Raw genomic sequence first — 41859 nt, 5'->3', positions numbered from 1 at the left:
GGTCCACGGGGCACCTCCTCGTGCTAAGGTGTGCCCCCCTATTAAACACGGACCCTTACACATAAATCCTTACACGACCCGGGCCCGGCCCGCCCCCCGCACCAAGCGGCGGAGGTGGTCCTGCAAGACCCGCCAGCCGAAAAGGTCCAGCTAGACGCCACGCTGTCTTGCCGGCACCCGCACCTGGTGAACCCCTTCAGGATCTTCTTCGGACAGGGCCGGGACCAGGTGGGCCTCAAAGTGGCCCACCCACTCCCTGGAGGTGCCTATAGCCGGAAAACCCTGGGAGGGAAAAGGGCCTTTAGAAACATCCGGCCGGGCACGGGCTCCCCTTTCAGCCAGGCAACCCCGCCCTTTTTCAGGGGGAAGCGCTCTCCCAACCGCCCCCGGGCCGACGTCCCCAGGAAATCCCCCATAAGGAGCCAAACCAGAAGCTCCGAAAGGTAAGGCTCATGCCCCACCAGGGCCACCCGGCCTTCCCGCGGAATCTCCTCCAGAAGGGTTGGCGAAGGCGGGAGGGCCAGGTGCGGGGTTACCCGGCTATCCCCTTCCAGAAGCGCCGAAAGGATCTCCGCCGTCTCCAGGGCCCGGCGCTTGGGGCTGGTGAGGATAAGGTTCAGGGAAACCCTGAGGGCCTGAAGGCCCTTCACCGCCTTGCGGAAGCGGCGCACCCCTTTGGGGGAAAGGGGCCTGGCGTCGTCCGCCTCCTCCCCTGCCCCTTCCGGCGGCAAGGCCAAGGCGTGTCGGATCAGAAATAGCTCCATACCTCAAGCTACCTGAGGGAGCGCTGGGCATCGTGGCGGCCACCCCAAAGGATGCGCTCTCCCTCCGCCAGGAGGAGGAAGCTATTGCAGTCGTCCCTCACCTGCCGCTTCAAGACCTTCAGCACCTTGCGCTTCGCCTCCTTGTCTAAAACGGGGAAAAGGAGCTCAAACCGGTTTTGAAAGTTCCGGGGCATGGCATCGGCGCTCGTCAGGTAGACCTTCCAAGCACCCCCCGCCCGGAAGGCCGCCACCCGGCCATGTTCTAGAAAGCGGCCCACGAGGCTTTTGGCGTGGAAGGCGGGGTGAAGCAAGGTAAGGGTGCTCCGCACCAGGAGGTCCACCCGGGCCCCCGCCTCCGCCGCCTTCACCAGGGCGGAAAGCACCTCGGGGTCGGTGAGATGGTTGAACTTGAGGATCACCCGCCCCTTGGGGTGGGCCTCCGCCAGGATGGACTCCACCAGGAAGGCTCGGATGGCCTCACCGGTTAAAAGGAGGGAAAGGGCGGGGAAACTTCCCTCCCGCACCGCCTGGAAAAAGGCGTGCACATCCCGTACCACCTCCTCCCGGGCGGTGAAAAGGGAAAAGTCCGTGTAAAGCCGACCGTTTTGCGGGTTGTAATTGCCAGTGCCCAGATGGGCAAACCCCCCTTCCCGGGTGCGGAGGAGGAGGGCCTTGGCGTGCACTTTGCGCTCGGAAAGGGGAAGCACCTCCACCCCGGCCCGGAGGAAGCGCAGGTACCAGCGGAGGTTCAAAAGCTCGTCAAAGCGGGCCCTGCCTTCCAGGAACACGTGGACCCGCTTGCCCCGCCGGGCGGCCTGCAGGAGGGCCTCCGCCAGGGGGTTTTCCCCCCCAATACGGTACAGGGTGGCGTAAACCTCCTCCACCTCCGGGAGAAGGGCCGCCTCGGCGAAGCGCTCCACGGCCTCGTAGGCCTCAAAGGGGTGGTAGAGGAGAAGGTCCTCCTTGCGCAAGCGCCCCAAGGGGTTTTTGAAAATGCCCTTGGGACGGGCAGGCTTAAGGGGAGGAAACCGCCACGCAGGAGGGCCCGCCTCCACCAAGGTCTCCACCAGGGTGAGGTCGAGGGGCGGGGGTAGCCGGAACACCTCCTCGGGGAGGAGGTTCAGGCCCTGGCGTAGCCTTTCCAGCCAGGGCTCCAGAAACCCCTCCTCGGCCACCAACAAGGTGGGCACCCCCTCCTGCCGCTCCTCGAGGGCCTGCGCCAACTCGTCCCAGTCCGCCCGGGCCCGCTCGCTTTCCAGAAGGCGGAGCACCCGGAACTCGTCAAGGGGAGCCTCCTCGGGGAGGAAGAGGTCGCTCCGGGCCCGCACCAAGGCGCCAAGCCGCACGAAGGTCCCCTCCCTCCCCGGAACCGGAAGGAGGCGGGGGAGGTCCTGGGGCAAGCGCACCAGGTGGTGGGGCGAGGCAAAGTAAAGCGCCCCGTGGGAAAGGTCCCCCACCGCCTCCCAGGGGATGAGGTCGGTCCTGGGGGCCACCACCTCCGCCAGGTAGACTCGGAAGTACATCCAGTCCAGCTCGTCCAGGGCCTCGGCGGAAAGAACCTGCAAGACAGGAGAAGCCTCCTTGAGAAGGGCGCGGTAGCGCTCCGCCGCCAAGAGGGCCTGCGCCCTCGCCTCCTCCAGAAGGGCCAGGTGCGCCGCATCTCCCCGCCCCTTGAGAAAGGGCTTGGCAATGCGGGCCGCGAAGAACTCGTCCAGGTTGCGGTTCCAGATGGCGAGGAAGCGAAGCCTCTCCAAAAGCGGGAAGTCGGGCCGTTCGCTCTGCCTGAGGACCCGGCGGTTAAACTGAAGCCAGCTCGTTTCGGGGAGGAGACGCATTTGCTTCAGATTACGCCAGCATCCCGTCAGGAAGAGGTCAAAGAACGCTCTTTGGCCGTCTTGGACCTGGGCTCGGGCACCTTCCGCCTGGTGGTCTACCGCTACCGCCTGGGGGCCTACTACCTCCTGGCGGACGAGCTCAGGGAGGCGGTGGCCCTGGGGGAGGGGCTAGCCAAGGGCCGCATTGGGGAAAACGCCCTGGCCCGCGGGCGAAAGGCGCTCCATGCCTTCGCCGATTTCCTCCGTGCCTCCCCCGTGGACGAAGTGGTGGTCCTGGCCACAAGCGCCATCCGGGATGCGGAAAACGGGGACCTGGTGTTGGCCGAGGCCCGGCGGCTTGGCCTAGAAGCCCAGGTGTTGCCAGGGGAGGAGGAGGCCCGTTTGGGCGTTCTCGCCGTGGCCAACGGCCTCTTCCTGGAAGACGCCCTGGTGGTGGACCAGGGGGGTGGGAGCGCCCAGATCTCCCGCATGGAAGGGCGCAGGTTCCGGCATGGGGTGGCCCTGCCCTTGGGGGCCTTGCGGCTCACGGAGGCCTTCCTCCCCTCTGACCCCCCGGCCAAGAAGGAGGTGCGGGCCCTGGAAAAGGAGGTAGCCCGCCACCTTAAGGCGCTTTCCCTGGAAGGCGGCCTTCCCGTGGTGGGCCTTGGGGGGAACGTCCGGGCTATTGCTCGGCTGAACACCAAGGAGCGGGGCTACCCTTGGGAGCACCTGCAAGGCTACTTCCTGCCCCGGGAAGGGGTGGAGGCGCTTTATGAGAAGCTTCTAGGTCTTCCCCTCGAGGCCCGGTCCGAGCTTCCCGGCCTCCAGCCCGACCGGGCTCGCACCCTACCCGCCTCCTTGGCCTTCCTCAGGACCCTCCTCGCCCACTTCCGAGCCCCCGGGCTTTGGGTGAGCGGCATGGGCATCCGGGAAGGGGCCTTCTTCACCCGCTTCTTGCCTCCGCCCCACCTCCTCCCGGACCCCCGGGCATTCGCCGTGGAAAGTCTTTTCCTCCGCTACCCCTTTCCGGAAGACCACCGGGACCGGGTGAAGCGCCTGGCCCTGGCCCTCTTTGAGGGGCTTTGGCCCCTCCACCGCTACGGGGAAGCGGAAAGGCGGCTCCTCCAGGAGGCGGCCCATGTCCACGATATCGGCATGCGCCTGGGCTACCGCGACCACCACAAGCACGGGGCCTACCTGGTCTTCGCCGAGCCCCTTTTGGGCTTTTCCCACCGGGAGCAGGCCCTTTTGGGCCTCTTGGTGCGCTACCACCGCCGGGGCGACCCCTCCTTGGGAAGCCTCAAGCCCCTGATGGAACGGGGGGACGCCAAGCGGCTCCTAAAGCTTTCCGCCCTCTTGCGCCTCGCCGAGATGCTGGAGCGCACCCGCTCGGGCCGGGTGCGGGGGGTGCGGGTAGAGCTCGGGGCAAATGTGCGGCTCGTTTTGCAGGCGGTGGAGGACCCTTGGGTGGAGCGGATAGAGGCGGAGAAACAAGCGGGCCTCTTCCAGCAAGCTTTCGGTTTGGCCATGGAAGTGGTTTGGGAAGGGTGAGCAAACCCGCCCAAGGCCCCTGCTCGTTTTCGCCTCGGTGGCCTACAGGGGGGAGGAAAGCCCTTCCCCTCGCAAGAGCCGCTCCGCCCCTTCGGGCCTCGCGGGGAGGTAGAGGTGGACGAAGCTCGCCAGCACCCGCCCATCCGTGTACCCCTCCACCTCCTCCCCCCCCGCCCGGCGCCAGGCGGGGCTTGGGGAGGGGGGAAGCCGGGCGTAGTGGAACTCGTGCCCCTTAAAGACCTCCCCCGCCCGGGCCACGGGGCTATCCCGCAGGGCCACCACCTCCCGGTAGCCCAGAAGGGGCCTTTCCGCCATCCGGGCCTCCCCGGGAACCCGGCCCACCATGGGGTAGAACCGCTCCCCCACCCAAAGCCCCTGGGAGAGGTACATGTACCCCCCGCACTCCGCCACCACGGGCCCGGGGAAGCGGCGGATGGCCTCCCTGAGGGCCCGGTTTTCCGAAAGCCGCTCGGCGAAGAGCTCGGGGTAGCCGCCCCCGAGGAGGAGGGCCTCCGCCTGGGGCAGGGCCTCGTCCTCCAGGGGGCTAAAGGGGAGGAGCTCGGCCCCCAGGGCCTGAAGGAGCTCCAGGGCCTCGGGGTAGTAGAAGCGGAAGGCCCGATCCCAGGCGTAGGCCACCCGGGCTCGAGGCGGCCGCCTTTCGGGCAGGAAAGGCGGGGCCTCGGGAAGGGGCAGGGCGGAGGCCGCCAGGCGGAGGACCGCCTCCAGGTCCACCCGGAAGGCCCGCCTCAAGGCCTCCAAGGGGGGCGGCGCCTCCCCCGCCAGGACGAGGCCCAGGTGCCGCTCGGGCAGGGCGAGGGCGGGGTCCTGGGGGAGCCAACCTAGAAGGGGAAGACCCAAGGGCCTTAGGGCCTCCTCGAGGATCTCCGCATGCCGCGCGGAGCCCACCCGGTTGGCGAAGACCCCCACGAGGCGAAGCCCCGGGTCGTGGTCGCGGAAGCCCCGCACCAGGGCGGCGATGGACCCCGCCATGCCCTTGGCGTCCACCACCAAGGCCACGGGGGCCCCGAGGAGCTTGGCCACCTGCGCGGTGGAGCCCACCCGCCCGTGGGGGTCCTTGCCGTCGAAGAGGCCCATGACCCCTTCCACCAGGGCGAAGTCCGCCCCCCTCGCCCCGTGGCGGAAGAGGGCGAGGAGGCCCGCCTCGTCCAGGAAGAAGCCGTCCAGGTTGTAGGGCCTGCGGCCGGTGGCGGCCTCGAGGTGGGTGGGGTCAATGTAGTCGGGCCCCACCTTGAAGGGCTGCACCCGTAGGCCCCGCTCCCCCAGGGCCAGGGCCAAGGCGAGGGCCAGGGTGGTCTTTCCCGCCCCGGAGTGGGGTGCCGCTAGGACCAGGCGCATCAGTGCTCAATCCCCCTTTGGGCCGGCACGCCCGCGTCAAAGGCGTGCTTGAGCTTGCGCATCTCCGTCACCGTGTCCGCCAGGGCCAAAAGGGCCTCCGGAGCCCCCCTCCCCGTGACCACCACGTGCACGTGGGCGGGGCGGGCCCGTAGGGTCTCCAGGAACGCCTCCAAGGGGACCCAGCCATAGCGCAAGGGGTAGGTGGCCTCGTCCAGGACCACAAGATCGTATTCCCCGGACAGGATGGCCTCCTTGGCCCTCCCCCAGCCCTCCTGGGCCAGGCGGGCGGAGGCGGCGAGGTCATGGCTTTTCCAGGTGAAGCCGTCCCCCAGCCCCTCTATGGGGATGCCGAGAAGGGCGAAGGCCCGGTGCTCCCCAAAGCGGGCGCTGGCGTGCTTGAGGAACTGGAAGATCCGCACCCTTAGGCCCCGTCCATGGGCCCGGAGGGCGAGGCCGAAGGCGGCGGTGCTCTTGCCCTTGCCGTCCCCGGTGTAGACGATAAGGAGCCCCTGCCGCTCCCCTTGGGGCCTCGTGTAGGGCTTCAGCCGCCGAGGTTCTTCCATAGGGCATAGCCTAGCAGGGCGAAAAGCTCCGCCAAGGAGATCATGGCCCCCAGGATGTCCCCGTTGAGCCCCCCGAGCCGGGCCAGGGCCAGCCGGGCCACGAGGAAGGCGGCGAGGAGGGCCAACAGCGCGGGCAAGGGAAAGAGGAGGGGAAAGGGAAGGGCGAGGAGCAAGGCGAGCCCCCAAGGCCCCCCCCGAACGGCGGCCGCCATCCCCGGGCCCAGGAGGGGGTAAAGGTGGAGGAAGGGCAGGAAGGCGAAGCGGGCGAAGCCCGGAAAGAGGATGAGGAAGCGGGGGTCTTGGGCCAGGGCCAGGGCCTGCCAGAGGAGAAGGAGGTAAAGCCCCCCCACGCCGAAGGCGAAGGACCCCAGGTGGGGGTCCTTGAGGATGCGGAGCCTCTCCTCCCGCGGGCGGTGGCCCAAAAGGGCATCGGCGGCGTCCAGGAGGCCGTCCAGGTGCAAGAAGCCCGTGAGGCCGAGAAGAAAAGCCGCCTGGAGGGCCGCAAGGAGCCCCACGGGCAAGGGGAGGAGGGCGAGAAGGGCGAGAAAGCCCCCCAAGGCGTAGCCCACCAGGGGGAAAAAGGCCACGCCCCGGCGGAAGTCCTCCGCCCGGAGCGCCACGGGCACGGGCAGGACGGAAAGGAGGGAAAAGGCGGCCAAAAGGGCCCTAAACACCTACCCGCCCCGGGAAACCCCCGCCTCGGCGAAGGTGGCCATGTGCAGGATGCGCCCCGCCGCCCTCAGAAGCGGCATGGCGAGGACCGCCCCCGTCCCCTCCCCCAGGGCCAGGTCCAGGTCCAAGAGGGGCCTCAGGCCCAGGGCCTCCAGGAGGTGGCGGTGGCCGGGCTCCCGGGAGAGGTGGCCGGCGAAGAAGCGGTCCCGGATCCCGGGCTCTATGCGGTAGGCCAAAAAGGCCCCCGCGGTCACGGGAAAGCCGTCCAGGACCAAGGGCACCCCCTGGGCGTACCCCTCCAGGTAGACCCCGGCGATGGCGAGGAGCTCGAGGCCCCCCACCTCCGCCGCCACCCCCAGGGGGTCCATCCCGGGCCGCAGGCGGGCGAGGGCCCGCGCCACCGCCTCCCGCTTGCGCTTGAGGCCCTCCTCCCCCACCCCCGTCCCCCGGCCCACCACCTCCTCCGGGGGAAGGCCCAAGAGCCCAGCGGTGAGGGCGGCGGCCGCGGTGGTGTTGCCGATGCCCATGTCCCCCGCGGCCAGGAGGGTGGCCCCCTCCGCCAGGGCCCGCCTGGCCGCCTCCCGCCCCGCCAAGAGGGCCCTTTCCGCCTCCTCCCGGGTGAGGGCGGGCTCATGGGCCAGGTTGCGGGTCCCCTCCCGCACCTTGCCCTTGAGGAGCCTAGGGTGGTCGGGAAGGTCCCCGATGACCCCCACGTCCAGCACGTAGACCTCGCAGTCCGCCGCCAGGGCGAACTGGTTGATGGCGGCCCCCCCTCGGAGGAAGTTGAGGACCATCTGCCGGGTGACCTCCTGGGGGTAGGCGGAAACCCCCTCCGCCACCACCCCGTGGTCGGCGGCGCACACCACCACCGCCCCCCGGCCGAGCTCCGGCTTCACCCGGCCCTGGATGGCCGCCAGGCGCACCGCCACCTCCTCCAGGTACCCCAAGGAGCGGGGCGGCTTGGTGAGCTCCCCCATGCGCCGTTGGGCCTCTTCTAGGATGGCCCGATCCATGGCCCCCAATATACTCGTCCCGTGGAGCTCTGGCTCGTGCGCCACGGGGAAACCCTTTGGAACCGGGAGGGAAGGCTTGTCGGGTGGACGGACCTTCCCCTCACCCCCTTGGGGCGGAGGCAGGCGAGGGCCCTAAGGGGCCTCCTCCCGCCCCTTCCCGCCTATAGCTCCGACCTCAGGCGGGCCCTGGAAACGGCGGCCCTGGCGGGCTTCGCCCCCACCCCCACTCCCGCCCTCCGGGAGATCCACTTCGGGGCCCTGGAGGGGGCTTTCTGGGAGGAGCTGGAGGCGGTCCACAAGGAGGCCCTCCTCCGTTTTCACCGCTTTGCGCCCCCAGGGGGGGAGCGCCTCGAGGCCTTCCAGGAAAGGGTCTTCCGCTTCCTAGAGGGGCTAAGGGAGCCCTCCCTCCTCTTCACCCACGGGGGGGTGGTGCGGGCGGTGCTCCGGGCCCTGGGAGAAGACGGCCTCGTGCCCCTAGGAAGCGCCTTGGCGGTGGACTGGCCCGTGAGGGTCTTGAAGCGCTTTAACGCTGAGCCGTGAGCCTCCTTCTGGCCCTCCTCCTGGACGCCCTCCTGGGCGAGCCCCCCGTTTCCCTCCACCCCGTGGTCTGGATGGGGCGGTACCTGGGGTGGGCCTGGCGGCGGGTGCGGGGGTTCTGGTCGGGGGCCTTCTACTGGGCCCTAGGGGCCCTCCTCTTCGCCCTTCCCGCCCTCCTCCTTGACCTCCTCCTCCGTCCCCTGGCCCTGGGGTGGGTCCTCCTGGGCCTCCTCCTGAAGCCCCTCTTTAGCCTCCGCATGCTCCTGGAGGAGGTGCTTCGGGTGGAAAGGGCCCTGGCGGACGGCCTCCCCCAGGCCCGCAGGCGGCTTTCCCGCATCGTCAGCCGCAAGACGGAGGACCTCTCGGCGGAGGAGGTGCGGGAAGCGTCCCTGGAAAGCCTGGCGGAAAACCTCTCCGATAGCCTGGTGGCCCCCCTTCTCTACTACGCCCTCCTGGGCCTAGGCGGGGCGGCCCTTTACCGCTACGCCAACACCGCCGACGCCATGTGGGGCTACCCGGAGCACGGGGCCAAGGGGGCCTTCGCCGCCCGGGCGGACGACCTCCTCAACCTCCTCCCCGCCCGGCTCACCGCCCTCCTCCTCTGCCCCCCTGGGCTTTGGCCGCGGGTTTGGCGGGAGGCCCGCAAGACCCCTTCCCCCAACGCCGGCTTCCCCATGGCCGCCTTGGCCCTTCGGCTCGGGGTGCGCCTCCGGAAGCGGGGCGTCTACGCCCTGAACCCCGAGGCCCCATCCCCCGGTCCCGCCCACGTGGGAAAGGCCCTTTGGCTGGTGGGGGGCCTGGGCTACGGGGTGGGGCTCCTCCTGGCCCTGGCCGAGGCGGTGGGGTAGACTTTTGCCGTGGAGCGGAGCCGGGATTTCCTGCTCCAGGCCAAACGGGACCTGGAGCAGGCTTCGCTATCGCTCCGGGAAGGGTTCTACGAGTGGGCGGCCTTCGCGGCGCAACAGGCCGCGGAGAAGGCGGTGAAGGCCGTCTTCCAACGCTTGGGCGCCGTGGCTTGGGGCCACTCGGTGGCCGGCCTCCTGGAGGCGCTCTCCCAGACCTTCCCCGTGCCCGAAGCCCTACTGGACGCCGCCAGCGAGCTGGACAAGGCCTATATCCCAAGCCGATACCCGGACGCCCTGCCGGAAGGCGGAAGGAGCCCCCTTTGAGCGCTACCGAAGGGGGGAGTCCGAGCGCCTCCTGGCGCATGCGGAAAGCATTTATGGATTCTGTGAGGGTCTTCTATCCCAAATGGACGCGGGAGGAACTCCTCCGCCGCCTGAAGGAGGGGGTTGAGGCGCTGCGGGAGGAGATACCCCTCCTCGAGGCCTGGCTCTTCGGCTCCTGGGCCCGGGGAAGGGCCCTAGTGGGAAGCGACGTGGACGTCCTCGTGATCTACCGGGGGGCCCGCCGTGAGGATCTCCATCTTCTCGCCCGCCGCGCTTTCCCCGGGCTTCCCGTGGAGCTTCACGCCTATGCGGAGGAGGAAGCGGCACGCCTCGCCTCCGTCCTGGAGCGCATGCGCCAAGGGGCCCTCCGCCTCTACCCTTAGCCTAGGCCCCATTCTTACCTGAGGCGCTTTCCTACCATGGAGGGCATGTTGGACGACGTGCTGAGGCCCATCCACGGTGGGCCAGATGGAGGCCCAGAGCCCCTTTACGACTTCTCCACCAACGCCAACGCCCTGGGGCCCAACCCCGTGATCCAGGCCCACCTCCGGCGGGCCGACCCCAGCCGCTACCCCGATCCCCTCTACCGGAGGCTCCGGGAGGCCCTGGCGGAGGCCCACGGGGTGGCCCCCGAGAACGTGGCCGTGGGCACGGGGACGAGCGAGCTCATCCACCGCCTGGCCCGCTGGAGCTACCTCAGGGGCCCCATGCTCCTCCTTCCCCCCACCTTCAGCGAGTACGCCCGGGCGGCCAGGGCCCTGGAGCTTCCCCTCTGGGAGGCAAAGAGCCCCGAGGAGTTCCTGGCCCTCCTCCCCAGAAGCTCCCTGGCCTTCCTCTGTGTGCCCAACAACCCCACGGGGGAGGTCTACCCCTTCCTGGAGGAGGCGGCACAGCGGGCCGAGGGGGCCTTGGTCCTGGACCTGGCCTATTACCCCCTCGCGGAAAACCCCCCTCCCCTACCCCAGAGGGCCTTCCGGCTCTACAGCCCCAACAAGGCCCACGGCCTCACGGGGGTGCGGGCGGGCTACCTGGTGGCCCCCCTGGACCTCACCCATTTCCAAAACCTCGCCCCCTCTTGGCCCGTTTCCGTCTACGGGGAGGCCCTTCTTCTCGGCCACCTGGACCCCGAGGCCCAGGCCTGGCTGGAGGAGAGCAAAAAGGAACTCTTCCGCCTCCGGCGCCTCCTGGCGGAGGGCCTGAAGGGGCTTGGGCTAGAGGTGCGGGAAAGCCCCGCCAACTTCCTCCTGGTCCGGGTGGGGAGGGCCACGGAGGTGGCCCTGGCCCTGAGGGAAAGGGGCATCCGGGTCCGGGACTGCACCAGCTTCGGGCTTCCCGCGTGGCTCCGCCTTTCCGCTCAGAAGGAGGAGGCCATCGCGGCGCTCCTCCAAGCGTTAGGGAAGGTCCTCGCCACGGTCCGGGTAGACTGAGGGGGTGCGGGTGGAGCTTCGGACCTACCTAGAGGGGGCGGTGGAGGTGCGGCTTGCGGGCTAAGGCCCTAGCGGTCTGGGGCACGGGGAGCGGGGTGGGGAAAAGCCTCTTCGTGGCGGGGCTTCTCCGCCACTTCCGCCGGATGGGCCTCAAGGCCGCCCCCTTCAAGGCCCAGAACATGGCCAACCACGCCCGGGTGGCCCGGGGCGGGGAGCTGGCCACCGCCCAGTGGCTCCAGGCCCTGGCGGCCGGGGTGGAGGCGGAGGTGCGGATGAACCCCATCCTGGTGAAGCCCTTCGGGGAGCGGGGGGCCCAGGTGGTGGTCCTGGGCCGGGTGGACCCCTTCCTCTCCTCCCTGCCCTGGCAGGAGCGGAAGCCCCACCTGGAGGCGCCCGTGCGGGAGGCCTTGGAGGGCCTTTTGGCGGAGTACGAGCTTTTGGTGCTGGAGGGGGCGGGAAGCCCGGTGGAGCGGAACCTCTGGCCCGACCTCCCCAACCTCAAGGTGGCGGAGTGGGCCGGGGCCAAGGCCCTCCTGGTGGCGGACGTGGACCAGGGAGGGGCCTTGGCGGCCCTCTACGGCACCTGGGCCCTTCTGGGGGAGCACCGGGAGCGTCTCCTCGGCTTCGCCTTCAACAAGTTCCGGGGGGACCTCTCCCTCCTCACCCCCGCCTACCGCCTCCTGGAGGGCTGGACAGGGGTGCCGGTCCTGGGAACCCTCCCCATGCTCCCCCTGGAGCTCCCCGAGGAGGACGGCTTCCGCTACCGCCCTAGGGCCGGGGAGGGCCCCAAGGTGGCCATCCTCCGCTACCCCCACGCCGCCAACCTGGATGAGTTCTGGCCCCTCGCCGAGCTCGCCCGCCCCATACACGCCCAAAGCCCCGAGGAGGCGGAAGGGGCCGAGCTCCTGATCCTCCCCGGAAGCCGCCTCCCCGCCCGGGACCTCCCCTGGCTCAGGCGCTTCCTGCCCCTCCTAAGGCGCCACCTGGAGGCGGGCAAGCCCCTCCTCGCCGTCTGCGGCGGGGCGGAGATGCTCGCCGAGGCCATCCTGGACGAGGAGGGGGTGGAGGAGAAGGGAGTCTTCCCCGGGCTTGGCCTCCTCCCCCACCGGGTGCGGATGCGCCGGGAGAAGCGGGTGGAGGCCAAGGAGGTGCCCCTTTTGGGGCTCACGGGGTACTGGGCCCGGCTCAACGGCCTAAAGGTGCGGGGCTACGAGATCCACCACGGGGAGGGCCTGCCCCTCTTCCACCAGGAGGGAAGCCTCCTCGCCACCTGGCTCCACGGCCTCCTGGAAAACCCCGGGGTGCAACGGGCCCTCTTCGGCCGGGAGGCCAAGGGCCTGGAGGAAGCCCTGGACGCCCTGGCGGACGCCCTCGAGGCACACCTGGACTTAAACCGCCTCCACCGGGCCTTAGGGCTATCAGGAAAGGCCTTCCCCGCAGGAAGCGCCAAGCCCCCTGACCCTCCCCCGCCCCCCGGCCTCGTCCTCCTCTTGGGCGGGGCGAAAAGCGGCAAAAGCCGCTTCGCCCAACGGCTCGCTGGGCCCTATGCCACCTTGATCGCCACCGCCGAGCCCCGGGACGAGGAAATGGCGGAAAGGATCCGCCGCCACCGAGAGGAGCGTCCCCCCACCTGGGAGACCCTGGAGGAGCCCCTCGCCCTGGCGGAGGCGCTCACACAGGCCCGCCACCCCACGGTGGTGGTGGACTGCCTCACCCTTTGGGTCTCAAACCTGCTGGAACACGGCCTGGACCCCCTGGAGGAAGCGGAGCGCTTCCTAAGGGCGGTGGAGGAAAGCGGCAAGCGGGTCATCGCCGTGTCCAACGAGGTGGGCCTAGGCATCGTCCCCGCCAACCCCCTGGCCCGCCGCTACCGCGACCTTCTGGGGGAGGTGAACGCCCGCTTCGCCGAGGCGGCGGAGGAGGTGTACCTCTTGGTGGCGGGGCAGAGCCTCCGCCTCAAAGGGGAAAACCTGTACCCCGAACCACACCTAGGGGGCTCCCTCCCGCTGGAAGGTAGCTTAGACAAAGGTTAGACAAAAGGTTTCGCGCTAGCTTTAAGAAGCCCCAATGAGGGCAAGGAGGTGCGTATGCGTAAGCTTTTGCCCTTGCTGTTGATGGTATTGGCCGGGCTCAGCTGGGCCCAAGGGGCCATGGTGCGGGTGGCCCACCTCTCCCCCGACGCCCCAGCGGTGGACGTCCTGGTGAACGGGGAGCGGGCCATTCGGAACCTGGCCTTTAAGGAGGTGACCCCCTATATCCCCCTTCCCGCCGCCAAGGTGCGGGTCCAGGTGGTGCCGGCGGGGCAGGACGCCCCCGTGGTCATTGACGCCGAGCTGGACCTGCGGGAAGGGGTCTACTACACCGTGGCCGCCACGGGCTTTTTGGCCCAGATCCGGCCCCAGGTGTACACGGACGCCCTGGCGGGCCTCTTCCCCCGGGCGGGCTACGCCCGGGTGCGGGTGGTGCACGCTTCCCCCGACGCCCCAGCGGTGGACGTGGCGGTGAAGGCAGGCCCGGTGCTCTTCCAAAACCTCCCCTTCCCTCGGGCGAGCCAGTACCTGGTGGTGGCTGCGGGGCGGTATGACCTGGAAGTGCGGGTGGCCGGCACCACCACCGTGGCCCTGGAGCTTCCCGGGGTGGTCCTGGAAAGCGGCAAGACCTACACCGTCTTCGCCGTGGGGAGCGTGAGGGCGGGCACCCTCACCGTGGTGCCCGTGGTGGACGCCGCCGCCTTGGGCGGGAACCGCTAGGCCTGCCCACCCCTCCAGGCCCCCCTGGGGGGCCTTTTTATGGCGCTTCCCCCTTGGCTTCTTCCCCTCCTCGCCTGCCCGCGGTGCGGGGCGGGTCTGGAGGGGTTTTCGTGCCCCCGGTGTGGGGTGCGCTACCCCTTCCGGGGGCCCTTTTTGGACCTGCGGGCGGGCAAGGAGCGGCTCCACCTCGCCCTCGTCAACCGTTTCCCCTTCACCGCCTGGGGCTACGACGCCTGGCGGGTGCGCTCCACCGCCCTCCTTTCCAGAGGGACCCTCACCTTCTCCGAGGAGCGGGCCCTCCTCCGCTCCTGGCTCCTCCCCAGGGGAGGGCCTTTCCTGGACGTGGGCACGGGCACCGGGGTCCACCGGGAGGCCCTGGGGGAAAGGGCGGTGGGCTTGGACCCCTCCCCCGCCTTCCTGAAGGTGGCGGCCCGGCGCAGGCCCGGGCCCTACCTCCTGGGCCACGGGGAAGCCCTCCCCTTCCGGGAAGGCAGCTTCGGCGGGGTGGCCATCGGCCCTACCTGGAATGAGTTCCAGGACCCCAGGAGGGCGGCCCTCGAGGCCCGCCGGGTCCTTCGGGAAGGGGGAAGGCTTTTCGGGATGCTCCTCCTCGGGCCAGGGGCCTCCTTGGGCCTCTATCGGCCGGGCGAGGAAGCCCTCCTCAACCTGCTGGAAGAAGTGGGCTTTCGCAGCGAACTGCACCGCTATGGGAAGCTCGGGCTGGTCTTTGCCGAAGCGGTTGTACCTCGGTAAAAAAGCTATGCTACCCTAAGGGCAATGACCACGGAGGAGCGCCTCTACAAGCTGGAAGGCATCGTGGAGGGGGTGATGGCCACCCTCCCCGACCGGGTGTCCTCCCTGGAGCACCGCATGGACCTCCTCAGGCAGGAGGTCAAGGCGGAAATCACAGGCCTGCGGCAGGAGATGAAGTCGCAAACCGAGGGCCTGCGGCAGGAGATGCGGGAGGAGATCGCCCGACTGGATGCCAAAATAGACACCCTGCGCCAAGAGGTGAAAGCAGAGATCAACACCGCCCTGAACCGCCTCATGCTTTACTTCACCGCCCTGACCGCCGCCCTCGCGCTCCTCACCCTCTTCGCCCGCCAGAGGTTACACCTCTACCCCCTCATAGACCGCCTCCAAGGGAATCCTCAGGTCCAGGCAGGGTACCTCCACTTCTCCCTCCTCCACCACCCGGTAAAGCCAATCCGCCCCCTCCCGGACATACGCCTCCACCCGCCGGGCGCGGCTTTCCACCATCAGATAGCCCTGTAAGGTACGGATCTCCCGGTAGCGCCAGAGCTTTTCCCTGCGATCTATGACCTCGGTGGCCTCGGAGAGAACCTCCACCACCAGGCAGGGATTCTCCTCGTAGTGGCTGTGAGGGGGCTCCCCCTGGCAGACCACCATAAGGTCGGGGTAGTAGAAGGTGCGCTCTCCCACCCGTAGCTTGACCGTTTCGGTGTAGATCCGGCAACCCCGCTCCCGGGCCCGGGGACGCAGGAGGGCGTACAGGTTTCCCACCAGCAGGTTGTGCGTCCGGATCGCCCCCGCCATGGCGTAGGGGATGCCCTCGAGGAGCTCATGGCGCACGGGTTGGCCCTCCTCCCAGGCCAGATACGCCTCGGCGGATAAAAGCACAAGTTTTTGGGTGGCCTCCCCCATAGGGTCATTCTAGGCGGGGGCCCTTCCCCCAAACGCTTTGGGGAAACCGTGGCCTTCCCCCTAGCACCCCAAGCCCCCTAGGCCCACCCTAAGGGCATGCGGCTTCTTGTCTTTACGCTCCTTCTGGGCCTCGCCTTGGGCCAGACCTACCGGGCCGTTCCCGGGGCCGACACCGGGCGGCCGGGGCTGGACCGGAGCTACGCCCTGGCCTACCCGGCGGAAAACCCGCGGGCGGTGCTCCTCCTCGTCCCCGGCCTCCTTGGGGGGAGCACCAACTTCGCTCTCCTAGCGGAACACCTTCGTCGGGAGGCACCTTGGCTCGAGGTCTGGGCCTGGGAGCGGCGGGCCAACGGCCTGGAGGACCGCCGGGGCTTCCGGGCGGAGGACCCCCTCGCCTACTACCAAACCCTCCCCGAGCCCGACCTAGCCCCCCTAAGGGACTTCGGGCTGGACGTCCACCTCCTGGACCTGGACCAGGCGGTGGCGGAGGCCAGGAAGCGGGCCCCCGTGGTCCTGGCGGGCCACTCCCTCGGGGCGAGCCTCGCCGCCCTCTACGCTTGGGCCCACGGGGAGAAGCTCCGGGGCCTCGTCCTCCTGGACGGGACCTTGGGCCTCATAAGCCTCCCCCGGGAGGCCTTCCTCCAGGGGCAGGACACCCCCTTGGGCCGACTCCCGGGCCTCGAGGACCTCCTCGCGGGCCGGGCGAGCCCCGTCTTCCAGCTTCCGGGGCTTGGGCCCAAGGAGCTCGCCCTGGCGGAGGCGGAGGCCTACCTGGCGGCAAAGCGGCCCGAGGAACTTGTGCCCTTGGGGCCCCACCGGGCCACCCGGGAAGCCAAGGCCCTCCTCCGGGTGGACGACCACTACAGCCTCTTCCCCCCCTTCAGCGTGAGCGTGGGGCGGGCCTTCGCCCGGGAGGGCCTGAGCCTTTGGGGCCTCCTCCAGGGGCGGCTCGTCCTCACCGTGCGGGGGCCGAGGCTGGGGCCCATCGCCTGGCGGGACACCGGGGAGGCGACGGACCCAAGGGCCTTCCTCCGCGCCTTCGCCCGGGCCGAGACGGGGTTTTCCGAGTGGTACTTCCCCTACCGCCTCCTCCTGGAGGTGGGGGGCTATCCCCACGTGCGCCCCGACCTCGGGCCCCGGCCCCTCCCCTACCCCGTCCTTGCCCTGGGGGCGGGCCGGGGGCTCGTGCGCGAGCCGAAGGACTTCCGCCTGGGCGAGCTCTTTCCCGGGACGCCGGGGTGGGTGGAAATCCTCCCCGGCCTCACCCACCTGGACCTCCTCACGGAGCGGGAAGGGCGCACCGCCCGGGCCATCAGGGGCTATCTGGAACGCCTCCTAGACCCAGGTACGCCAGGGCCAGCCAGGCCCCCCTGAGGCCGGAAAGCGCAACGGCGGGGATCCCCTGCCCCGGGAAGACGCCCTCCCCCACCCGGAAGACGTTCGGGAGAAGGCGCACCCGGGGGAAGCGGAAGGGGTGGGTCTGGGGGATGCCCCCCACCCAGGCCCGGCCGGCGAAGCGGAGGTAGGTCCTGGGGGTGGCGGCGAAGAGGAGGGAGGCCTCCCGGAGGCCGGGGAGGAGGGCCTCGCCCAAAGCGAGGGCCTTTTCCAGGAAGCGGGCCTTGGCCTCCCGGTAGTCCTCCCGGGGAAGGGCGAGCCAAGGGGCTATGGGCACGTGGAAGGAAAGGGTGAAGAGGGTCCTTTCCCCCTCGGGGCGCAGGGAGAGGAAAGCGAAGGGCCGCTCCCTTGCGTTTTGCCGGTAGTAGGGGGGCGGCTCGGCCCACGGGAGGACGCCGTAGACCACAAAGGCCCCCCAGCCGTCCCGGGGCGCCCGCCCGGGTAGGCCCAGGAGGGGCTCAGGGGGGACGTTGAGGAGAAAGACGTCCCCCGCCACCACCTCCCTTTCCCCCCGCTTCCGCCCGCCGTGAACCACCTCCACCCCATGGGCCCGCCCCTCCCGGTGGAGGAGGCGCACCGCCCTCGCCTTGTAGCGCACCTTGAGGCCCTCCGCCAGGGCCTCGGCCAGGAGGCCCATGCGGGGGGGCAGGGCCGCCCCCAGGTGGGGCAGGTCCAAGGCGAGGGCGGCGTAGAGGGCGTAGGGGTTTTCCGTCTGGGCGGTGATGAGGAGCTGCGCCCTCAGGAAGCGGCGGAAATGGGGGTCCTCGGGGGATCGGGCCAGGACGGGGAGGAAGAGCTCGGGGAGGAGGGGAAGGAGGGCGGGAAGGCGCCCCCAAAGCGCCCTCCACTCCTCCCCCTCCGGGGGCCAGGGGAGGCTTGGGGCCAGGGCGAGAAGCCGCTCCGCCCGCTCCCCTTGCCAGTCCCAAAAGGGGAGGACCCGGGGCCCGAAGAAGTCCCGCTCTGCCTCCCGCTCCGCCTCCCGCCCCACGGGCCGCACCAGGCGCCCCCGGGGCAGGAGGACCTCCAGGAGGGGGAAGCCCGGGGGCAAGGGGGAAAAGGGCAAGCGTAGGCCCAAAAGGGCCAGGGCCCGCCCCAGGGGGGCCTCGGGCCTCAGACCCGTGAGGAGGGTGGCCCCCGCCTCAAAATGGAAGCCCTTGTGGAAGAAGCTCCCCGCAAGACCCCCGGGGTAGGTGTGGGCCTCCAGGACCACCACCTCGAGGCCCGCCCGCCTCAGGGCCCTCGCCGCCACCAAGCCGCCGATCCCCGCACCCACCACCACCGCCCGCACGCCCCCTAGCCTAGAAGACGCCCCCTCCCCCAACCTTTGCCCCGGCTATACTGGGAGGGGTGCGGCAAGAGGCGGCCTACCTCCTGGCCCAAGCGCAGGAGGACCAGGTGGTGCGATGGGTGGAAGCGAACTTGAACCCCTGAAGGAAACCTTGGCCCGGGCTCCCCTGCCCATCGCCCTGGCCCTCCTCTTCGGCTCCCGCGCCCGGGGCGAAGCTCTGGAGGAGAGCGACTACGACCTCCTCATCGTCTCCCCCGCCTTCCGGGGGATGCCCTATTTGGAGCGGCTCCTTCTCCTGCACCGCATCCTTCCCCTGCGCCACGTGGACTACGTGGCCCTCACCCCCGAGGAGTGGGCCCTCCGCCGTGAGGAGATCGGGGTGGTGGGGGAGGCGGCGCGGGAGGGGATCGTGCTCTTAGAAAACCCTTCCCTGCTACTTTCCCCCGGCCCGGTGGGGCTAAGGTGAAGGGCGTGCGGGTCCTGGTCACGGGCGCCACGGGGTACGTGGGGGAAGCCGCGCCCGCATCTTCAGCCACCGGGCGCGGGCCATCTATCGGGAGGCGGAAAGGTCCCCCTAGCCTTTGCCCAGGCTACAGAGGTCTTGCCGCCCCTCCCCTAGCCTTAGGGCATGCGGGTTTTGGTGCTGGGCGCCACGGGAGGCCTGGGAAGCGCTTTGGCGCGTGCGCTGAAGGGCCACGAGCTTCTCCTTTCCGGGCGGAGGGCGGGGGCGCTTCGGGAGCTCGCCGAGGAGCTTGGGGCCAAAGCCCTCCCCGCCGACCTTGAAGACCCCCTCGAGGCCCAAGCCCTCCTGGAGGAGGCTGGGCCCCTGGACCTCCTCCTCCACGCCGTGGGGATGGCGGGGCGGGCCCCCGTGCGGGAACTGGGGCGAGACCTGGTCAACCAAAGCGCACATTAGCGCTTTGGGCCCTCCACCAGGATGAGGACCTAAGCCTGACCTTTCCCCCCTCCCACGATCCCCCAAGGAGGATGGGCTTGAGGGGAGAGAGGTCCCTCGGCACCTCCCGCCCAAGGAGGGGAAGAAAGAGGCCTACCCTCAGAACCCGCCAGGGATTAGCGCCAGGAGGGTTCCTTCCCTCGGTTGACCCCCGCTGGCTCCCTGACGAGCTCCGAAGGCTTGACAGAAGACCTAAAGCTCGCTTCGCCTTACCGATGTCTCTTGCAATGCGCCTCTTCAGATACGGATTGTTCTCACCTCCCTTTCGTCTTTGTAGCTCTGTCTGCAACTCCTCGTAGAAGGCTTGGGTCTCGATTTGGAAAGCCTGATCCTCCAACAGGCGCTGGTAACCCTGGGGAAGCTTTTCGGTGAAACCTAAGGCTTTCCTCCCGATCACGTAAGCGGCGGCGGTGTCCTTGGAGAGGGAAAGCAGGGGGGCATACTTGAGCATCCCGATGGTGGAGGTGTCTTGGGGGTTCACCTCCAGCACCTGGACACCCTTTTTCCTCGCCAGGGTGTGGACCTTCCGGAGGAGGGAGGCGTAGGCGAAGCGGTGTTGCTTCCTCCGGAACCGCCTTCCCGAACCATCTCCTCTCCTGGACTTCCGGAGGTGTTTGAGCCTCTCGGTGGCGATGGCTACGCCCTGGGAGAGGGCGAAGTCCACCACCTGGTGGGCCACCCTCCAGAGGACGATTTCCTTGGCTCCACGGTTGGGGGCCCTGTCCACCTCGTCCAAGGGGATGGTGAAGTGATGCTTGAGTTCCCCATCAGGACTGACCAACGCTAAGGCCAGGTGGTGGGGGTGGGCGTTGGCGTCCAGGGCGAGGACTCCATTTTCCTGGGTGGCCACCACCAAGGGTAGCGCCTCGTGCCACGTGAAGTGGGCGTGGATTTCTCCGTTCCGGAGATTGAGCTCCACGTTGTAGGGCTCGGAAAGGTACACCCGCTCCACCAGGGCTTCCACCTGAGGGTGGGAAGAGAGGACGAAGGCTTTGATGTAAGTGCGGTGTCCTAGATTGATTCGGAGCCACAAGGCTCCGTTTTCCACCTCCAGCCGCAGGTTGAGGTTGCCCCCCTTGCTCCGGTCTCCCCTAGAGTAGAGCAAACCTTGGCGCTTCTCCCGCCATTCCCGCTTCAGTTGGAGGAGGCGCTTACCCGAGAGGTGCTTGCGTTTGAGTTGCTCAAAGAGGCCCCTTCCCCCGAAGACCACCTTGCGGGGGTCTACACCGCGCTCCCTGGCGGAGTCCAGGACTCCTTGCGCCTTGAGGATAACGTCGTCAACGTAGCGGGTGTTGAGGCGGAAGAGCTGGCAGAGGGGGCCGTCTTCCCGTTTGAGTTCCTTGCGACTGTACCCCTCCAAGAGTCTCTGGTAGGCGAACCTGGTGGCGGAGGAGAACCTCCGCATGAGGTCCAGGAGGGCTTTCCGGTCCTCCTGGGAGGAGAAACGGAGCTTGGCCTGGACGCCTCGGAAGCTAGCGGTCTTGTCCTTGGGCATCCTTCCGCCTCCTGGCGCGCGTCCGCACGGCGAAGCGGGAAACCTTATGCCTTTCCCAGGCGCGCGGAGTGTCGTGGTGAACGCCGTGGCGCTCCCTGACCTGATGGGCTGTAAGGAGAAGCGGGGGCATCTGAGGGCTATTGTAGCCCAAAGCTGTTATTGCTCAACTGTTTGCACCTCCTGGAGGGGATGCTCGCCGCCCACCTCCTCACCGCCCACCAAGCCCTAAAGTACGCCCGCTTCCGCCCCGGGGCGCGGGCCGTCTTCTTCGGGGCGTACCCCCCGTACGTCCAGGTGCCGGGCTTCGCCGCTTACGCCGCCGCCAAGGGGGCCCTGGAGGCCTACCTGGGGGCGGCGAGGCGGGAGCTTCGGCGGGAGGGGGTGCACCTGGTCCTGGTGCGGCTTCCCGCCGTGGCCACGGGGCTCTGGGCCCCCTTAGGGGGCCCGCCCAAGGGGGCGCTCGCCCCGGAGGAGGCGGCAAGGCGGGTCCTCTCGGGGGTCCTGGCGGAGCCCCCGCCCGAGACCCTGGAGGTCTGAGGTGAGCCCCTACCGCGCCCACTTCTACCCCATGCGCCTCGCCCTCCTCGCCGTGGGGGAGAACTTCATGCCCATGGCCTGGTGGACCCCCGTGTCCAAGACGCCCTTCCGCTTCCTCCTGGCGGTGGACCGGATGAACCACACCCTGAGCCTCCTCCGGGAGCTGGGGGAGGGGGCCCTCTGCTTCCTGCCTTGGGAGGAGCGGGGCTGGGTGGTGCGGGCGGGGTACCTCTCGGGAAGGAGGGTGCGCAAGGCGGAAAAGCTCGGGGTGGCCCTGCGGCCCGCCCGGGCCCTGGCCCACACCCTCGTCCCCGAAAAGGCGGTGGCGGTGTTTGAGCTCAAGGTGGCGGAGTGGCCCACGGACGGGGACCACGCCCTCTTCCTAGGGGATGTGGTCCACGCAGAAGGGAGCCCACAGGGCAAGCGCCGCCCCATCCTCTTCCTGGGCTTCCGGGACTTCGCCACCCTGGGAGAAACCTGGAGGTTCCGCAAATGAAGCGGGCTGTCGCCCTTCTCCTCTTCGCCCTTTCCCTGGCCCAGGCTCCCCACGCCGTGGAGGGGCTTGCCCGCTACCGCGGCTACTACCCCTTGGGCAGTTGGGAGGGGGTGAACCCCACCGCCCGGGGGGAGATCACCTGGGACGGGGAAAAGGCCTCGGGCAAGGTCTGCTTGGAACAGAAAGCCTGGGACTCGGGCAACGCCGAGCGGGACAAGAAGGCCCTGGAGATCCTGCGGGCGAAGGACCACCCCGAGGCCTGCCTCTACCCCAAGCGGGCCCGGTGGGAAGGGGCCCGCTTCGTGGTGGAGGGCGACCTCAGCTTCGCCGGCCTCACCCGCCCCGTGCGCATAGAGGGAGAACTCCGGGAAACTCCTTCGGGCTACCGCTTCCAGGGAAGGTTTTCCACGCGCTTTTCCACGTGGAACCTGGAAAGACCCCGCTTCCTCTTCCTGGAGGTGCGGGACGAGGTGGAGGTGCTTCTGGAAGCGGAGGTGAAGCGGTGATCCGCCTGGGCTACCCCTGCGAGAACCTGACGCTTAAGGCCAGCACCAACCACACCCTGCGCCTGGGCTCCTTGGGCGAGGAGCGGGTACGGGCCAAGGTAGGCCAGAACCTGGCCGACCTGGAGCGCATCCTCCGCTGGAACGCCACGCGCGGCTTCGGCCTTTTCCGCATCGGCCAGCACCTCATCCCCTTCGCCTCCCACCCCGCCTTCCCCTACGACTGGGAACGGGCCCACGGGGAGGACCTTAAGCGCCTAGGCTCCTTGGCCAAGGCCTTGGGCCAGCGCCTTTCCTTCCACCCGGGCCAGTACGTGAACCCAGGAAGCCCAGACCCCAAGGTGGTGGAGCGCTCCCTGGCCGAGCTCCGCTACTCCGCCCGGGCCCTTTCCCTCCTGGGTGCGGAGGACGGGGTCTTGGTCCTCCACCTGGGCGGCGTGTACGGGGAGCGGAAGCGGGCCCTGCGGCGTTTTATAGAGAACCTGCGGGGCGAGGGGGAGGCCCTCCGCTACCTGGCCCTGGAAAACGACGAGCGCCTTTGGAACGTGGAGGAGGTGCTGGAAGCGGCGGAGGCCCTAGGCGTGCCCGTGGTGGTGGACACCCTTCACCACGCCCTAAACCCGGGCCGGCTTTCCCTGGAAGAGGCCCTCCGGCTCGCCTTCGCCACCTGGCGCACCCGCCCCAAGGTGCACCTGGCGAGCCAGGACCCCAGCCGCCGCCCTGGGGCCCACGCCTTCCGGGTTTCCCTGGAAGACTGGGAGCGCCTCCTCGCCGCTCTCCCCGGGCCCGCCGACATCATGGTGGAGGCCAAGGGCAAGGAAAGGGGCCTACCCCACCACCTTCGCGCTCACCCAGTAGAAGCGAGCGCTTCAGGGCCCAAGCCCACCGCCTGAAGCGGCGAACCCGGGGCGATGGCTTACACACCCTTTTACTTACGGGCACGGTAGTTGCTTCCACTATTAGCCTTTTTGCGATGCAACTGGCCCGTTTATCACTTTTTTATAGTGAAGCGATGTCTGCAAGGGCACTGTTGCGCTAAACCTGTACTCAGATTATGCTTGCTGTCATCTGCTATAATGGCCTTGTCCGAGGGTCGGACAGGGGATCTTGAAAGCCAGTTTTGCCCTTGAGGAAGGCGAATATGCGCTTTCACCTTCTCATCGCCCCTTCCGCAAGTAAGTTTTCATCGGGCTAAACCCCCAAAAACGGCCTTTATACGGCTTATGCATATTCCAAACTTCATCTTTCTCACAAACCCCCCCTCCAAGACCAACGTCCAGGACGAGATTATGAGAGGGGTGCTGTTGCACGAGATGCTTCCCCGTAAGGGGATTGCTACGATGGGCCGGAGGGGCTCACCATCGGGCCCCGCCACGATGGTTGCACGAGATGCTTCCCCGTAAGGGGATTGCTACCCCGCCAAGACACGAGCATGCGGGAACCGGTCAACAAAGTTGCACGAGATGCTTCCCCGTAAGGGGATTGCTACCCGCACAGACTCCAGCTCCTCTACCGTCAGGAGGGTTACGGGTTGCACGAGATGCTTCCCCGTAAGGGGATTGCGACTCCGTAAATGGAAGACCGCGACCAGCCCGAATATCCTCCAAGTTGCACGAGATGCTTCCCCGTAAGGGGATTGCTACTCCCAAGTAGTGGTATTACGACAATTCTCACACTTATTTGGAAGTTGCACGAGATGCTTCCCCGTAAGGGGATTGCTACATAGCCTTGAATTGAGCCCCCCAAGGGGGCGTAGGATTAAACGTTGCACGAGATGCTTCCCCGTAAGGGGATTGCTACAAGTCCAGTCTTTACTGGCAACTGCCCGAGCATGTGGGAAGTTGCACGAGATGCTTCCCCGCAGGGGGATTGCTACCGAGGCCGATGTAGGCGGGAGCGGGCTCGTTGCCCAAGAGGGCAACGTAGTGGACCATGGCCTAGCGGGGAAGGGGGATGGCCTCGAGGTCGGGTTGTAGCCCCACCTCCCGCTGCAGGTCCTGCAGGAGCTTGCGGGCGAGCCCCGCCACCTGCTCCACCTGCCTTGCGGAGGGCACCTGGAGGCCGTGGACCAAAAGCGCCTGGTTCCTGGCCTTGAGCACCCCAGCAAGCCCTTGAAGGTCCCGGACATTCCAGGAGGCCAGGAGGGGGTCCCCCAGGACCCGCAAGAAGGCCAAAACCTCCAAAAGCCCGAGCTTCTCACGCACCCTCGGAACCTCCTCCCCGGGCAGGATGCGCCCAAGCTCACCCTGCAACGCCTCCCTTTCCTCCGGGGAGAGCTCGGGCGCCTCCGCAAGGCGGCCATACCGCCTAAGCCGCTCCTGCAGGAGGAGCTCCAAAGCCCGATAAGCGTAGAGCGCCGCCAGGGTGGTCTGGTCGCGGTCGGCCAGCCTGCCGCTCTGGTGCAGGAGTGTGGCCGCAACCCCCAGCACCCCCCGCCGGTTGCCCAGGTCCCCCGTGGTCAAGAGGTCCCGCGCCCCCTTGAGGAGGGAGGCCTGCCCCTCCAGGCGCTGGAAGTGGCGGTTCAGGGGGTGCTGGAGCCAGACGTTTTTCCTCAAGGCCTCCAGCAGGCTTTCCGCCTTTCTGGCCGCCTCCTTGAAATCCAGGGCTCGCCATGCCCGGTACATCTCGGCAAGGTTTTGGTAAAGGGTGTAGGCCTGGTTGCCCGTAGCCCCCACCAGGCGGTTGAAGTAGGAGGCGGCTCCAGCGAAGTCCTCCTTCCCGTAGAGCTCGGAGGCGAAAAGCCAGTCCACCTCTCCCCCAACCTCGTGGGGGTCGGGCAGGACGATGAGCTTTTCCGATCCCGCCCGGGGCCGTCGCAAGGCCACGTCGTAGTCCTCGTTGTCCACGTAGACCACCTTGACCTTGGGAAAGAAGCGGCGGAAGAAGAACCCCGCCGCCGCAAGCCCGGCGCTCATGGCCTTGGTGCCGCTGGTCACGTCCAGGGCCACGGGTTCCTCCGGGTAACGCTCCAAAAGCTTGCGCACCTCGCGGTAAATGGCGGTCACGTCGCTCTTGCCGATCTCAATGGGGTAGATCATTACCCCCGTGTCCTGCCGCAGGCGCTCGAGGAAGCGGCGGCTTTCCTCCGTGTGCAGCACGTAGACCTCCTGCGCCCCCGTCCCCAGGATGGCCAAGGCCGTGGCCTCGGGGCTCGTGCCCAGGGTGTGGAGGGAGGCGCGAAAGACCATCCTTTCGGGCGACACGGGGGGCGCGTGCCGCCAAAGCTCCAACAGGTGGGGCCAGACCATCTCCTGGTAAAGGGCCTGGGGGTTGCCGCCCGCCCCCACCGCCTCCTTGTACCTGGCCCACGCCTCCTGCAGTTGGTTCCACCGTTCCTGATCCTGGAGCATGGAAGTCTTATACCACAGCTTCCCTCCTCCGGTAGAATGAACCGGAACATGGCCGCAAGCCGCCCTTCCAAGAAGGACGTCCTGGCCCGGGCGCAGCACCTGGACGAGGCCAACGTGGCCCGGCTTGGGCTCATCTCCATCCAGGAGCGGATCCCCGAGGGCTACGCCTCCTGGGAGGAGGAGTTTGAGTTTTTGGGCAAGCCGGTGAAGCTGGCCTGCTACGCCAGCGAGAAGGTGGGGGGTGTGCCCCACGGGCTGGACAACGAGGTTTCCCTGGCCCTCATCGCCCTCTACTTCAACGCCGGAAGCCCGGAGGACGGGACCTTCACCGCTACCCCCTACCAGATCCTGAAACTCATGGGCCTGGACACCTCGGGCTACTACTACCAGGCGCTCAAGGAGAGCCTCATGCGCCTCACCACCGCCACCTACGTCCTCTCCGAGGCCTGGCGGGCGGACGGGCGCTGGCAGAGCGTCACCTTCCGCTACATTGAAAAGCTTGAGTACACCTCCAGCGCCGAGGGCAAGCTGGACCGGGCCAGCGTCTTGCGCATCACCCTGGCCAAGGAGATCGTGCGCTCCTTGAAGCAAAACTACGTCAAGCCCATTGACATAGAGTTCATGGCCAGCCTGCGCCGCCCCTTGAGCCGGGCGCTTTACCGCCTTCTGGACGCCCAGCGCTTCTCCCCTGAAAACCCCGCCCCCCTCACCCGCTTTGAGGTGAACCTCATGGAGTGGGCCGCCGCCTGCAAGATCGTCCACAAGCGGCCCGACAAGGTGCGGCGGACCCTCGAGCCCGCCCACGAGGAGCTCATGGAACGCCGCTACCTCCAGTCCGTGGAGTACATTGGCCGGGGCCAGAACCAGACCATTGTCTACGTCTTCGGGGAGGAGGCGGGGGGCGTGCCCGACATGGAGGCGGTGGAGCTCCTCATGGCCGAGGGCCTTTCCTTCACGAGCGCCTACTCCCTGGCCCGCCGCTACCCCCTGGCCCACATCAAAGACCGCCTGGAGCGCTACCGGAGCATCCTAGCCTCGGGCTACAAGCCCAAGAACAGGCTAGGCTTCCTGGTGGACGTGATTCGGGACGAAAGCGGCAAGTACGCCCGCGCCCTTCCCCCCACCAGCGCCCGCCGGGTCCAGGCCAAGGTGGAGGAGGAGGAGGCCCGCCGCATTGAGGAGGAGGCGGAAAGGGAGTGGCAGAACATGCCCAAGGAGGCCCAGGTGCGCCGGGCGGTGCAGGTGGCGCAGCTCCTCCTCCGCTCCCGGCTTTCCGTGGGCGACCTCGAGGACCTCACCCGGCTCATGGAGGAAGGGGTGTTGGAACCCAGGCGCCTGGTGGAGGAGCTTAAGGAGGCCGCGGCCCAGGGAGCTTTAGAAGAATGGGTCCAATCTTTCCGGCGCGGCCTGGAGGGCTAGGACTATCGGAAGACTTGGGGAGTTTGAACGGGGGCGGGGAGCAAAACCCCGCCCTTTCCCCTTCACGAAGGCAACATTTCCCCTCGGCCCGGGTATCGGAAGACTTGGGGAGTTGGCCCGCTCCAGTATCGGAAGACTTGGGGAGTTTTGGGAGCGAAGTATCGGAAGACTTGGGGAGTTGGTATCGGAAGACTTGGGGAATCGCTATCGGAAGACTTGGGGAGTTTTGGGAGCGAAGTATCGGAAGACTTGGGGAGTTGGTATCGGAAGACTTGGGGAATCGCTATCGGAAGACTTGGGGAGTTTTGGGAGCGAAGTATCGGAAGACTTGGGGAGTTGGTATCGGAAGACTTGGGGAGTTCTATCGGAAGACTTGGGGAGTTTCGCACCCCCACTTGCGTCCTGGACGGCACCCCGGCCGGGGCGGGGGGGCTCCTTGTTGTTGATCATCAATGTATTTGGGGTTATAGACTTTTAAGGTATCAACAACAGCAGCGCCAACATTGAAGATGGTCCAGACTAGAAGCCGATGGCCCTGGTCTTCGCGCGTCTGGTAAGAACTTCTCCAAAGACTTGGGTATCGGAAGACTCGGGGAGTCGGGAAGGTTCATAGTTGGCAGCCAGAAAGCCCGCGCGGCACTAAGCTTGGGTTCAGGTATGCGGCAAGCTCTTTCCTGGGTCGCCCTGGACCTAGAGGCCACCTCCCCCAAGCCCGAGGAGGCGGAGATCCTTTACCCCTTTTTTCTCGGGCAGCGTTTTTGCGGAGGGGACATAATGAACCCATGAAAGTGCTCATCCTCAGCGTGGGCACCACCCGCGCCCCCTTGGAGGAGTCGCTGGCGCAGCACGCCCCCGATGGGGTCATCTTCCTGGCCAGCCAGGAAAGCCACCCCGTGGCGGCGGAGCTGGTAAGGGAATACGGCGGCTCCTTCCGCCACTACACCCTCCTGTTGGAAGATGCGGAAAGCCTTTTGGAGGGCTACCAAACCGCCCTCAGGGCCCTGAAGAAGGCCCTGGAGTGGGAGGCCACGGCCATCGTGGCCGACCTCACCGGGGGCACCAAGCCCATGGCGGCGGGCCTTGTTCTGGCCCTCACGGGGCGGGGGGTGGTGTTCAGCTACGTGGGCGGGGAGCGGCGGGACCCGGATACGGGCCGGGTGGTAAGCGGGGCCGAGCGGCTCAGGCTTCTGGAAGACCCCACCGCCCGGCTGGGCCTGAAGGAGTGGACCGCCTTCACGCGAGCCTGGAACGCCCTGAACCTGGGCGTGGCCCTTTCCGAGCTGGACGGCCTCCTACAAAGGCCCCTCTCCCCTTCCGAGGAGCGCTTCTATCGGGCCATGAAGGGCGTGGTGGAAGGGCTGATGGAGTGGGACCGCTTCCGGCACGAAAGGGCCCTTGCGCTCGTCGCCCCCAGCCTCCCCGTGGCTTTGGCGGTGGCGGAAGCCTGGGGACACGGGGCCAAGGTGCGGGTGCTGAAGGGGTTGGAAGACCTTTTGCCCCACCTCCGGGCCATCGTGGAGGCGGCGGGCAAGCCCACCTTCGCCCTCCTGCAAGACCTTTTGGCCAACGCCGAGCGCCGGGCGGAGCTTGGCCGCTTTGACGACGCCCTTGCCCGGCTTTACCGGGCCTTGGAGTTGGCGGTGGAAGCGGATGTGCACGAGCGCCTGGGTTTTGTCCTGAAGGACCCCAGGACCTGGCCCGAGGGCTTCCCGGAGTCCCTGCGGGAGCGGGTGCTGAGGCCCCGGGGGCTTATGGAGCTTCTAGATGCGGCCTTTGACCTGGACCTGGCGTTTGCGCAGAAGAACACCCTGGCGCAAAAGCTCTATGGGGAGAAGAACCGCATCCAGGCCTTGCTGAGCCGTCGGCACGAGAGCATCTTGGCCCACGGGACGAGGCCTGTGGAGGAGGAGGACTACCGGCGGGTGCTGGACTTCCTTACCGCTTTGGACCCCAGGCTTTCCCCGCTCGCCCCTTGGCCCCGCTTCTGATGGTCCTTCACTTGACCCGGCAAGGATCCACCTTGCGCCTGCGACGGGGAAGGCTCGTGTTGGAGGAAGAAGGCGAGCGGGTGATGGACTTCCCGGCCCGCAAGGTGCGGCAGGTGGCGGTGTGGGGCAACGTTCGCCTTTCCACCCCCGCCTTGGTTTTCCTCCTGCGCCAAGGAGTACCCGTCTTCTTCTTCAGCTTGGAGGGCTTTCTGCACGGGGTGGCGGGGGCCTTTTCGGAGATGAACCCCGAGCATCTCTGGGCGCAGTTCGCCGCGAGCCCTCTTCCCTTGGCCCGGGCCTTCGTCCTGGGAAAGCTCCGTTCGGCCCTGGCTGTGCTGGAGCGTCACTCCCTGCCCGAGGCGAAGCAGGTGGCGGAAGCCTTGGAGCTCGCGGAGCGGGCGGGCACCTTGGAGGTCCTGAGGGGCGCGGAAGGCCAAGGAAGCCGCGCCTACTTCGCCGGGCTGGAGCGGCTCCTTGGCCCATATGGGCTCAGGGGCAGAACCCGCAGGCCCCCACAGGACCCTGTGAACGCCGCCCTCTCCTACGGCTACGCCGTGCTCCTTGGCCGGGTGCAGGTGGCGCTCCGCCTGGCGGGCCTCCACCCCGAAGTGGGCTACCTTCACGCCGAGGGGCGGCGCAACCCAGCCTTAGCCCTGGACCTCATGGAGGAGTTCCGGGTTCCCGTGGTGGACCAGGTCGTGCTCTCCGGCTTCCGCCGCGGAAAGCTTACCCCGAGCCACGGCGAGGTGCGGGATGGGGGCGTGTACCTGAACGAGGAGGGGCGGAGGGTCCTGATTACCCTTTTGGAGGAGCGCTTTTCGGAGATGGCGGCGCACCCCTTGGGGTTCCGCAAGCCCTATGACGAGCTTATTGAGCTCCAAGCCCACCGTCTCAAGGCGGCGATTTTGGGGAGGGAACCGTACACCCCATATTACTTGAAGAGACGATAGCGGCTTCATATATTCGCATTTTTACGGGGCGAAGGTCCACTTAACACTTTCTCATAGTGCAGTGAGCTCCGCAAGGTTCTTTCTGTCGCCAGTATGTACTGAGTGCATCGTTGCGCTCATCTGCTATAATGGCCTTGTCCGAAGCTCGGACGGGGGATCTTGAAAGCCAGTTTTGCCCTTGGGGAAGGCGAATATGCGCTTTCACTTTCTCATCGCCCCTTTCGCAAGTGGCTTGCGGACGAGCTAAACCCTCAAAAAAGGCCTTTATACGGCCTATGTATATTCCAAACTTCATCTTTCTCACAAACCCCCCCTCTAAGAGCGATGTCCAGGACGGGATTATGAGAGGGGTACAGTTGCACGAGATGCTTCCCCGTAAGGGGATTGCGACCTGGGCCGTACTCTCCATGCGCCCCAGTATCTGCTGGATGGAGTTGCACGAGATGCTTCCCCGTAAGGGGATTGCGACATGTCCCTCAAGAACTCGGCGAACCGCTCGTCAACCCTCTGGTTGCACGAGATGCTTCCCCGTAAGGGGATTGCGACGCGCGCTTCGGCGAGCGTGCCGCGGGGAAGGTCTACCCCGGGGCGTTGCACGAGATGCTTCCCCGTAAGGGGATTGCGACTAAACAAACTGCTTCAAGGCCCAGTCAATGGCCTTGTAGGTTGCACGAGATGCTTCCCCGTAAGGGGATTGCGACTTCAGGATTAGCTTTTCCTTACCAGTCCTAGTATTCCTGGGGGATTGATACGGTCTTCCTTGTCAAGCCACCTGGTCCAGCTGACTGGCGTGGTAGGCTTTGAGCCGTCCCATCATCCGCCGCAAAAGCTTGTGGGCCACGGCCAAAAGGGCCTGCTTCTTCCGCTTCCCCCGGGAAAGCAAGCGGTGGTAAAAAGCCCGCATCTCCGGGTCATGCCGCACCGCCACCAAAGCAGCCATGTACAGCTTCCTTCGCAAAAGGGGCGGCCCCTTCTTGGAAAGCCGGCTCCGCTCCACCGCCTTCCCCGACACCTCCCGCTCCGGGATGAGGCCGGCGTAGGAGGCCGCGGCCTTGGCCCGGCCCCAGAGGTGGGGCGGGAGGAAGGCCAGCACCGCCGCCGCCACCTGGGGCCCCACCCCAGGAAGGGCCATGAGGACCCGGGACTCAGGGATGGTTTCCAGGAGTCCCCGGATCCTTCCCTCCACCTCCTCAAGGAGCTCCCGCACCAAGGCCAGCTCCCTCTGGAGGAGGGCCATAACCCCTTCGCTCCCCGCCCACTCCGCCGCCTCCAGCGGGTTCAGGATGGCCCGCTCCCGGGCGGCCAGGTCCTCTTGGTACCCCACCAGGGCCTTGAGCTCCTGGAGGGCCTGGGGGGGAGGGGTGTAGGCTCGGAGTTCCTCCTGGTAAACCAGGGCATAGCGGGCCAGGAGGAAGGCGTCTTGGCGGTCGGTCTTGTTGCGCTCCCCCATGGCCTTGCGGAAGGCGGCGAGGTGGTAGGGGTTGACCAGGGCCACTGGGAAGCCCTTTTGCACCAGGAGGTGGAGGAGGGGGAGGTGGTAGACGCTGCTGGGCTCCAGGGCGACCCAGGCGGGGCGGTGGTGGGCGAGGGCGGAGAGGAGGGCTTGGCGGCCTTCCTCGGTGTTGGGGAAGCGGAGACGGGTGGGCTTGGCGGAGGGGGAAGCCAGGGCCAGGTCCAGGTGGGGCTTGCTGACATCAATGCCTGCGAAGACCATGCCTTGCCTCCTTTGGTAGAGTGAGGGAGGTGGCCACCCGACCCCGTGTGCCGTCCATGTGGATGCGGTCGTGGAAGACCGGGATACGGTGCGGCAGGGAGGCCGGGGCGGGTGGCCGCCGATCCATCCCGCGGGCGTGGTGGCCCGGCAACCAAAGCGGCGGCGCCTCCCTCACGTGGAGAAGATACATGCGACCCCTAAAATGTACCTATGCTCAAGCGCCTTTATGCGATTGCGTACGACATACCCGACGATAGCCGTCGGTTAAGTTGGCCAACCTCTTGAAAAGCTACGGGGAGCGGGTGCAGTTGTCGGTGTTTGAGTGCTATTTGGACGAAAGGATGCTGAAGGACCTTCTAGCGCGAGCGAAGAAGATTGTTGACCTTACCGAAGACAGCTTGCGCCTTTACCCGGTGGAAGGGGAGGTGCGCATTCTGGGCCTCGGCGCCCCCACCCGCCTCGAGGCCTTCGCCGTGGTGTAGCGCGGGGTCGGGGAGGGGCCGCCTTCGGTCTTCTGCCCTTATTTCCCCCGACGCTCGCCCCGACAAAAATAAGCGCCTCGAGCCAACCCCATAACCCCCCGCACGTTACCTTCCAGGCCATGTGCGGGGGTAGGGTTGGGCCGCATACCGGCGTGAGCTACGATTTAGTGAACTTTTCCCTTGTTACCCTTGCCGACCAGGACAAGGATGAGCTTCACCGCCCACTTCCTAAAGGAACCAAGCGCCCGATGGCCCACCCCAGGGGGTAGCCATCCTTCGGGCTCTGCGCTCCTGCGGTTTTGCGGGTCTTGGGCTCCTGCGCCTCCGGGTAGTCCTCGGGCAGGAGGAGGGCGAGGCGGAGGGTGAGCCTTCCCGAACCGAAGCCCACCCGGAGGGGGAAAGCCTCCTTGTCCTGCGCCAGGCGAGCCTCAAGCTCCCGGTAGACCTCGAGGGCCCGCGCAAGCCCCTCGTCCTCGGCGAAGGACCGCTCCCACTCGGCCACCTTGCCGTAGTACTCCCTAAGGGCCCGCACGAGCTCCTTTGGGGGCACCGGCCCCGCCACGCCCCCGTGCCGGGCGAGGCCCCCCTGGTAGCGGAAGAGGAAGCGGAAGCGGCTTCCCTTGCGGAAGGTTTCCGCCAGGATAACGGTCCGGTCCATGGCGCCTTTGGGGTGGAAGACCCCGATGCGGTTGAGGAAGCCTTCCCCCGGGCTCGAGTCCGTGAGGCGCACGGCGCGGAAGGGGTCTTGGTAGAGATTCAGATCGGGGCGGCCGTTCTTGGAGGCGAGGTAGCCCAAGACCGCGCCTTCAAAGGTTTGGTTGTGGGAGCGATCGGGCTTCTGGGGGGGCTGGATGAGGGCGTCTTTGTCCTTTGGCGTGGGCTTGCGCCACGCCCAGCCTCCCCCCCGCCACTCCACCACCTCCCCCCTCTGCACCAGGCGCCAGTAGAGCCAGGCGGTGCGGAGCGCCCCCTTCACGCTGGAGCCAGGGAGGTAGGGGCCCAAGGGGCTAGAGGGCAAGGGGCGGAACTCCAAGGCCGCTTCCTCCGTGGCCTGCAGTATGCTGTCCAAAAACGCCTTGCTGGCGGGAAGGGTGCGCAGGATGGCCTCCTTGGGCACCTGCCCCTCGGCGAAGAGGCTCCGCAACACCTCCTGGGCTCCCTTGGGGCCCTCCGCCACCCTGCGCAAGAAGGCCTCCCGGCGCCCGGGGGAAAGGGCAAGGAGGAGGGCGGAGGTGTCCAAAAAGTAGACCTGCCGCTTGGCGAAGTCGGGGATATAGGCGTAGGCGGGGTAGTTTTCCCCGGTGCCCACGTGGACCGGGGAGAGAAGCTCTAGCTCCAGGGCGTAGCTCTCCAGGAAGCTCATACCCGCACCCCCAAGGGGAACACCTGCAGCACCTCGTACACCCGCACCCCCTCCTCCGGGGGCTCGGAGGGAGTCACGTCCAGGAGGCGAAGGGCGCTTTCTTGGTAGATGCTTCCCTCCTTGGCCCGCAGGTGGGGCCGCTTGAAGGGCTTGGCCCCCACGTAGCCGCCGCCGAGCCGCCCCCAGTAGGGCTCCAGCTCGGAGTAGAGGGCCCCTTCCAGGGGCCCGGGGGCCAGGGTGGCGTAGGCGTTGGGGTTTTGCGCCTCGGGAAGCTCCAGCGCCTCCTCCCCCTCCACCCGGAAGCACCCCGCCCCCACGCTGGCTAGGCCCCCGTAGCCCATCTCCCCCACGAAGCGGAGCCCCTCCAGGAGGTCAAAGGGGGGCTCGCCTAGGGCGTAGACGGCAAAGCGCCCCTCAGGGACGAAGAGGTCTTGGGCGAAGAGGACGCCCGCCCGGGCGGTGCCGGAGAGGCGGTCTATCCCCACCCGCAGGCGGCGCAAGGGGCGGCCCATCCTTGGCTCGAGGCCCTCCACCTCCGGGGCTCCCAGGAGGGCCTCCTCTCCCCTTTCCGCCACCTTGCGGAAGGTGTCAAAGCTGAGGAAGGCCAGGGCCTTGAGCCTTTTGCGCAAGCCCGTCTCCTCCACCTGGAGCGGGGGGAGCTTGGGCCGGGGCAGGAAGCCCTCGGGGAAGGCGCTGGAGAGGCGGAAGCCCATGCCGGGAAGCCGCTCCAAAAGCGCCTCCAGGGCCTCCCGGCCGTGGGTGTAGCGGTACCACCAAAGGAGGTGCCCGAGGAGGGTGGAGGCCCGGGGCAGGCTCCGCACCGGCCCCCTGAAGCGGAGGTAGTAGGCCTTGACCCGCATGCTACCCCGCCAGGTTGACCTCGGCGATCTTGAGCCGCTCCGAGAGGGGTAGACCCTCCTGGGCCTCCAGGGGCTTCTCGGGATGCAGGAAGTAGACCTGGCCGTAGCCCCGGCTGATGTGGCCGCCCAGGCCGTCCAGCTCCAAGAGCTCCAGGGCGCGGAGGACGTAGCGGCGGAAGTTCTCCTCGTCCTGCTCGTCCAGAATGCGGTAGACCATTTCCACGTGAAACCGCGCCCCGGCGGGCACCCGCTCCGTGGTGCGGGGGTTGGCGTTGCCGCCCAGGCGGGGGATGAAGACCTCCTGCTTGATCTCCGTGAGGTAGCCGCCCCGGGCGATGGTGCGCTCCAGCTCCTCCTTGGAATCGGGGGTGAGGTAGGCGTCCCGCACCAGGAGTCGCGTGGGACCCCGCTTTCTGGCCGCCTCGAGGGAGGCGCCATCGTTTTCCGGGGCCAGGCCGAAGATGCGGGCCACGGGGTCCTCGGGGTCCGGGGAGGCGTAGACGTGCTTGTTGGTGGGCTGGATATAGTCCCCGCCAAGGCTCCACTCCAGGAGGTAGCGGAGCTTCCCCTTGAGGCTGGAGCCCGGGATGTAGGGCTCGTCCGTGAGCGGGTTGCGGATCACGGGGTTGTCCAGGTCGCCGATGGCCATCTGGTCGCGGCTCATGCCGATCCTGAGCCCGGTCTTGGCCAGGAGAATGGCTTGGATACGGAAGATCTTCCTGAGCTTCATCCCACGCCTCCTCACTTGCCTAAAGCGTAGAAATAGGCCAGCACCGCCTCCACGTACTTCATCATGGCCTCAAAGTCCTTGGGGCTTCTTTTGCCCGCGTCTAAGGCCTCGTTGAGGAAGGCCACGAACTTCCCGGCTCCCCGTAAGGGGCCTTGCGCGCGCGTGTTGTAGGCCAGTTTGGCCTTCAAAAGCTCCAGCTCCGGCACGAGCCGGGCGAAGGCCAGGTCCTCGTCCGCCTTGCGCTCCTTTTGGAAGCGGTTTTCCAGGGCGCGAAGCTCGGCGAAGTAGTTGCGGAACTGGCTGGACTTGACCTTGCCTTCCCGAACCAAGTCTTCCGCCACCTGGCGGGCCCGCTCAAAAAGAACGGGGTCCAAGAGTCCTTTCTCCTTATCGCGGTAAAACTCTAGGGTGGCCATTTAGCTCCTCCTTTCCTGGTATAGCGCCCACTGGACCCAGACGGGCAGGTGCAGCCAGGCCGGGTCCTGATGGTCTAGAAGCGTGAGGTACCTCTTCCAAGCCGCCTCGTCCCTCTCCCGCAGGCGCCTGAGGGCGTAGGCCAGGAGGGGCTTGTACCCCATGCGCGCCCCCTCGTCCTCCGCCGCCGCGAAGCGCCGCCACAGGGAGAGCCAACGGTAGACCTGGGCCTTGCTCACCCGGTCCGCCTCGAGGTCCCGCCTCAGGCCCTCCTGCCAGGGGCGAAGCCCCTTTAGCTCCCCCCACGGCACCGCCTGGCCGAAGAGGTAAAGCCTCCCCCGCCCCGCGCCCTTGGCCTTTTTCTCCGCCTCCTGCAGGGCCTGGGCCATCTGGGGCACCGGGGACTTGGGGGCGAAGAGGAGGAAGGCCCCGGAAAGGGTGAGGGCGGGATGCCGGGTGTACTGGCGGTAAAGCTCCGCTAGGTCCAGGGCGAAATCCAGGAGGGCGTCCCAGGGCCCCAGGAGGAAGAGGTCGTCCCCGCCCGAGTAGACGCTGTAGAGGAGGGGGTAGCGCGCTCCCTTACGGCGGGCCTCGAGGTCATCCCACCCCAGGCGCTTTTGGTAGCGGGAGGGGTTTCGCATGAGCTCCAAGACCTCCACGCTGAAAAACCACTCCAGGGCCCGGGATAGGGCGGCGATGCGGCTCGGGGTGGCCAGGTCCCGCTCCTCTCCCCTAAACCCCGTGGCGAAGGCCTCCCCCATGCGGTCGGCGTCCAGGAGGAGGCCCCCCAGGTAGGAAGCCCCCTGGGAGAGGTGGGCGAGCTCGGAGAAGGTGAGGGGCCGATCCAAGGCCAAGCCCTCCTCCGCCTCCCAAAGCCCCTCCTCCTGCGCCCACGCCAGGTACTCCTCCGGGGAAACCCCCTTGGCCTTGAGGGCTTGGGCCACCGTGGGCAGGTGGCCCAAAAGGGGCTTCACCTCAAAGGAGGCGCCGTCGGGGGCGAAGTCGGCCTGGGCCCGGTAGGTGTGGAAGGGCGCTTTGGGAAACCCCCCCTGCCCCAAGGCCACCCGGAAGGAGGGAAAGCGCAGGTAGGGCCTCGGGGCCTCCTCGGCGAAGAAGCCCACCCGGTCGCTCCTCGGCAGAAGCCCCCCCACCTCCCGCTCCAGCTCGCAGCCCAGGCAGAGGCTTCCGGGTTCGTCCTTCTGGGCGGGGCGCAGGCCGCAGGCGGCGCAGGGGCGGAGGGCCTCCCGCACGCCTTCCCCCGTGGCCTGGAGGAAGGGTAGGGGCCTCAGCTTGGCCAGGGCCAGGGCCTGGTGAGCCCGTTGCAGCACGTCGGGGAAGCGGCGGAAGTCCTCTCCCCTGAAGGCCACCCAGGCCAGGTGGGGCAGGAGGCTTGCCCCGTTCTCCAAGGCCCAGGAGCCCCAGGCGGCTTGGGCCTCCTTCAGGGCCTCCAGGGCGTTCTCGGTGTTGGGTAGCAGCAGGTAGAACTTTCCCCCCGCCCCCAGGATGCGGTTTAGGGGTGTGAGGCCCACCGCCCGCAGGATCCCCAAGGCCATGGCCTCGGAGGCCAGGCTCACCTCGAGGCTCCGCGCCCGGAGGCGCTTGGCGATCCCCCCCACCCCGGTTTCCGCCCCGGCGATGCGGTAGATGTGGCCTTGGATCCCGCCCATGTCCCCCACCACCAGGAGAAACTTCTCCCCGTCTTGCCGAAGGGCCTCCACGGAAGGCGCCTCCCCGTGATAGCGCCAGAGGGCGTGGGCGATGGCGGCGGTCAGGCGGAGGTGATCGTAGAGGGAAACATCGGGCTCGCTTTGCGTGTCGGCGGGGACCAGGGAGAGGGTTTCCTGGAAGGCCGAAAGGAGGCCCATGAGGAGGCCCTGCGGGTTTTGGGGGTGGAAGGCGGCGAGCCGCCCCTCCAGGCGCTCCAGGAGGCGGGCGTAAACTTCTTTGCGCACGTTGGGCTGGGTCTCCGGGTAGGGCGCCCCCGGCACCAGGCCCTCCCCCAGGGCGTGCACCGGGCTCAGGCCCACCCCACCCTCCCCTTCCCGCCCCTGAAGGCGGAGCCGGGCGAAGATGGGCTGGAGGGGCACCTCCGGGGGGCTTCCTCCCCCCTCCCCTTCCCGCTCCTGGGAGGCGTGGGTGTCCGCCAGGGCCACGCACCAGGCCTCGGGGGTGTCGGGCTGGTACTGGGGGCGGTTGTGCCAGCCCTCGTGGTGGCGGCTTGCGGTGCGGGCCAGCCACTCGGGGTCCAGGCCGGCTCGTTGGAAGAGGGGCGCCTGGGACAGGATGAAGCGGGCGGTGTAGGCGGTGTGGGTGCGGTCGGGCATCTCCTCGTCCCGCTCGTTCCAGCGGGCGCGGGAGAGGAGTTTGCCCACATCGTGGAGAAGGGCCGCCAGGGCCACGGAAAGCCCGTCTGTGATGCGCACAGATTACCCCTTCTTCGGCCTTGGCCGCGTGAAGGATGCACAGGCGGGTAAAATCCCCCCGTGGTGCTGGCCTCCGTGGTCTTGGTGTTGCGAGGGGAGGGCCCGCCCGAGCCCGTGGGGCTTCGGGGATTCTTCTACGGCCTCGTGCGGGAGGTGGCCCCCGAGGTCCACGAGCAGGGGGAAAACCCCTTCGCCCTGGGTTTCGGCGGCAAGGAGGGGGCGTACTGGGCCAGGGTGAGCTTCCTCAAGGAGGAGCTCTACGCCAGGCTTTCCCCCAGGCTCTTCGCCCTGGAGGGGGAAGCGGTGCGGTTGGGCAAACCCTTTCACGTGCGGGCGGTGCTTCAGGAGGGCCACCCCTGGGCGGGGGTCACCACTTACCCCCGCCTCTTCCAAAACCCCTTGGGGCCCGACCTTCCCCTGCGCTTCCACAGCCCCACCTTCTTCCGCCGCAAGGGGGTGCACTACCCCATGCCCGAGCCCAAACTGGTCGTGGAGAGCCTTCTTCGGCGCCTCGAGGCCTTCGGGCCTCTCCAGGCACCGGATGGGGTGCGGGAAGCCCTTTTGGAGCGGACCACGGTGCGCTGGCTGGAGGGGCGCACCCTGAAGGCGGAAACGGAGGTGGACGCCGTGGGCTTCGTGGGCCGGGTGGTCTACCACCTGCCCAAGGCAAAGGAGGAGGAGCTGGTCTGGCTTTGGGCCCTGGGGCGCTTCGCCTTCTTCGCCGGGGTGGGGGCCAAGACCGCCTTGGGCTACGGGCGGGCCAAGGTGTTCGCCCTGCGGGAGGGGGATGGGTAGGCTCCTTCTGGCCCCGGCCCTCCTGGGGCTGGCCTGGTCTTGGGTGCGGCCCAAGCCCCGCCCCCGGTGCAGGGGGCCTTGGGGCCGGAGGCTCCCCGGGCCCTCGCAAAGGGCCCTTACCGGCTTGGGCCCCTGGCCCGTCTCCTCAGCAAGGGCCGCTACCCCTACGACCGGGGGGCCGCCATCGCCCCCTGGGGCTTCGCCTTGGGCTGGGGGCGGGTGTTGGTCGCCGCGGCGGGAGCCTGCGCCATAGTCTGGGCGGCCCGCTTCGCCGTCCGGTAGGTACGGGAGCCGACACGGAGCTCTTGCGCCAGGGCGCACTTCCTTGGTAGGCTTCCGCCATGAAAAGGGAGCGGCTGGTGCCCCTCACGGAGTGGGCCCGCATGCAGGGGATCTCGGAAAGCTTGGCCCGAAAGTGGATCCGGGAGGGCCGGGTGGAGGCGGTGCGCCTCGGCCACTACTGGTACATCCCCGAGGAGATTGACGGCCCCGAGCGGGGCAGGCAGGTCTACACCCTCTTCACCCACGCCGGGGGGGCGGGGAAGACCTCCTTGGCCCGGGACTTGGGGTTTGAGCTGGCCTCGAGGGGCTACCGGGTCCTCTTGGTGGACGCCGACCCCCAGGCCAACCTCACCGCCTGGCTCGGCGTGGACCCGAGCACCGTGGAGGACGGGGAAACCCTCCTGAGGGTCATCCGGCAAGACGTTCTGCCCCGGCCCCGGGAGGTGGGGCGGAACCTCCACCTGGTGCCCGCCTCCGTGGACCTGGCGGTGGGGGAGCTGGAGCTAGACCGCAAGCCCTTGGGGGCCTTGGCCCTGCGCACCGCCTTGGAGAAGCTCACGGGCTATGACCTGGTCTTCGTGGACTCCCTGCCCTCCCTGGGCTCCTTGGCGGTGATGGCCGCCTTGGCCGGGGACGGGCTCATCGTGCCCGTGGAAACGGGCGCCAAGGGGGTGCAGGCCCTGAAGGCGGTGATCGGGGTGGCCAAGGAGTACCGGGAGGCCTTGCGTAAGGTGGACCCCGAGCGGGTGGCCGGGAGGCCGCACATCATCCGGGCCTTCGTCCCCACCAAGTACGACGCCCGCACCGCCGGGGACAACCGGGTGTTGGACACCATCAAGGAGCTTGAGGAGATCGCCCCCGTGGCCCCCCGCATCGCCTACCGCCCGGGGCCGCACCGCCGGGCCACGGAGGAGCAGGTGCCCATCCAGCTCACGGGGGACAGGGAGGCGGCGGAGGAGATCGCCAAACTGGCCGACTTCCTGCTCAAAGAGGTCTTCCGCTACGAGGAGGTGGTGGCGTGAGCGCCATCCGCGCTTACCTAAAGGGACTGGTGGAGGAGGCGAAGCGCCCGGCTTCCTCCACGGCGCTTTTAGGCGAGCTCGTTCCCCGCCCCCAGCCCCGCCGTCGCTTTGAGGAGGCATCCCTGAGGGCCCTGGCGGAGTCCATCCGGGCCCACGGGGTCCTGGAGCCCCTCCTGGTGCGCCCAAGGGGGGACGGGAAGTACGAGATCGTCGCCGGGGAAAGGCGCTACCGGGCGGCCCAGCTGGCGGGCCTCGCGGAGGTCCCGGTGGTGGTCCTGGAGGTGGACGAGCGGGCGGCCCAGGCCATCGCCCTCATGGAGAACCTGCAGCGGGAGGACCTGAACCCCTACGAGGAAACGGTGGGGGTCCTGGACCTCCTCGCCCTGGAGCTCGGGAAGGGCAGGGAAGAGGTGGCGAGCCTCCTCCACCGGATGCGGAACGAGAAGGGGGGTAAGGCTACCCAAAACGTTTTGGGTAGCCCCGAGGCCCAGAAGGTGGAGGAGGTCTTCCGCCTCCTCGGGCGTATGTCCTGGGAGTCCTTCGTGCAGGCTCGCCTCCCCCTCCTCACCCTCCCCGAGGACCTGAAGGAGGCCCTGGAAGGGGGCGCCATCCCCTACACCGCCGCCCTGGAGCTCAAGAAGGTGAAGGAGGAGGCCGCCCGGAAGGCCCTCTTGGAGGAAGCCCAGGCGGGGCTTTCCCTGAGGGAGCTCAAGGCCAGGGTGCGGGAGCTTCTCAAGCGGGAAGCGGTCCCCAAGCCCTGGCACCACGAGGTGGCGGAGAGGCTCAAGCGTCTGGACCTCGAGGCCCTCCCCCGCCATAAGCGCCGCCAGGTGGAGGAGAAGCTAAGGGAACTCTGGGCGCTCTTGGGCGAATAGGGCTCTGGGCAAGGGCTTCCTTCCAGGCTGGGGTGGGCGGATGGGACCCGTACCCAACGGCTCAGAAGGGATTCTGCCCTCCATGCCTGTCCTGACTGGGCCCCGGCGGCCGCGCCGTTCTGGAGACGGGGAAAGGGGTGCGTGATGGCCCTTTGGCTGGTGCGCGCTGGGAAAAGAGGAGAATATGAGGATCTCGTTCTGAAAGAGGGCGTGGCGGTCGTGGGCTGGGAAAGGTTGGGAGATCTTTCGGGCGTCCCGAGCCGCGAAGCCCTTTTGGCCGAGCTGGAAGAGGCTTACCCCGATAAGGGGAAGAACACCCTCCTTAACTGGCTGGGCCAGATCTGGCCTTTCTTGCGGGAGATGCAGCCGGGAGACTTGGTGGCGTTGCCCCTTAAGCAACGACCCCTGGTGGTGCTGGGCCGCGTGAAGGGCCCGTACCAGTATCGGCGGGAGCTTCCCCCGCCTTGTCGCCACACGCGGCCCGTGGAGTGGATCAAGGAAATCCCCCGCACCCGCATAGACCAGGACCTCCTCTATTCCTTGGGTGCCTTCATGACGGTTTGCCGGATTCAACGCAACAACGCCGAGGAGCGTTTCCGGACCTATCTGGAAGGACAGCCTTCCCTGCCGAGCGCATCTCCCCTTGAGATCCCAGAGGGGGGTGGAGAGGCAATGGACCTCGAGGCGGTGGCCCTGGACCAAATCCGGAGCTTCCTCTCCAGGCGTTTTAAAGGGCATCGCCTCACGGAGCTCGTGGCCGCGGTGCTTTCCGTTCAGGGGTACAAGGTATGGATTTCGCCCGAGGGGCCGGATGGAGGGGTGGACATCCTGGCGGGCTCCGGGGAGCTGGGGTTTGACCGGCCCCGGATTGCGGTACAGGTCAAGTCCACGGATAGCCCTGTGGACATCAAAACGGTGCGGGAGCTCCAAGGGGCTATGAAGAACTACCAGGCCGACCACGGCCTTTTCGTCTCGTGGGGAGGGTTCAAGCAGTCGGTGGACAAGGAGAAGGCCCGACTTTTCTTTGAGATCCGCCTTTGGAACTCGGACGATCTCTTACGGGAGATCCTCCGCTTTTACGAGAAGCTTCCCGAGGACCTACAAGCCGAGCTGCCCCTCAAACGCATCTGGGTCTTGGTCTCGCCGCCCGAGGGGGAGCCCTGAACCCGACATTCCGCACCCCTCTCCCTTGGCCTTAGGATTTTGGGATGGAAACCACACCCAACCTACAGGTGTACGACC

40 protein-coding genes, 2 pseudogenes and 2 CRISPR repeat arrays are annotated in these 41859 nt (G+C 67.8%); of the genes and pseudogenes, 26 read left to right on the top strand and 16 right to left on the bottom strand.

Annotation, left to right across the window (positions count from 1 at the left end; all coding sequences use genetic code 11):
* Window positions 1–266 precede the first annotated feature (266 nt).
* Window positions 267–764, bottom strand: coding sequence for a SixA phosphatase family protein (locus L0D17_RS08165; RefSeq protein WP_243094747.1), 498 nt, complete (start codon window positions 762–764; stop codon window positions 267–269).
* 8 nt (window positions 765–772) lie between these two features.
* Window positions 773–2599, bottom strand: a complete 1827-nt coding sequence (locus L0D17_RS08160) for a polyphosphate kinase (protein WP_243094746.1) — start codon at window positions 2597–2599, stop codon at window positions 773–775.
* On the opposite strand from L0D17_RS08160, the gene L0D17_RS08155 reads away from it, so the two are divergent.
* The gene (locus tag L0D17_RS08155; RefSeq protein ID WP_243094745.1) at window positions 2600–4129 is read left to right on the top strand and encodes a Ppx/GppA family phosphatase; all 1530 of its coding nucleotides are present in this window, start codon (window positions 2600–2602) and stop codon (window positions 4127–4129) included.
* Window positions 4130–4171: 42 nt separating this feature from the next.
* On the opposite strand, the gene L0D17_RS08150 is transcribed toward L0D17_RS08155, so the two are convergent.
* The 4 genes from L0D17_RS08150 to cobT are packed head-to-tail and all read right to left on the bottom strand — an operon-like array spanning window position 4172 to window position 7733.
* Entirely contained in the window at window positions 4172–5485 is a 1314-nt protein-coding gene (locus L0D17_RS08150; RefSeq protein ID WP_243094744.1) for a cobyrinic acid a,c-diamide synthase CobB, read from the bottom strand.
* Window positions 5485–6048 carry a cob(I)yrinic acid a,c-diamide adenosyltransferase gene (gene cobO, locus L0D17_RS08145; RefSeq protein ID WP_243094743.1) on the bottom strand — a complete coding sequence of 188 codons (564 nt, stop codon included), beginning with the start codon at window positions 6046–6048 and terminating at the stop codon, window positions 5485–5487. Before cobO ends, L0D17_RS08150 begins: the two co-directional genes overlap by 1 nt.
* A complete protein-coding gene (locus tag L0D17_RS08140; RefSeq protein ID WP_243094742.1) occupies window positions 6027–6722 on the bottom strand; it encodes an adenosylcobinamide-GDP ribazoletransferase in 696 nt (231 codons plus the stop codon). Before L0D17_RS08140 ends, cobO begins: the two co-directional genes overlap by 22 nt.
* Window positions 6723–7733 (bottom strand): nicotinate-nucleotide--dimethylbenzimidazole phosphoribosyltransferase, encoded by a 1011-nt coding sequence (gene cobT / locus L0D17_RS08135; RefSeq protein WP_243094741.1) that lies wholly within the window; start codon window positions 7731–7733, stop codon window positions 6723–6725.
* A gap of 21 nt (window positions 7734–7754) precedes the next feature.
* On the opposite strand from cobT, the gene L0D17_RS08130 reads away from it, so the two are divergent.
* The 9 genes and pseudogenes from L0D17_RS08130 to L0D17_RS08090 form a co-directional block, all read left to right on the top strand.
* Window positions 7755–8273 (top strand): histidine phosphatase family protein, encoded by a 519-nt coding sequence (locus L0D17_RS08130; RefSeq protein ID WP_243094740.1) that lies wholly within the window; start codon window positions 7755–7757, stop codon window positions 8271–8273.
* Window positions 8270–9118, top strand: a complete 849-nt coding sequence (gene cbiB / locus L0D17_RS08125; protein ID WP_243094739.1) for an adenosylcobinamide-phosphate synthase CbiB — start codon at window positions 8270–8272, stop codon at window positions 9116–9118. The genes L0D17_RS08130 and cbiB overlap by 4 nt, the downstream gene beginning before the upstream one ends.
* A gap of 9 nt (window positions 9119–9127) precedes the next feature.
* Window positions 9128–9439: a HEPN domain-containing protein gene (locus L0D17_RS08120; protein ID WP_243094738.1), complete on the top strand. Its 312-nt coding sequence runs from the start codon at window positions 9128–9130 to the stop codon at window positions 9437–9439.
* Window positions 9440–9492: 53 nt separating this feature from the next.
* The gene (locus L0D17_RS08115; protein WP_243094737.1) at window positions 9493–9822 is read left to right on the top strand and encodes a nucleotidyltransferase domain-containing protein; all 330 of its coding nucleotides are present in this window, start codon (window positions 9493–9495) and stop codon (window positions 9820–9822) included.
* 45 nt (window positions 9823–9867) lie between these two features.
* Window positions 9868–10866 (top strand): pyridoxal phosphate-dependent aminotransferase, encoded by a 999-nt coding sequence (locus tag L0D17_RS08110; RefSeq protein WP_243094736.1) that lies wholly within the window; start codon window positions 9868–9870, stop codon window positions 10864–10866.
* A 53-nt stretch (window positions 10867–10919) separates the two neighbouring features.
* Window positions 10920–12899, top strand: coding sequence for a cobyric acid synthase (locus tag L0D17_RS08105; RefSeq protein WP_243094735.1), 1980 nt, complete (start codon window positions 10920–10922; stop codon window positions 12897–12899).
* A gap of 54 nt (window positions 12900–12953) precedes the next feature.
* Entirely contained in the window at window positions 12954–13616 is a 663-nt protein-coding gene (locus L0D17_RS08100) for a DUF4397 domain-containing protein (protein WP_243094734.1), read from the top strand.
* A gap of 39 nt (window positions 13617–13655) precedes the next feature.
* Entirely contained in the window at window positions 13656–14369 is a 714-nt protein-coding gene (locus L0D17_RS08095; protein WP_243094733.1) for a class I SAM-dependent methyltransferase, read from the top strand.
* Between the two features lie 24 nt (window positions 14370–14393).
* Window positions 14394–14714: pseudogene (locus tag L0D17_RS08090) on the top strand (DUF1640 domain-containing protein); the annotation flags it as partial.
* 12 nt (window positions 14715–14726) lie between these two features.
* Here the strand turns inward: L0D17_RS08090 and L0D17_RS08085 are convergent.
* Window positions 14727–15281: a Uma2 family endonuclease gene (locus L0D17_RS08085; protein WP_243094732.1), complete on the bottom strand. Its 555-nt coding sequence runs from the start codon at window positions 15279–15281 to the stop codon at window positions 14727–14729.
* 96 nt (window positions 15282–15377) lie between these two features.
* Here L0D17_RS08085 and L0D17_RS08080 point away from each other — a divergent pair, with 96 nt between their 5' ends.
* Window positions 15378–16655: an alpha/beta fold hydrolase gene (locus L0D17_RS08080; protein WP_243094731.1), complete on the top strand. Its 1278-nt coding sequence runs from the start codon at window positions 15378–15380 to the stop codon at window positions 16653–16655.
* Here the strand turns inward: L0D17_RS08080 and L0D17_RS08075 are convergent.
* Complete coding sequence (locus L0D17_RS08075; RefSeq protein WP_243094730.1) at window positions 16594–17964, bottom strand: phytoene desaturase family protein; 1371 nt, start codon at window positions 17962–17964, stop codon at window positions 16594–16596. The genes L0D17_RS08080 and L0D17_RS08075 overlap by 62 nt on opposite strands.
* A 115-nt stretch (window positions 17965–18079) precedes the next feature.
* Between L0D17_RS08075 and L0D17_RS08070 the strand changes: the two genes are divergently transcribed.
* Both L0D17_RS08070 and L0D17_RS08065 read left to right on the top strand, forming a co-directional pair.
* A complete protein-coding gene (locus L0D17_RS08070; RefSeq protein ID WP_243094729.1) occupies window positions 18080–18430 on the top strand; it encodes a nucleotidyltransferase domain-containing protein in 351 nt (116 codons plus the stop codon).
* 162 nt (window positions 18431–18592) lie between these two features.
* Window positions 18593–18880: an SDR family NAD(P)-dependent oxidoreductase gene (locus L0D17_RS08065; RefSeq protein ID WP_243094749.1), complete on the top strand. Its 288-nt coding sequence runs from the start codon at window positions 18593–18595 to the stop codon at window positions 18878–18880.
* Between the two features lie 3 nt (window positions 18881–18883).
* Here the strand turns inward: L0D17_RS08065 and L0D17_RS08060 are convergent.
* A pseudogene (locus tag L0D17_RS08060) lies at window positions 18884–20414 on the bottom strand (IS200/IS605 family accessory protein TnpB-related protein); the annotation flags it as partial.
* Window positions 20415–20603: 189 nt separating this feature from the next.
* Here L0D17_RS08060 and L0D17_RS08055 point away from each other — a divergent pair.
* The 4 genes from L0D17_RS08055 to uvsE are packed head-to-tail and all read left to right on the top strand — an operon-like array spanning window position 20604 to window position 22843.
* Complete coding sequence (locus L0D17_RS08055) at window positions 20604–20951, top strand: SDR family NAD(P)-dependent oxidoreductase (RefSeq protein WP_243094728.1); 348 nt, start codon at window positions 20604–20606, stop codon at window positions 20949–20951.
* 31 nt (window positions 20952–20982) lie between these two features.
* Window positions 20983–21447: a flavin reductase family protein gene (locus L0D17_RS08050; protein WP_279231663.1), complete on the top strand. Its 465-nt coding sequence runs from the start codon at window positions 20983–20985 to the stop codon at window positions 21445–21447.
* On the top strand, window positions 21444–21953 hold the full coding sequence (locus L0D17_RS08045; protein ID WP_243094726.1) for a YceI family protein: 510 nt from the start codon (window positions 21444–21446) through the stop codon (window positions 21951–21953). The genes L0D17_RS08050 and L0D17_RS08045 overlap by 4 nt, the downstream gene beginning before the upstream one ends.
* A complete protein-coding gene (gene uvsE, locus L0D17_RS08040) occupies window positions 21950–22843 on the top strand; it encodes a UV DNA damage repair endonuclease UvsE (RefSeq protein WP_243094725.1) in 894 nt (297 codons plus the stop codon). The genes L0D17_RS08045 and uvsE overlap by 4 nt, the downstream gene beginning before the upstream one ends.
* A gap of 410 nt (window positions 22844–23253) precedes the next feature.
* Window positions 23254–23823: a CRISPR direct-repeat array (repeat unit 33 nt; unit sequence GTTGCACGAGATGCTTCCCCGTAAGGGGATTGC).
* A gap of 64 nt (window positions 23824–23887) precedes the next feature.
* Here the strand turns inward: uvsE and L0D17_RS08035 are convergent.
* Window positions 23888–25300, bottom strand: a complete 1413-nt coding sequence (locus tag L0D17_RS08035; protein WP_039460484.1) for a TIGR02710 family CRISPR-associated CARF protein — start codon at window positions 25298–25300, stop codon at window positions 23888–23890.
* Window positions 25301–25348: 48 nt separating this feature from the next.
* On the opposite strand from L0D17_RS08035, the gene L0D17_RS08030 reads away from it, so the two are divergent.
* From L0D17_RS08030 to cas1, 3 genes are all read left to right on the top strand, one after another.
* On the top strand, window positions 25349–26719 hold the full coding sequence (locus tag L0D17_RS08030; RefSeq protein WP_243094724.1) for a replication initiator protein A: 1371 nt from the start codon (window positions 25349–25351) through the stop codon (window positions 26717–26719).
* Between the two features lie 782 nt (window positions 26720–27501).
* Window positions 27502–28707 (top strand): TIGR02710 family CRISPR-associated CARF protein, encoded by a 1206-nt coding sequence (locus L0D17_RS08025; protein ID WP_243094723.1) that lies wholly within the window; start codon window positions 27502–27504, stop codon window positions 28705–28707.
* Window positions 28707–29657 (top strand): CRISPR-associated endonuclease Cas1, encoded by a 951-nt coding sequence (gene cas1 / locus L0D17_RS08020; RefSeq protein WP_243094722.1) that lies wholly within the window; start codon window positions 28707–28709, stop codon window positions 29655–29657. Before L0D17_RS08025 ends, cas1 begins: the two co-directional genes overlap by 1 nt.
* Before the next feature lie 355 nt (window positions 29658–30012).
* A CRISPR array of direct repeats spans window positions 30013–30358; the repeat unit is 36 nt; unit sequence GTTGCACGAGATGCTTCCCCGTAAGGGGATTGCGAC.
* A 62-nt stretch (window positions 30359–30420) separates the two neighbouring features.
* Here the strand turns inward: cas1 and L0D17_RS08015 are convergent.
* On the bottom strand, window positions 30421–31371 hold the full coding sequence (locus tag L0D17_RS08015) for an IS110 family transposase (RefSeq protein WP_243094721.1): 951 nt from the start codon (window positions 31369–31371) through the stop codon (window positions 30421–30423).
* A gap of 269 nt (window positions 31372–31640) precedes the next feature.
* Here L0D17_RS08015 and cas2 point away from each other — a divergent pair, with 269 nt between their 5' ends.
* Window positions 31641–31853: a CRISPR-associated endonuclease Cas2 gene (cas2, locus tag L0D17_RS08010; RefSeq protein WP_341474684.1), complete on the top strand. Its 213-nt coding sequence runs from the start codon at window positions 31641–31643 to the stop codon at window positions 31851–31853.
* 214 nt (window positions 31854–32067) lie between these two features.
* Here cas2 and csm5 read toward each other — a convergent pair whose 3' ends face one another.
* Genes csm5 through cas10 form a run of 5 tightly spaced genes read right to left on the bottom strand, consistent with a single transcriptional unit; the run spans window position 32068 to window position 37637 of the window.
* On the bottom strand, window positions 32068–33216 hold the full coding sequence (gene csm5, locus L0D17_RS08005) for a type III-A CRISPR-associated RAMP protein Csm5 (protein WP_243094720.1): 1149 nt from the start codon (window positions 33214–33216) through the stop codon (window positions 32068–32070).
* On the bottom strand, window positions 33213–34076 hold the full coding sequence (csm4, locus tag L0D17_RS08000; protein WP_243094719.1) for a type III-A CRISPR-associated RAMP protein Csm4: 864 nt from the start codon (window positions 34074–34076) through the stop codon (window positions 33213–33215). Before csm4 ends, csm5 begins: the two co-directional genes overlap by 4 nt.
* Before the next feature lies 1 nt (window position 34077).
* Window positions 34078–34806, bottom strand: a complete 729-nt coding sequence (gene csm3, locus L0D17_RS07995; protein WP_243094718.1) for a type III-A CRISPR-associated RAMP protein Csm3 — start codon at window positions 34804–34806, stop codon at window positions 34078–34080.
* 11 nt (window positions 34807–34817) lie between these two features.
* A complete protein-coding gene (csm2, locus tag L0D17_RS07990; protein ID WP_039460499.1) occupies window positions 34818–35222 on the bottom strand; it encodes a type III-A CRISPR-associated protein Csm2 in 405 nt (134 codons plus the stop codon).
* Window positions 35223–37637 carry a type III-A CRISPR-associated protein Cas10/Csm1 gene (gene cas10, locus L0D17_RS07985; RefSeq protein WP_243094748.1) on the bottom strand — a complete coding sequence of 805 codons (2415 nt, stop codon included), beginning with the start codon at window positions 37635–37637 and terminating at the stop codon, window positions 35223–35225. It abuts the gene before it with no gap.
* 66 nt (window positions 37638–37703) lie between these two features.
* Here cas10 and cas6 point away from each other — a divergent pair, with 66 nt between their 5' ends.
* The 5 genes from cas6 to L0D17_RS07960 all read left to right on the top strand — a co-directional run bounded on the left by cas6 (window position 37704) and on the right by L0D17_RS07960 (window position 41781).
* On the top strand, window positions 37704–38438 hold the full coding sequence (gene cas6 / locus L0D17_RS07980) for a CRISPR-associated endoribonuclease Cas6 (protein ID WP_243094717.1): 735 nt from the start codon (window positions 37704–37706) through the stop codon (window positions 38436–38438).
* A gap of 39 nt (window positions 38439–38477) precedes the next feature.
* Window positions 38478–38720, top strand: coding sequence for a hypothetical protein (locus L0D17_RS07975; protein WP_243094716.1), 243 nt, complete (start codon window positions 38478–38480; stop codon window positions 38718–38720).
* A 59-nt stretch (window positions 38721–38779) separates the two neighbouring features.
* Complete coding sequence (locus L0D17_RS07970; protein ID WP_243094715.1) at window positions 38780–39742, top strand: ParA family protein; 963 nt, start codon at window positions 38780–38782, stop codon at window positions 39740–39742.
* Window positions 39739–40617, top strand: coding sequence for a ParB/RepB/Spo0J family partition protein (locus tag L0D17_RS07965; RefSeq protein WP_243094714.1), 879 nt, complete (start codon window positions 39739–39741; stop codon window positions 40615–40617). The genes L0D17_RS07970 and L0D17_RS07965 overlap by 4 nt, the downstream gene beginning before the upstream one ends.
* 210 nt (window positions 40618–40827) lie before the next feature.
* Complete coding sequence (locus L0D17_RS07960; protein ID WP_243094713.1) at window positions 40828–41781, top strand: restriction endonuclease; 954 nt, start codon at window positions 40828–40830, stop codon at window positions 41779–41781.
* Window positions 41782–41859 lie beyond the last annotated feature (78 nt).

This window comes from Thermus thalpophilus, assembly GCF_022760915.1.
In the GTDB taxonomy this organism is placed as follows: domain Bacteria; phylum Deinococcota; class Deinococci; order Deinococcales; family Thermaceae; genus Thermus; species Thermus thalpophilus.
The sequence above is the reverse complement of the archived record's forward strand: the minus strand, read 5'-3'. Positions and strand labels throughout refer to the sequence as shown.

Excerpts from the sequence above, each read along its gene's own strand:
- L0D17_RS08165 (WP_243094747.1), bottom strand. The coding sequence starts at position 764 with ATGGAGCTATTTCTGATCCGACACGCCTTGGCCTTGCCGCCGGAAGGG.
- L0D17_RS08160 (WP_243094746.1), bottom strand. The coding sequence starts at position 2,599 with ATGCGTCTCCTCCCCGAAACGAGCTGGCTTCAGTTTAACCGCCGGGTC.
- L0D17_RS08150 (WP_243094744.1), bottom strand. The coding sequence starts at position 5,485 with ATGCGCCTGGTCCTAGCGGCACCCCACTCCGGGGCGGGAAAGACCACC.
- cobO (WP_243094743.1), bottom strand. The coding sequence starts at position 6,048 with ATGGAAGAACCTCGGCGGCTGAAGCCCTACACGAGGCCCCAAGGGGAG.
- cobT (WP_243094741.1), bottom strand. The coding sequence starts at position 7,733 with ATGGATCGGGCCATCCTAGAAGAGGCCCAACGGCGCATGGGGGAGCTC.
- L0D17_RS08115 (WP_243094737.1), top strand. The coding sequence starts at position 9,493 with ATGGATTCTGTGAGGGTCTTCTATCCCAAATGGACGCGGGAGGAACTC.
- L0D17_RS08110 (WP_243094736.1), top strand. The coding sequence starts at position 9,868 with ATGTTGGACGACGTGCTGAGGCCCATCCACGGTGGGCCAGATGGAGGC.
- L0D17_RS08100 (WP_243094734.1), top strand. The coding sequence starts at position 12,954 with ATGCGTAAGCTTTTGCCCTTGCTGTTGATGGTATTGGCCGGGCTCAGC.
- L0D17_RS08095 (WP_243094733.1), top strand. The coding sequence starts at position 13,656 with ATGGCGCTTCCCCCTTGGCTTCTTCCCCTCCTCGCCTGCCCGCGGTGC.
- L0D17_RS08085 (WP_243094732.1), bottom strand. The coding sequence starts at position 15,281 with ATGGGGGAGGCCACCCAAAAACTTGTGCTTTTATCCGCCGAGGCGTAT.
- L0D17_RS08080 (WP_243094731.1), top strand. The coding sequence starts at position 15,378 with ATGCGGCTTCTTGTCTTTACGCTCCTTCTGGGCCTCGCCTTGGGCCAG.
- L0D17_RS08070 (WP_243094729.1), top strand. The coding sequence starts at position 18,080 with ATGGGTGGAAGCGAACTTGAACCCCTGAAGGAAACCTTGGCCCGGGCT.
- L0D17_RS08065 (WP_243094749.1), top strand. The coding sequence starts at position 18,593 with ATGCGGGTTTTGGTGCTGGGCGCCACGGGAGGCCTGGGAAGCGCTTTG.
- L0D17_RS08055 (WP_243094728.1), top strand. The coding sequence starts at position 20,604 with ATGCTCGCCGCCCACCTCCTCACCGCCCACCAAGCCCTAAAGTACGCC.
- L0D17_RS08050 (WP_279231663.1), top strand. The coding sequence starts at position 20,983 with ATGCGCCTCGCCCTCCTCGCCGTGGGGGAGAACTTCATGCCCATGGCC.
- L0D17_RS08045 (WP_243094726.1), top strand. The coding sequence starts at position 21,444 with ATGAAGCGGGCTGTCGCCCTTCTCCTCTTCGCCCTTTCCCTGGCCCAG.
- L0D17_RS08035 (WP_039460484.1), bottom strand. The coding sequence starts at position 25,300 with ATGCTCCAGGATCAGGAACGGTGGAACCAACTGCAGGAGGCGTGGGCC.
- L0D17_RS08030 (WP_243094724.1), top strand. The coding sequence starts at position 25,349 with ATGGCCGCAAGCCGCCCTTCCAAGAAGGACGTCCTGGCCCGGGCGCAG.
- L0D17_RS08025 (WP_243094723.1), top strand. The coding sequence starts at position 27,502 with ATGAAAGTGCTCATCCTCAGCGTGGGCACCACCCGCGCCCCCTTGGAG.
- cas1 (WP_243094722.1), top strand. The coding sequence starts at position 28,707 with ATGGTCCTTCACTTGACCCGGCAAGGATCCACCTTGCGCCTGCGACGG.
- L0D17_RS08015 (WP_243094721.1), bottom strand. The coding sequence starts at position 31,371 with ATGGTCTTCGCAGGCATTGATGTCAGCAAGCCCCACCTGGACCTGGCC.
- csm5 (WP_243094720.1), bottom strand. The coding sequence starts at position 33,216 with ATGAGCTTCCTGGAGAGCTACGCCCTGGAGCTAGAGCTTCTCTCCCCG.
- csm4 (WP_243094719.1), bottom strand. The coding sequence starts at position 34,076 with ATGCGGGTCAAGGCCTACTACCTCCGCTTCAGGGGGCCGGTGCGGAGC.
- csm3 (WP_243094718.1), bottom strand. The coding sequence starts at position 34,806 with ATGAAGCTCAGGAAGATCTTCCGTATCCAAGCCATTCTCCTGGCCAAG.
- csm2 (WP_039460499.1), bottom strand. The coding sequence starts at position 35,222 with ATGGCCACCCTAGAGTTTTACCGCGATAAGGAGAAAGGACTCTTGGAC.
- L0D17_RS07970 (WP_243094715.1), top strand. The coding sequence starts at position 38,780 with ATGAAAAGGGAGCGGCTGGTGCCCCTCACGGAGTGGGCCCGCATGCAG.